The following is a 54884-nucleotide window of genomic DNA, read 5'->3' on the forward strand; positions in this document are numbered from 1 at the left end:
CCGTCTATGGCGACCACGAGCGCTTCATCCAGACCTATTTCTCCACCTACAAGGGGAAATACTTCACCGGCGACGGCTGCCGGCGCGATGCGGATGGCTATTACTGGATCACCGGCCGCGTCGACGACGTGCTCAACGTCTCCGGCCACCGGCTCGGCACGGCGGAGGTGGAATCGGCGCTCGTCTCGCACAATCTGGTTTCGGAGGCTGCGGTCGTCGGCTACCCGCATGCGATCAAGGGCCAGGGCATTTACTGCTATGTGACGCTCATGTCGGGTCACGATGGTTCGGACACGCTTCGCCAGGAACTGGTGAAACATGTGCGCGCCGAAATCGGGCCGATCGCGGCGCCCGACAAGATCCAGTTCGCGCCGGGCCTGCCGAAAACCCGTTCCGGCAAGATCATGCGCCGCATCCTGCGCAAGATCGCCGAGGACGATTTCGGTGCGCTTGGCGACACCTCGACGCTTGCCGATCCGGCCGTCGTCGACGACCTGATCGCCAACCGGCAGAACAAGGCGACCGCCTGATATAAAGACTTCCCGAGGCGAAGTGCTTTCCCTTTACGGGTGAGAGAACTTGTCGACTGAACGCGTCGGAGTTCTGGTCGATCGCAGCACGTTGGTCAAGGCAGCGACTGTTGTCGTCGATGCCATCTATTTCTATTGCAACGTCGAAACCATTTACGGGCGTCGAGGTGAATACTCTTCCGTATCGTCGGTTACCCGGGGGCGGTTTGGAAGGCGATCTTGCCATCACCGTGGATTCGCAGTCAGGCAGTCAGGCGAAGCCATATTGTGAATGTGGAAGAGCCCACGAAAATGCACCAGGACAGCAACTCTTACATCCGCTGATCCTGCGGGGAAGGGGAAGTTGCCTGAATTGTGTAAGTCAGTTGCGATTGATCAATCATAGCAATGCTTGTTGTCTCGCCACTGCGCCGCCGGTGGGCCGCATTACGATCTGCGTAGTTCGTGCAGCAAGACCGCGGGGCGCCCGTGTGCTCGAACTTGAGAGCTTCGGAATTCCGGCGCGACTCTCTAATTCTAGCTCAAGGCATGGCCCGCGAGGCCATAGACCGCCGGTTCGTTCGCCTCTCGGTTTAGGAAGGGGCGGCCTTTGGACATGGTCGTAACGGTCTCGGAGATAGCCAGCCGGCTTTGTTGAAGGAAGTCGGCAAACGGTCCTTTCTCTCGCGTATCGACGCGTGCGAATTGGCCAGCCAGATCTTTCAGATGCACGGCCGCGAGATGGATCGCATCACGATCATTGCTTGCGACGACAGGGCCTACTACGTGACCGCGCCCGAACTCGCGGCACATGGAATACCCAACCGTTGCACCGTTACGCCGGAGCACACAGATAGATGCGCCTTCTGAAAGGAGTGTAAGTAGTCGATCCCTGTTCGTGCCGAAGGCGAACGTGTCCAAGGCGAAGATCTCCTCAATCTTATCAGGCGACAGTTCACTCAATTCACCGTCCAAAGATGGCAGCGCGGGAAGCGCGGCAGCGACCTCTCCCTGATACTGGTAGACCGTTGCTTCCGCTGTGAAACCGAGCGACACATAGAGCTTATGAGCAGCGATAGTCGAGTTCAGCGCCAGCTTGCGATCGCCGCAATGCTCGAACACTTGTTGCATTAACCAGCGGCCGTTTCCCTCCGCCTGCGTGCGGGGCGATGTGATCACCAGACCGATGGTGGCAAAATCGTCTCCGTGGGGAAACCACATTGCACTTCCGAAGACGCGTCCAATTCCATCGACGGCCACGATACCGTGGCCGGCACGGCGCAGGAACTCCCAATCCTTGAGGCGGTGCGGCCAGCCGACGCCCGTTGACAGGGCATGAAGCAAGCTTACGTCAACGCTATTGATATCCTGCGCGATTAATTCGAACGATTTCAGGCGCACCGATTTTTGCATTTTCGCTTTCCGCTCCGTTCTCCCGATCGTCTACGTCAACTCAACTGCGGCACCGCGGCGTCCCCGATCCTTGGGTCACCTGCAATTTACTACAATATTTGCATGCGGAGAGCGGCAGGTTTGGCTACTCGCAGCGATTTTTCGAAATTTTCAGCCAAATCGGGCGGGCCGTTCAACAGCAACGACTTGCCGCTCCCTACGGTACCATCCAAATCAGCCCGAAGGCATATTGTGACCCGACAGAAACAGCTTAAGCCCGAAGCCTGGCTTTGGAAGCAGCCCATGCCGGAGAACGGGACTTTCAGTGGTAACTAAGGCCCGGCACAAGACCTGTGTAAGACGAGAAGGTCTGAACGGGCTCGGAAGCATGACGAGCGCCATTGCGTCGAAGTACAACCATGGCCCGCGATTCCAACTCGAGTTCATTCAGATTGATAAAAAACAAGGAACGCCGACGGTGTCGGGATGGATCGGCGTCCCAAGGTCCACGTGGGTGACCGCTGGCGGGGATCGAAAGCGGCGCGTCACTGTGGAGATTGAGCATCAACAGAATATCCTGTCGTTTGCGGCTTACAATACAGGCAATCATTGCGAAACGCATTCACTTGTGCCGCACTCCTCCGGCACAAACAGGCATATACTCGATGCATTCCGATCGGACGAGCATAAGGGCTTGCTGCGATGAAATTTGCTTCCTATTGGCATGATACTTCGAGTCCATTTGCAGGAGGCATCCCCGGCCCGGTTTCTGGGGATTTCGAGGTTGCGGTAATCGGTGCGGGCTTCACGGGCCTGAATGCTGCGCGCAAATTGGCGCAATCCGGAATGAAGGTTGCCCTGCTGGAAGCCGAGCACGTCGGGTATGGCGCGTCCGGCCGCAATGGCGGGCATCTGAACAGCGGTCATTTCGCTAGCTTCGGCGCCGCCAGGCAGCATCTCGGAGAAGACCGGGCGCGCCGCTTGTGGCGGGCCTATGACGACTCGATCGACATGATCGAACGTATCATCGAGGAAGAAAAGATCGCCTGCGACTTCCGCAGGGGCGGCAAGCTTAAACTTGCTTCGAAGCCCTCTCACGTCGGTAAGCTGCAGGCGATGTCCGAAGAAATCCGTCGCGAGGTCGACCCATCAGCCGAATGGCTGACGCGCGAGGACCTCCGCAAGGAAGTGATATCGGATGCCTTCCATGGTGGAATTCTCTACCCGAAATCCGCGATGATGCACATGGGACGCTACGCCAACGGCGTGGCGGAGGCGGCCTGCCGCCATGGTGCGGCGATCTGGGAGCGGAACCCGGTCACCGCCCGCGAGCGCGCGGCGAACGGTTGGCGGCTGACCACACCGACCGGCTCACTCACCGCCCGCCAGGTCATCCTGGCGACGGACGCCTATACGCCAGGCGTCTTCAATTACTTCCGCCGAAGGCTCATGCCAATCGCTTCCTTCATCATTGCAACACGCCGGCTCACCCCGCAGGAGGTCGCCGCAACGGTTCCAGGCAACCGCAACTTCACCAACTCCCTCAACATCTCGAACTATTTCCGCCTCACGCCCGACAACCGCATGCTGTTCGGGGGGAGGGCGAGGTTTTCGGCTGTGTCCGACCAGAAAACCGACGTCAGCTCGGGCCAGCTTCTGCGCCAACAAATGGTGGGGATGTTTCCGCAGCTAGCTGATGTCGAGATCGACTATTGCTGGGGCGGCCTCGTCGGGTGCACCCAGGACCGCTATCCTCGCGCGGGCAGTGCCGACGGCGTGCTTTACAGCATGGGCTATTCCGGTCATGGAGCCCAGTTGTCAACCTACATGGGTAGCGCGCTGGCGGATCTAGCCATGGGCCGTAAAGACGCCAACCCGCTAGAGGGTGTCGGTTGGCCCGCCGTGCCGTTGCATACTGGAAATCCGTGGTTCCTCCCCATCGTGGGCACATATTACCGCGCGAAGGACATACTGTTTTGATCGATCTCCGGCGATTCCATCATTGCCGTGAGAACGACTACAGTCTGGCATCGCGTTGTGGCCGGCGATCACTCCGCTCGAGAGCCATTACCACAGTGATCGCTTTAAGTTTGTCGAGGATGGTTTGAGCTTCTTTGTCCGTTGAAGGCAACCATCAATAGCGCCCTCTGCATCCGTTTGCGGATATCGTCCGTGAAAGCGTTGATTTGATCTCTCAGTGTTTCACCAGCAGGGGCAGCATCGCCTCTGCCATACCGAAGGCACGCGCGGTCCATCGATCCTTCCATTTTGTCAGCATGATGAAATCCGGTAGCCTGCATCAGAATCAAAATAAGTTCGGCGTGCGTGTGCCGCACCCGCTAAAGGGGCGACGGTAAGCAATCTTTCCGGCAAGCAGCTCGTCGATGGCTTTACGGGCGTGCGGTGCCTCAATGCCGGTTGCGGTCCTGAACGGCTTGTCGAGGCGGCGGCCCGGCAGCGAACAGCCCTATGCGACTGCTTATTTCGCCTCGGGCCGCAGCGGCTCCCTGCCGCGGCTCGCCTGTGATAGAGGATTTGCGCCTAGCTAATTGGTAAGGAGACATCCCGTCGCGTGAAAGCGCCAACCAAGCTACAGAGGAAACAGGCTCGCTAACGGCATATGCGCTTTGACAATGGGCGATTTGAGTACGACAAAGCTAAAATATTTGTCGATACCTATCTCCATATCGGAGAGCCGCTCCATGATCGTCTGATACTCGCCGATCCCGGCTGTGACGAATTTCAAGAGATAGTCGTAGCCGCCCGAGACGAGATGGCATTCGATTACCTGATCAACCTTTTCGACCGTCGCGAGGAAACGGGCGAAGTCGACTTGCCGGTGGTTCTTCAGGGTAATCTCGGTGAAAACCGTTAGCGTCTGACCGAGCTTGGCGACATTGATCTGTGCAGAATAACCTTCGATGTAACCTTCGGACTGCAGCTTTTTCACTCGCATCAAGCACGGGCTCGGCGAAAGATTGACGAGCTCGGCCAGCTCAACGTTGGTCACACGCCCATTCTTTTGCAATTCATAAAGTATCTTTACATCGATCCGATCGAGTTTCATCGGTCACTCCGCCTATCGAAAGCGCCAATGGAGCAGCATGTTGTGCCAAGGACGTTTTCGACGGTCAGAGTAACACGTTGGAGCGACAAGTTGGATCGCGTTTCGCGTTTAACGCTGGAACCAACGACTCCTGCCAGTTGCAAAGACGGGATCTTATGCTATCCATTTTGGAAACTACAACGACCTACGGGCGAAACAGGCTATTCAAAGTAATTTTGCGCTTTCGCCGGTGCTTACAGCACTTGTTTCAGAAAGACAACGATGGTGGACGGCTCAATCCAGATCGGAGATTTCAGAAGTCTACGAAAGATGGGCGGGCTCCCGCTTCCGCTCATCTGGACGATCAAAGGCGGGAAGTTTAGTGCTTGTAATCTTGTGATGTTTTGGTTTCTACGACAGCAAGTTGCCAAGGAGAATGGGAATGATTGACCAGCCTACGTTGCTGACCTATTGCGCAATTGTCCTTGGTTTTGTTTTTATTCCAGGGCCAGCGACACTTCTCACCGTCGCCCGCGCTTCGACCTCGGGTACAAGAGTGGGGCTTGCTACGGGAGCGGGCATCACGGCGGGTGACATTATTCATACGGCCTTCGCTGTTGTCGGAATCTCTGCAATCATTGCGGCGTCCGCCACCCTGTTCACGGTGATCAAGTTCATTGGCGCAGGCTACCTGTTCTATCTCGGCATAAAGGCGATCCTGGCGAAGGACACATCGGTGCCAGGGCGTAACGAACCTCCGTTGACGGTTTCCCAAGCGTTCCGGCAGGGTGTTCTGGCTGAGGTTTTAAACCCGAAGACTGCGTTGTTCTTTCTGGCGTTCCTTCCGCAATTTGTCCGCCCCGAAAATGGGGCTGTCCCTCTCCAGTTAAGCATTCTGGGTATAGTCTTCTCGCTTCTTGGCTTCTTGAGCACGATCGTCTTCGCCTTCAGCGCGGGCGGCTTTGGAGCGTTTCTGCGCCGTCACCCGACCGTTTCAAAATGGCAAGGCAAAGTGATGGGCGGCATTTACTGTGCCTTGGGCGTAAGGCTGGCATTTCAACAGCGCTGATGGGTCTGACGAAATGACCGATTAGAGCGTAGTTTTCCCGTCAACGTCGCGTATTGCACTGCTTGGCACTGCCAAGAGGAGTGAGGCAGGTGTAAACCAGACATCGCTTTCTCTTTACCGCGTCCTCCCGAGTCGATTGGCCGTCTCCGCCTCGTCGGCGGCGCGCGCTCATCTTCGAGCCGTCCCCCGCGCGGGATCCGCCCAACCGGGGCCGGACCTCGCCAATCCGCAGGGATTGCAGCAGGGGGACTTCGTGGATGTCGTCGATCTTGCAAACCGCGTGAGGTCCACCAACGTGTCCTCCAAGAAGGATCGTATTCTTGCTTGACGTCGGTCGCCATTGGCCTTCCGCGCGTTTATCTCCCTGAACCTGCGATCTGCCATACGGAGACATGACGATCGCTAAGATTTGTGAACGGCTCCTTTTTCCATCCGCCCCATCGGCCTTTGAGTTCTAGGCCGGCCAGCCGCGCCATAAGATCGAATTCCGCTGGCCATGCATAACGAAATGGGACCGAGAAGTGCCTGTAGTTTCCGTCCTGGATCCAGATGTGGTGGGACGAGAAGTTCTGGTTTACGACGTCGAACTCGTCGACGCCCCAATGCGTCTCGGTGCGGTCGAACGCCAGGATCGTCTCGCCGAGGGGAAGCCGCTGAAGAGGCGGCACGCCAACCTCGATTAGGAAGTGCCCACCAGGCTCCAGATGTCTGGCTGCGTTTATAAAGCACGCGACCTGGGCTCGCTGCGATGTAAGGTTGTTGATCGTGTTGAAAGCGAGATAAACGAGGGAAAAGCGCCTCTCTATGAGGGTCGTGGCCATGTCGCCGATCACCACCGGAATTTCCGCGCCACCTTCTTTGGTGCGAAGGCGAGACACCATCGCTCTCGAAAGCTCGATACCTTCCACCTGTACCCCTTTCCGCGCGAGAGGAAGCGCCAGGCGGCCGGTACCGATCGCGAACTCCAGGACGCGCCCGCCTCCTGCGAACTCGGCCAGAAGATCGACCGCCGGACCAACGACCTCCGGGGCCGAGATCTCACCAGCGTCATCGTAGGTTGCAGCCACTGCCTCGTCAAAAAACCCGTCGTCGTGCATCTTTCTCGCCTCTCTGATAATGCGGTTGCTTGGGGACCGGGAGTGCCTCACGTTGCCCGTAGCTTCACGGACGTCACCTCAATTTTCGCTTGCGATCGCGCCAGTTCGCGGATCTCGTGGCGCGCGACGCCTACGTCTGCCAAATCGCGGTCCGATAGCCACTGTAGTGCCTGTTCCGTTTCGCGCCGTTGCCACCAGCGGAGGACGACGGGCGCTACTATCCGCAAAGTTGCGAGCTTCGTCAGAAGGCCTGGCGCAAAGCGATCCGAGATTTCAGTTTGCCGGAGTTCGTATGTCATAAGTTACGTCCAAGTTGTTCTGCGGTGATATCAAATCTAGTGAAATGCCCTCCGACGTGTTATCGGTAGTCTGTCAAATTATGTCTGTGAGACGCCATGATCGCCCGGGACAACCTGACCAACGTTCACCTGCCGGAAGACAGGTTTGGAGATTATCCGCATACAGCTGTGGCTCAGGGTGGGGTGGAGCCCGCCGGGCGAACCTACTCGTTCCACGCGCACCACCGCGCGCAGCTTTTCCAGATCGTGCGCGGTTCGCTAAGGCTAGAGACCGAGCGGGGCTACTTCATCGTTCCGCCAGAACGTGCCGTATTCGTGCCGTCCCTTCTTCTCCATGAAGTGACATACCTGCAGGAGACGGAGCGCAGCTACCTCTTCTTTCGCCCCGACGCGGTCGTGAACCTGCCCTCCCAGGTCTCCGTGATTGGTACGACAACGCTCCTGCGGGAACTTATCCTGGCGTTCCTGGAGATACCTCGCGCGGACGCCGGCAGTGCCCGTGCCGAACGGCTCGTCGCTGTCATCCTCGACCAGCTTGAGACGAGTCCAGTCGCGCCGCTGTCCCTTCCCTCGCCGGCATCCCAACGCCTCCGGAACATCGCTTCAGACATCCGGAACGAACCGGGTGCCGATTGGCCACTCGATGAACTTGCGTCACGCGCGGCCATGTCCCCCCGCAGCTTTCAGCGCCATTTCCAGTCTGAGACAGGGATGAGTTTCCGCGCCTGGCGTCAGCAGGCGAAACTTCTCAAAGCAGTGGAGTGGCTCGCCGCCGGCCGAAGCGTTGGCGATATCGCCTTCTCGCTCGGCTACTCGGGCCCCAGCGCCTTCATTGCGGTGTTCAGGACGGCCTTTGGTGTCTCCCCCGGACAATATTTCCAGGGGGCCTTTCCGGGTTATGTGGCCGGATCCTATTGATCTCGCGCTTCCACTGATTGGGAGACACATGGCAGCGACGTGGCGCTGGCAGTCGCGAAGCGGCTCGTCGTCGTTGCGCAGCGCCAGACAGACAGTCTCAGTTTAGCAAGCGGTTCTGCAACGACCATCACATTCGCGATGAAAGGGGGCATCTAGATAACCGAACGGAATTTGTGCCGTTGCAAGTAAGGGACACAACGTGGTCGCGAGCTGCAGCTCGCTCATTCTGCCTTGGCTGCTGCCCGCTCCAACATGCACCACCGTTTGGCTCGATGGTTGCTTATGTGTCATGACCGCCTTCTCGTGAGCGATATGCCCTTACCTCACGATTTCTTGGCATTAATGCTTGAGGTCCGGTGCTCTGGCGTTGCCGATCAGCTACATATCCTCGATTGCAATCAGATTGACGCGAGGCAACGTCCGAATTTTGAGCAGACAGATAGTCCTGGATGTCGCAGGCGATTGCTGCGGCGTTCCGGAGGAGGAATAGAGCGGCTGATCGGACGAGCGGTCGTGCGCTGATGAGAGACCAGCTAAAATAAGAGGAGCGGGCCGGCGGGCGTAGATGCGACGAGCTTGGCGTGACGACGAGAGGATGTTTCATCAAATTCATCTGCTGCATGCTCCGGGCTGTGAGGACGCAACCAAGCCGCCCGAGGTTTTTGGGCGGATTGCCACGTTCTGCGGGACAAGGGAGTCGAGCCTCGATCATTAAGATCAAGCACCAGAGCCTTTTCCTCTTAAGCGCTTGTGATAGGTTCAGTGCAAACAATCCGCATTCTTACTCCCAGTGGTAGAACATGAGCTCATCCACGTACCTGCCCGCCGAGCGGCTCCAGCAGATCCTCGACAGTGCGGTGGACACCGGCATCGTCATCCTTGATCCCAACGGTGTTGTTATCGGCTGGAGCAAGGGGGCCAGCAATCTCCTGGGCTGGACTGAAGATGAGATGCTGGGAAAAACCCTGCTCGAGATCTTTCCACCAGATAGGGACGCAGCAGGATTGCTTGCGGCCGAACTTGCTGATGCGAAGGCTAGCGGCAAGGGCGGCGGCGAGGGATGGCGATATCGCAAGGATGGCAGCAAGATCTGGGCGGTCGGCGAGACCACGCCGCTTCTCGCCGACGGGCAAAGCCTGAGCGGCTTCGTGAAAATACTGAGAGACCGCACGAAACAGCGACGGACAGAGTCAGCACTGCGTGAGCGTACCCGCGCACTCGAGGTTCTCAACCGTGCGGGAGCCATCCTGTCGCGAGAGAGTAATCTTGAACGGCTCGTTCAGGCAGTGACGGATTCAGGCGTCGAACTGACTGGGGCACAATTTGGCGCATTTTTTTACAACGTCGCCGATCAAGCGGGGGAGAGCTATATGCTCTATTCGCTTTCGGGCGTGCCACCGGAAACGTTCTCTCAGTTTCCGATGCCTCGCAACACCGCCGTCTTCAACGCGACGTTCAGCGGTGAAGGGATCGTGCGTTCGGCCGATATTACGCAGGATCCGCGCTACGGGAACAATCCTCCTCATGCAGGTATGCCGGAGGGGCATCTTCCCGTGCGCAGTTATCTGGCAGTTCCCGTCGTGTCCCGCACCGGGGATGTGATCGGGGGATTGTTCTTCGGGCACGCCGCTAGCGACATGTTCAGCGAGGAATCGGAGAGAGGGCTGATGGTGCTTGCCGGCGAGGCCGCCGTTGCCATCGACAACGCCCGCCTTTTCGAGGCCGCCCAACGCGAACTGCAGGAGCGACGGCGGGCGGAAGAGGCATTAAGAGAGTTGAACGCTCACCTGGAAGATCTCGTAAACCAGAAGACGGATGAGCTCAGCCGCAACGCCGAGGCTTTGCGGCAAGCTCAAAAGATGGAGGCAATTGGTCAACTGACCGGCGGCGTCGCTCACGACTTCAATAACCTGCTGCAGATCATCGTAGGCAATCTCGACACGCTGTTGCGAAATCTGCCTGCTGACGCGGGCCGTCTCCGCCGAGCCGCCTCTCAGGCGATGAACGGTGCCGAAAGGGCGGCGTCGCTGACACAGAGGCTCCTTGCCTTCGCAAGGCGTCAGCCGCTCGACCCGAAACCGGTCGACGCCAATACCCTCATTCGGGGAATGTCGGACCTTCTGCATCGAACGCTGGGAGAAATCTACCAGGTCGAAATCGTCCTTGCCGGCGGCCTCTGGAGGACGGAAGCGGATCCGAACGCGCTGGAAAGCGCGCTCCTAAATCTCGCCATCAATGCGCGGGACGCGATGGCCGATGGTGGCAGGCTGACGATCGAAACCTTCAACGCACATTTGGACGAGGCCTATTCCGCAAACCATGCGGAAGTGAGGCCAGGTCAGTATGTTGCGATATCGATCTCAGACACCGGATCGGGAATGGACGCAGAGACTGTAGCGCGTGCTTTCGAGCCATTCTTCACGACAAAGGATCAGGGGAAAGGGACTGGCCTTGGGCTGAGCCAAGTTTATGGCTTCGCCAAACAATCAAAGGGACATGTGAACATCTACTCAGAGCTCGGTGAAGGGACCACCGTAAAGATTTACCTGCCGAGGCTGCTATCGGAGCAAGTCGATGAGGAGACCATTGATCGCCTTCCACCGCCCGAGGCAGCTGTTGGCGAAATCATTCTCGTCGTCGAAGACGACCCAGATGTCCTGGCCTATTCCGTGGAGTCGTTGAAGGAGCTAGGCTATCGCGTCTTGGAAGCCAGGGACGGCCTAACGGCTCTGCGGGTCCTGACGGCCAACGAACCCGTTGATCTAATTTTCACTGACGTCGTCTTACCAGGCGGCATGAGCGGCGCGGATGTCATAACGAAGGCACGGGAGGTCCAGCCTTCCGTGAAAGCTTTGTTTACGACCGGCTACTCACGAAATGCGATCGTCCACCACGGCCGCCTCGACAAGGGGGTCCACCTTTTGCAGAAGCCATTTTCGCTGAAAGATCTTGCCGATCGTATCAGAAGCGTTCTGGATGGCTGACATCAAACTTCTTCCTCTGAGATGAACCTCATGTCGGCGACCACACGTACAGTGCGGAGAGGCGGCACGTCAGTTGCACTGAAGCACTTGAATTTTGGTATCATACTACGTATTTTGATATCAAAGCCATTGTTTCTACAGAGGTGATATCAATGCCGGCGGTGACCATTCGGAATCTTTCTGCCGAAACACATCGTGCTCTGCGGGTGCGAGCGGCTCATCATGGCCGAAGCACCGAGGCCGAGATCCGCGACATTATTGAGGCCGCCGTTCGTCCCTCTGAGCGTGTTAAGCTTGGCTCTTTGCTGGCGTCTATTGGTCGGGACGCTGAGATTTCAGACAGCGACGTTGAAGGCCTACAGAAGAATCGCGACAAGACGCCAGTTGCACCGATGACCTTCGAATGATCTTGCTTGACACGAACGTTATATCCGAGCCGTGGAAACCGGTTCCTTACGAGGCAGTGGTCGCCTGGTTGGACGCCCAGGTGATCGAGACGCTGTTCCTTTCCGCAATAACCATTGCTGAACTTCGCTTCGGGATCGCTGCCATGCCCTCAGGGAAACGGCAGACTATCCTTCGCGACCGCCTTGAGGGCGAAGTGCTGCCTCACTTTTCCGAGCGCATCCTCCCCTTTGACTTGGTGACTTCACAGTTTTACTCGGAACTGATGGCACGCGCTCGAGTATCTGGGAAATCGATCAGTGCGGCCGATAGCTACATTGCCGCCACAGCAGCAGCGAACGGCCTCGCAGTCGCAACTCGCGACACAAGCCCGTTCGAGGCCGCTGGGTTGAAAGTGATAAATCCCTGGGCGCGATAACCTTGGACCCACGATCTGCCATCGGCGGATAAAGCTCCTTCAGAACCACGATGCGAAAGTCATGATCAGCCCTGCTCTGGCTCTAATGCGCCGGCATAAGATCAGGTCGTAGCGCGACATGATCGCTGCGAGCCAGCCGGTTGACCGCGTTCAGGCAGCGGCCGTCCGTGAATCGGTCAACTTTGCGTAGGCCATTCACCCATTCATGTCCTCGCGAAATTGCATCACCACATTAATAACCAGCTGTGAAACCCCTTCACTCCCTGCGTAAAACTATCACGCTCTATCCACCTTGCGAACATTAATCACTCACGCTGCTCCTGCAGCTCAATCTACCCTTCGAAATGATTGCCCATGCAATCGATGATGTGGCGCGCTCCCGCGCAGCGCTCCTGCCAATGGCGACCAATGTTCGCCCGCAGATGCTTTTTCCGTGCTATGATGGGCCTGCAAGGCTCAATCTCGACGTCGGCAATACGGCAGAGGCCGTACGCTACTTTGCCCCGGCGCAGGGAGTTTGCGCCCAGCACGGGCTCGACCCCCGGAGCGCTGGGTGTGCTGCCTTTTTTACTGATCCGGGACGAGGAGGTTGTTCATGTCCACGAGTAGTGTCGACCGCCCGCTGCAGCCGGGCGACCGGGCACCGAATGTTGTATTCGACGCGATCTCGCGCGAAGGCAAGATCGCGCTCGATGATTTTCGAGGCCGCAGCCCGTTACTGATCGGTTTGTTTCGAGGCCTGCACTGTCCGTTCTGCCGGCGTCATGTCTCGGCGATGGCGCAACTCAACCCGGCCCTGAAGGAGAAAGGCATCGAATGTCTCGCCGTGGTCAAGACGCCGGTCGAGCGGGCGCGGCTCTACTTCCGTTACCATCCGCTACCCGACCTTCTTAGCGCATCCGACCCGGAAGGGGCTTCGCATCGCGCCTTTGGTCTACCCATCCTCGAGTTCACGGAGAATGAAACCGAATGGCCGCACAAGCTCGGAATGGACGCGGTCATGGCAATGCGGATCAATCTGCCGGGGGAGTTGCCCGTGCCGATGAACCCGGCTGCGGCGGGGGACTTTCTTGAGAAAAAGGACTGGTATGAAATTACGGCGGCCGACCGGCAGGTTATGATCGCCGGTCACATGCCGCTTATCGGCGAGTTCCTGCTCGATCGGGAAGGCACTGTGCGCTGGAGTTTCACAGAAGCCGAAGAGGAAGGCCAAAATATATGCCTGGCCCCGAGTGCCGAAGAATTGATGTCAGCAGCTTCCCAAGTCGCACATTAATAGGCTGCTGAAAAATTCATTCGACGATCACAGTCCTGCATGATTCTATGGGTTTGAACCATAATCGAGATATCTAGGCGCGGCGGCTAAGGTCTGCCGTAAGCTTCGTAGCGATTTTCATTCAATGTCCCCGGGGGATTGATACATAGATTTCGGCAAACTCGACTTCTTCGAGCTTGGCTACTCAGTAAGACCGTATGTCCGTCTTCGTGCCTGAGGTGGCTCGCCCTACACTGGTCTTCCGAGGGTTGCTCGGATAGGCCGAGCCGATCCTCATCACAGGAGGACGAGCCGTGGCAGATTATAGAGAAGCTTTTATAGGAATCGATGTCGCCAAATTAAAGAATGCGATTGCTGTCGCTGAATCCAGCCGGGAGGGAGAGGTCCGCTTTTGGGGTGAGGTTGATGCATCGGATGCAAGCATGCGCCGCATCATCCAGCGGATAGCAGCAAAGTTTGACCGAGTTCATTTCTGCTACGAGGCGGGTCCGACCGGATACGGCCTACATCGGCTTATCCGATCGCTTGGCCATGAATGTGTGGTGGTCGCTCCATCACTGATCCCCAGGAAGCCAGGCGACAGAGTAAAAACCAATCGTCGAGATGCCCTCGCGCTCGCCCGGCTATTGAGGGCCGGCGAGCTCACGGCAGTGTGGGTTCCTGATGAGGGCCATGAGGCGATGCGCGACCTCGTTCGCGCTCGAGCTGCTGCTGTCGAGACATTGCGGGTTCACCGACAACAGATCAGTGCCTTTATGCTCAAACACAGTCGCATCTATCCACGCAAGAAGGGCTGGACGATGCGATACCTGCGCTGGCTGCAGGAGCAACAGTTCGATCATCCCGCGCATCAGATTGCGTTGCAGGAAATGGTCGAGGCGGTGCGCGTCTCGAAAGAGCGCGTCGAACGACTGGAGAAGGTTATCGAGGAGTTCGTCCCAACCTGGTCGCTGGCGCCGGTCATTCGAGCGCTGCAGACCCTGCGAGGGGTCGATCTGATCGTCGCCGTGACATTCGCCACGGAGGTCGGCGACGTGAGCCGATTTGAGAGCCCTCGCCAACTGATGGGCTATCTCGGCCTGGTCCCTGTTGAGCGATCAACGGGTGCGACGGTCAGACGGGGTGGGATCACCAAGGCCGGCAACGGTCGGGTTCGGCACATGCTGGTCGAGAGCGCCTGGACTTATCGGCATCCGCCGAAGGTCGGCACGAGAAAGCTCTACCTCATGGAGCAAGCCCCATCGAAAGTTCGAGAAATTGCATGGAAGGCTCAGAGCCGGCTGACATCTCGATATCGAATGCTCGCCACTCGGGGAAAGCGAACGACAGTGGTTTGCACCGCCATTGCCCGCGAGCTGACCGGCTTCATGTGGGCTGTTGCAAGGGAGGCGCAGGCGATCAAATCATAAGTCGCCGAAGCGAACTTGCACCTCGCGCATGGGCGGAGGCGGGACAACGGCAGGGGAACACCCGTCAGACGCTTTGTGGCCGGCAATTGACCGACGCCCGTAGTAAGATCGGAACAGCCCCGGACGCACAATCGGGAATGCGGTAGCCAACCCGCGCATCAGAGCTTGATCACCGACGTCCTTCAGTTCCGCCTCCACCCATACGCGATCATCATCATGAACAGCGTTCGTTTGGACGGTCGGTTTCTCGCGCCCAAAGCATTGACAACGGACATCAGCGGTGTTGTGTCCCCACGTTATCCGGCCGAATTCTATCTTGAATTCGGTCTTCTGTGTTGGGATGATTGTCCCATGTCAGAAGAAGCCGCACACGAGGTTCCCTTAATCGGCGGACGATCAGTCGTTACGAGGGTCGGTGACGCGGTCTTTCGCCAAGCCCGGCCATGGTCACGCAGCACGATAGCTCTGTTGATCCATCTGCACGAAAGAGGTTTCGAACATGCTCCTCGTATCATCGGGAATGGTTTCGATGTGCGTGGGCGGGAGATGCTCACCTATGTCGAAGGCGAGAGCATTCACCCGAAACCTTGGGATGACAGCGCTTTGCCAGTTTTGGGCGAAATGCTCCTGAAATTGCACGAGGCATCGAAGTCGTTTTCCGGTTTTGAGAGACGCGCCTGGAGTCCTTGGTTTGGACGTAGGATTGGAACGCCTAGCGTCGTCGGCCACTGCGATACAGGTCCCTGGAATATCATTCACCGGGAGCGGCGGCCCGTCGCGTTGATCGATTGGGAGGAGGCCGGTCCCGTCGATCCTATGGTCGAACTTGCTCAAGCGTGTTGGCTCAATGCTCAGTTGTTTGACGACGACATAGCCGAAATACAAGGGCTGGGGTCCGCCCGCTCAAGAGCCAAGCAGGTAAAGTTGTTATTAGACGGCTACCATTTGCCCAAAGCCGCACGGCTTGGGTTCGTGGACCTTATCCGCGACTTCGCCATTCTCAATGCCGCCAACGAAGCCATTGAGGCGGGAGTACGTCCTAATTCCAGTGACTCAACTCCCGCCTGGGGTATCGCTTGGCGGGCTAAGAGTGCCGCATGGATCATTCGAAATCACAAACACTGAGTGCGGGTATCATATAAATCTTCCCACTGTACGTCCCTTTAGACAGTTCGGCAGACTTCATTGTCATCTCCGATGGCCATAGCTTCGCCGATTACGGCGCGTGCTCGTTTCACAAAGGGAAAATGACGGGCGGCTTGAATACGCTTGGAGCTTCTTCCGGAAGTTTCGCCTGCCTCATCCTCTTCTCCGTCTTGTCCGCCGCGTTCTGCTCACATCTCGGCGATGATGCTTCTGGAAGTTTGAGAACTGCGGGGTATGACATGAACGGCAGCTTTGCGTGCCATTTGCTATCATGCACGGTGTCTCCTACCTGTCGGCTTCGTCTATCAGGAGTGAAGAGCATGGCAGACGGTCGGGTGAGATTTGGATCGGTGAACGATGCAGAGTAAGCGGTGTTTTCCTCGCACATTGACCAAGCGCGTCGGGCCGTTCCGAACACTACCGCTCTGACCGATGGCAGGAATGCGCGCTGTGAGCCCTCGCTCCTTAAAGCGATGGATATCGTTCACTGCCTGAAACCCGTCGGTACTCGCTAAGTGGGCAAGCATCTACGCAGGGCCACAAGTGAGGGGTTATCTGACTTGGGGTCGGGAGCGGATTGGCGGCTCCAGTAAACAGGTTTGGAACACACAACCGTAGGCGCTTTAACATCCTGGCAACTGGAACCATGGGCGGCAAGCTTGCGACTTTGGATCGGGAGTCATGCAGAAAAATTCAAACGACTTTAACGGATCATGTAGCTCTCGCCAGTTGGTCCTGCCTCTGGCATACGGCAGGACCGATGCCGTCGATTATCACAAAAGCAACTGAATGCTCCTCGAAGGCGCGGCGCAGCTGAGCTCCGGTCGCGCGGTGGATGTCATGACGGCTTCCCTCGAAGTCACGTACGGTGCTGCGCGAGACCTGAGCGTACTTGGCAAGGTCACTCTGTGTCCAATCGAGAAGCCCACGCGCAGCGCGGCAGAGAGCTGGCGACAAATTCGTATCTCGTCCTTGAACCATCATCAAACCTCAACCATATTGGTCAATATAAGCCACATATGGCATTTTCATTCATCGATTTCCAGAGACGGAGTGGCGTATGCACGAAACCCCACTGATCACAACGCTCGTTGCGGGTTTCGTCCTTGCCTTTCTGTTCGGCACGATTGCCAATCGTTTCAAACTTCCACCGCTTGTCGGTTACCTGATTGCGGGCATCCTCGTCGGCCCCTATACACCCGGCTACGTGGCCGATCAGAGCCTGGCACTTGAACTCGCCGAAATTGGCGTCATTCTTTTGATGTTCGGCGTCGGGCTGCATTTTTCGCTCAAGGACCTGTTGTCCGTCCGGTTCATCGCGGTGCCCGGCGCGATCGTGCAGATTGCTCTGGCGACCGCGCTGGGCTGGGGCTTTGGCCAGATGATGGGCTGGAGCCATGGCGGTAGTCTCGTCTTCGGTCTTGCGCTTTCCGTGGCCTCGACGGTCGTGCTGCTCAAAGCGCTGCAGGAACGACGCATCGTCGATACCGAAAAGGGCAAGATCGCGGTTGGCTGGCTGATCGTTGAAGACCTCGCAATGGTGATGGCGCTCGTTCTCATTCCGGCCGTGGCCGGAGTAACCGCTGGCGAACAGGCCCATGCCGACCCGATAGTCTTGCAACTCTCACATGTGCTCGGTTTCGATCTCGGCCTATCAGGCATGATCGCGATGACGCTGCTCAAGGTTGCCGGTTTCATCGGTTTCATGCTCATCTTCGGCCGCAAGCTGATCCCCTGGATTTTGCACCACATCGCCCATACTGGCTCGCGCGAACTCTTCCGTCTCGGTGTTCTTGCCATCGCGCTCGGTGTCGCCTTTGGCGCGGCTAAGCTGTTCGGCGTATCTCTGGCGCTCGGTGCCTTCTTCGCGGGGATGATCCTCTCCGAAAGCCCGCTCAGCCATCGTGCCGCCCAGGAGAGTCTACCACTGCGCGATGCCTTTGCGGTTCTGTTCTTCGTGTCGGTCGGCATGCTGTTCGACCCCGTAAGCATCTTGCGTGACCCGCTGCCCGTCGTTACTGCGGTGGCGATCATCGTGCTCGGCAAGTCGATCGGAGCCTTCCTAATTGTCATTTTTTTCCGCAAGTCGGCAGGCACGGCACTGACGATTTCCGCGAGCCTTGCCCAGATCGGCGAATTCTCCTTCATCCTAGCCGAACTCGGCGTCGGCCTTGGTCTGATGCCCAAGGAGGGGCGTGACCTCATCCTCGCGGGCGCGATCATCTCGATCATTCTGAACCCGCTCGTGTTCTGGCTTTGCGACCGGGCACGGCCTTGGCTCGAGGCACGGCTGACGCGCGACGAAGCGACCACCGCCACCAGCGAATCTGGAGCTGCCGCGGAGGCGGACGAGCCCCCAGTTCAGGTGCCCACGACACTCACCGGCCACACAATAGTGGTTGGTCATGGCCGAGTTGGTAGCATCGTCACGAAAGCAGTCCGCAATGCCGGCACGCCCCTCCTCGTCATCGAAGACTCCGAAAAGCGTGTCGAAACACTCAAGCAAGAAGGTGCCGAGGTGATTGTTGGGAATGCTGTGTCGACTGATATTCTCGCCCTTACTAACCTCGGTGGAGCCACGACCATTGTGATCGCCATACCCGACGCCTTCGAAGCCGGACAGGTCACCGAACAGGCAAGGTCCGCGAACCCCTCGATCTGCATTATTGCCAGGGCGCATTCCGATGACGAAATCGAACACTTGAAAAAGTTCGGTGCCGACGTCGTAATCATGGGCGAGCGAGAAATTGCGCGCGGCATGGTGGAATTTCTGAAGCAGCAGACCTCCGTCGCTCATGCGGGTGTCGAAACGTAGATCACTCCTGGACTGCTCATCGGTTGCTGGTCACGACCGGGTCGTGGTACGGTGCGTCCTCGGTGTCCCAAACAGATTTTACTTCGGCGATGGCGACGCTTCGTCTTGTGCTGTGGGCGGCGCTACCCACCACGTCGGCGACGACCACGACAGCGGCCACCCGCGTTTCGCATTCTAGGCCATTTTTTCTGTGACCACTGCTCAGCGAAAGATGTCCTGCGGCTCCTACTGAGATCGGTGGCGCGTCTTGAAGTTGAGGTGAACGGAACTTCTGCGATCGCCGCTGAAGCAAAGCTCGGCAGGAATGGGCCACGAACCGCCTATTGTAGTATCATCGCGCCGCTTATGAGGAGCGACGTGGTAGGAGGTGTGGCGGAGGAACCGTCATGGAGTCCGATGTCTTGCGTACCCGCCGTCCGTGGAACAAGGGCGTTCTGATAGGTCAAAAGAGACCGCTGCAGCCGAAGAATGTTTGGTCAATTCGAGTGCGCCTTGGGATGAGCGGCGCAACACGCGAGCTGGCCCTGTTCAACCTCGCAATCGATAGCAAACTTCGTGCATGCGACCTCGTCAGGCTCAGAGTGGACGACCTATGGTCTGGAAGCGCGATCGAAGATCGGTAACCGGTGTGCCGTTCACACCTTGCCGGTATCGGCTTGCTCACGCTTGTGATCCCAATGCTATGATGTCGCGCCAGGCGGCAGCACCAACTCCCGTGCATATTCTTCCATCCAAGCCACTTCCAGCGCTCCTTCATCAAGTACGCCACGTTGATCCAACTCCATCTCCCACGCGGAGCCGGAAGTAGCGAGATCGCGCATGTGTTGCAGCATCTGCCGGACCCGTTCGATTGCCGCTTTCATGATCTCAATCTCTGGGTTTTTTCCATAGGCCTCCACGAGCAACTGGAAGCGCCGTGCTTTCTCCGGAACGCCTTTCGGTAACCCATGCGCTTCGCATTTCTCGTCACGCCAGAACGGCACCCAGCGCCACGCTATAAAGCCAAGGTCCCAGGAGCGAGGTCCAGGTGCGGCAGCATCCCAGTCGATAAACGCCACCGGGAGACCAGCTCGGAAGACGGTATTCCAAGGTGACAAATCGTTGTGACAGATCGTCTCGATTGGCTTCCGGGGTTCAAGACGCCAGTGGCGGCCATTCAAAGGAAAGCTCGATGCGGCATCGTGATAGGATCGTAGCAATCCCCCTAAATGGATAAGGGCTTGGTCACTCCACACGTAGTCAGGCAGCCGGACGTCGAAGCGGCCATGTTGATCAGGGATGAAGCCTTCACCCAATCCGACTTCTCCTTCGACGTAGCTAAGACATTCGCGTCCTTCATCATCGAAGCCCAGCGCACGGGGAGCGCCCTCAAACCCCTGTTGTTCAACGTGACGCAGCAGGTCCAGAACAGAAGATGACCACGCGCGACGACCCGCCGAACGGTGCTGCCTACCCGAACAACGTTCGAATCTGCACCGCCTTTGAGGGGAATTTCTGGTTCGCTCATGCAAAACCTTAGACATGGGCAAACCAAAGGGTCAAGCGCCGACAAAACTCTTCGGATGCGGTCGCGGTCATCGATGGAGATAGGATGGTAAGGACCCAGAATTCCATGGCAAAAGATCGTCAATCCGGTTCTGCTTATGACCCTTGACTATGACAGTAAGGGTGGCGGTCAAATAAGCGAGCGGATCGACAGGATTGAGCTTACAGGTTTCGATGAGTGAGGCGATGGTCGCCCAGTTATCAGCTCCTACGTCGTGTCCGGCGAAGAGAGCATTCTTCCTATTCAACGCGATGGGTCGGATGGTTCTCTCGACGGTGTTGTTGTCGATCTCGATGCGCCCGTCGGTGAGGAAGATGCAAAGGCCATCCCAGTATTTAGCCATATAGGCAAGCGCTTCGCCGAGCGGCGACTTGCCAGCGACACGGGCACGATGCTGAGTGAGCCAAGTTCGCATGTCCGCGATCAATGGCACTGATCGTAGTTGCCGCGCGGCGAAACGAGCTTCTGCGGAGAGGCCGCGCAATTCGGCCTCTATCCGATAGAGTTCGCCGATACGCTTCACGCCTTCTTCGGCAATCGGTGCCGGACCGTTGCGGGTGATCTCGACCAGCTTACGCCGCGCATGCGCCCAACAATAGGCAAGCCGGATGTCTGGGCCAATACGATCCGGTGCGATCAATCTGTTATATCCGGCGTAGCCGTCCACCTGAAGGATGCCCGTGAACTCCTTCAATATCCGCTCGGCATGATGCCCGCCGCGACCCGGAGCATAGGTGAAGGCCACACCGGGCGGAGCACCGCCATTCCACGGACGATCATCTCGGGCCAGTGCCCAGAAGTAGCCGGTCTTGGTTTTGCGGGAACCGGGATCGAGCACTGGCGCACGGGTCTCATCCATGAACAGCTTCGTCGACCGCTTCAGGTCGGCGATCAGGACGTCGAAGACCGGGCGCAGTTCGAAAGCTGCCCGGCCAACCCAATCGGCCAGCGTGGAACGGTCGAGTTCGATACCCTGGCGGCTCATGATCTGGGCCTGCCGATAGAGTGGTAGGTGATCTGCGTATTTGGACACCAGCACATGAGCGATGGTCGCCTCTGTCGGCAATCCGGCATGGATCAATCTTGGAGGCGCGGGGGCCTGGGCAACGCCGTCGGTGCAGGCACGGCAAGCATATTTTGGACGACGGGTTACGAAGACACGGAACTGCGCCGGGATGACATCCAACCGTTCGGACACATCTTCGCCGATGCAATGCAGGCCTCCACCGCATGCGCAGATCAGGCTTTCCGGCTCGATGATCTCTTCCATACGAGGAAGATGGGCGGAAGAGAGCCGCGATTGGCGGCGCGTGGTTTGGCCTGCTGCTTACCCGATGGGCCATCCGCCTCGTCTTCGGCATGGACGGCCGCGATGGCTGTCTCAAGGTCTTCCAGTGCAAGATCGAACTGCTCGGGATCGGCCTTCTCGGATTTGCGGCCGAAGGCAGCCTGCTTGAAAGCGGCGACCAGCTTCTCCAGCCGCTCATCCTTGCGGACTTCACGCGTTGCGCTGCGATCAGCATCGCCTTCAAAGCTGCAATATCGTCGGGAAGATCGCCGGCGTCCAACATGGCGGAAGTCTACCAAAACCAGCCGTACTTCGCCGTTGGAATTTGCCGCCCGAGTCATCGTGCCGCACCTATTCGATGGCATGCGGCGGTCTCGCCTCCACAGCGCGAACCCGACGCCAGTCGAGGCCTGCAAACAGGGCCTCGAATTGAGCGTGGCCCAAGGTCATCAGGCCATCCTTGATGCCCGGCCAAGTGAACGTATGCTCCTCCAGCCGTTTGTAGGCCATCACCAGACCGCTCCCATCCCAGTAGATCAGCTTCAACCGGTCGGCCTTGCGTGATCGGAATACGAAGACCGTCCCTGTGAACGGGTCCTTGTGCAGCTCGTTCTTTACCAGCGCCGCCAATCCATCATGACCTTTGCGGAAGTCGACCGGCTTGGTCGCCACCATGATCCGAACCCGGTTCGATGGAAAGATCATGCTGGGACCGCCAAGGCACGGGCGACAGCGGCAATCCGGGCGGCAGATACGCCTTCTTCCAGACGGATAGTGACGGAGCCGACGATAATCTCAGGGCGGCTGGTTTTTTTGATCGGCGGTTTCGAAACTGCCTTATCGACGATAACCGCTGCAAACTCCACCGCATCCTCGGGCGCGGGCAGAACCAGCTTGCCCTGCCGTGCCATGGTTCTCCAGGTTGATAGGTGGTTTGGCTTCAAGCCATGGCGCTCTGCAACCTCATTCACCATCGCGCCGGGCCGAAGGCTCTCCGAAACGATCTGCGCCTTGACTTCGTCCGGCCAATGCCGATGAACCTCACGCCCAGACTTCCTGGCCGTGAGAATCTCCAATGTAGTCTCCATGGAGAAACTCCCGTTGCTCGTCCATGGAAATGGCGATCACAGATTAGGTCGGCGAGGACAACGTGGGAGCGGAACACCGGTTACGCTACTCATGGTATCGAAGCTGTTGTTCCACTTCGAACCAGGAGACCCATTCACCGTCGTCAGGCCCGATCCCATATCTCATTTCAAACCTCTTGGAATTCCGATCTTCGTAAGGCAGCCATTGCGATCTTTCGATCGACCATGCAGAAAGGTCGTTCCAAAGTTCTTGGTCGAAGCCGACGTGACAAGCGATTGCGCTGATCTGTTGATAGGAAATCGGTGTGATGGCAGCCTGACCAGCGAGACTCGGATCCATCGGGCCCCGCTTCACCTTCCGCGCCGTCGGGAAACTGGGATGATCGGCGACGGCTGCGAGGGCGGTCGCTTGCATATTGCGGTGCTTGCCAAACGCTGCCGCCAACACGGCATTGCGCATCCACTGATAGGCATCAGTCTTAGGTGGGCAGGGCGTATGTCTGCAGCCGCATCGAGCGCGAAGACCTCTGGAATGTATTTCCAGTAACGAATGCCGTTGCCTGTGAGAGCGCAGCGGGCGCGCAAGCCGTTCCCAGGGTTGATTTTTTCGACATAGCTTCCGTTGCATTGGCGCTCGCCCGAGCGCAACGAGGCCGTTTGACTACATTGCCCCCCCGGTTCGGTGAATTTGCACTCGATGACGAGCGCAGCCATTGAGCCAACCGCAAGTGCATCCACTTGCGTGGACCTTGGTTCTCCGAGCAGCCGCTCGGTGTCCGTCCACTCGAGTTTTATCGCCCATGGACCGCCCGGTGCCACGCCAGCTCTTGCGGCGATGGCGTCGAAGATGCGGTCGCGATCTTTGATAATCTTGATTGTGCCGAACACATCGATTGCGATGGCTTGTGACGAATGTGCTTTATGGGGCCTGAATTCGGTTGGTTTGGTCACGATGCCAGGGGAATGCCCCCAGTCCTCGATGGATGCGTGGCTGGCCGGAAACAGATTTTCGCGAACGGCCTGAAATTCGGAGTTCATCGCGGTTGCGCCTTCATACCACCAGGACGAGGCGGTGGTTGGCTCGGCCGCATGGGATGAATGGAGCGCGTTAGCTGGCAATCGGTTCATCCACCAGCTTCTCGACCAATCGCCTGAGTTCCGATCGGGTGGTGTGGCCAGCCACCACCTCGTGGTAGCCGATCCCGGCGCGTCGCAGTGCCTCCTTCTTTACCGCGTCGCGTGCGGCCGCAGTGCCTCGATGGTGTCCTCCGCCCTGGTACTCGATGACATGCCGCGGTTGGCAATTGCTGTCCACGAGCAGTAAGTCGACGCGCTTGGAGTTGATGCAACGGTAAGCTTCCGCATCGGTGCTTCGGAGGATCTCGCCCAACGACACCTGCGCCATGACCTGCCAAGAGGAATTGCAGCCGATCACGATGCTGTCGAGCTCGCGAAACACGCGTGCTTCGCTCTTGTTCAGCAACGGCTGAATGGTGAAATTCGAGCGCATCACGATACGCAGTTGATCCACGGCGTCGACAGGTTTCGCTAACTCCGCGGCTGGCACCGGGCGCAAAGGCCGCAAAAGAATGCGCTCATCGCTGCGTTTTTTCTCGTAGCGTGACCTGTTTCTGTCCGGCCGCGCCTGTTTTCTCGTCGTTGGTAGGAGCTGCTCAACGGCCATGCCGATGACGAGGCCGACAAACAGCGCGGCAATCAACAGTTCTGGCCTATCGAAATCCGCCACAGTTATACCGCTCGACGCGCCTGCTGCGGCAGCCCCGATGATCAGCCCAGGCGCTGCGAACAGCACCGACCTTTGGCGATAGTCCATGCCCCTCTCCAGTTTTCCCGCCAGCATAGAACGCATGCATGACCCGCGAAAAGGTAGCCAAAAGAGTTAGGGTCTGCAGGCGGTCGAGTCAGATCTATCGAATTCAAAATATCAGGCTGGCGATAGCCGTAGCGCCTTAGTTGACTCTATCTTTCACTCAGTCGAAAACAGTTTCGGCTATAGAGGAGATGTCTGATGGCTGAAGAGAATATTGCCGGCCCCGTTGCAGGGGGCCCGGAAACGGATGCGCCGATAAAAGCGGACGTTAAGAAGAAGCGTGCACCGCGTCGTCAAAAGCAAGCTGCCGAACCGGCTCCTGCGACCGAAGCGGTGACCGAACTGTTGCCGGCGGCAGATGCGGGAAAACCTGTTCGACGGGGCAGGGGAAGAAAGCCGAGGTCGATCGAGACAAAAGCCTCCGATGGCAAGACTGCCCTTAAGGGGAGGGCGAGAAATAAAACCGCCAAGCCTGCCGAGCAAACGGCAAAGGCGTCCGCGCCCGTGATTGATGAGCTGGAAGATCTGCTTCAGCTTGAAGAAGAGAACAAGCGTTTGCGCAAACTACTGGCGGAAAAGCTGCGCCAGGAAAATACCGACCTGCGCAAACGGCTCGGGCTTGCTTGATCACCACTCAGACATGTAAGTCGGCCGCCAACGCGGCTTAGCCACCGTATCTTCAGCAGAAAAAACGGTCGTCGGGCGCCTTCGTCGTGCCCGGCCGACCTGCGAGAGGGATAGGGCCGCTGCCACATCATCGCAACCTGGGTTCATCGAGGGGAAATGCCCATGAAAACACCGTGGAAATTCCTCGCCGAATTGACGTCACGGCGACGAGCGGCAAGGGGGCCGGAGAGCTCCATTGGGCATGATACCGATCCCGCGGCTCTCCATCACGAGGCGGAGCAGACGCCGGCACCTCCTTCGACTGAAGACTCCGCCTCTGCGGAATACAACGAGGCTGTTCCAGTCGAGCAAGTGGCATCAGCATTGACTGAGAGGCAAGACAGTGGTGAAGCCGTGCAGGCTCCAGAACCGCCAGTCGATGGTGACGACGTATGGACACCCGCACCAAGCGAAGCCCGTCATTCAGATGCCAGCGCCCCCGAGCCAAACGAGACAAGCATTAAGGCTCGAAGGGGGCCTCCGCCCAGCCGCCGTCAACGGACGAAGGGAGCCCAGGCAAGCGCAACCGCGCGGCGCGCTGCCGCCAACCATGAAGGTCAAAGCGTGCCCCTCTCATCCGCCGGGGATGCGTTCTTCGATGAAGTGGCGAGCCTTGATGAGGACATCAAAAAGCTGAGAAGTGAGCTCGCTCGGAAGCTCCAGCTGCAGAATGCCCAGCTCAAAACGATGCTGAAACGGTTTGACGTTTCTTGAACTTGGCATAGGATTTAGAGGTCTAGCATATATGAAAACACCACAGCGAAAGTTCGTCGTCGAATTCAAGTCAGGCCGTCGGCGGTCGACCACGCAGTCGAATTCAATCTGGGGGAACACCGATTTCAAGGCATTTGTCCGTCAGGTCGAGACGGAAGCGCCGCACCTGTTCGAATCCAAACTAGGACCGGACGCTCTCGGCCAGCTTGGCAAAATGCCGCAGGACCAGCAGCCCGGAAATCAGCTCAATGATAGCGATGACGCAAACCGAAATCAGCTTGCAGCTTCTTTGACCGAACTGGTGCAAATCGTTCCATCGCAGAACGATCACGGTCAATTCGCGTCCATCTCGCAATCGAAAAAACATTCGATCAAACGGCCGGCTCGAATAGCGACGCGCATTGACGAAAAGCGCTCAAGAAATCAAATCGATGGTGCAGTCGACGGGGGCATGGCATCTTCCGCCGGTTTCTTGGAAGCACCGATCGATGAATTGGCTGCGCTTGATGATGAAAACCGACATCTCAGAGCACTGTTGATCAAGCACCTTCACCAGGAGAACCTGCAGCTTCGAAAGATGCTCGAGCGATTTGGAGTCTCTTGAGTTTGTACCTCTGAATGTTTCCGAAGTTCGGTTATCTGAACTCCGCCGATCACGGTGTGAATGACCGTTCGGGCATGCCGTTTTATGCCCCCGGTGCTGAGAATAGCGGGGTGAATAGTTCAATTCCCTTCAACTGCAATTCAGAGCTTCGTTTCACAATCTCGTACCATCCAAGCCGATTGTGTACGAAGTCAGTCGGCGCCGCTGCGGTGGCGGACGGCGATAGAAAATCTGATGCCGCCGAATAGCCACGCGTGCCTGGTGCAAGGCTTCCGGATTGCGCTTCCGCAGGAGGACGTCTTGGTTGAGCCGGAACTGCCGGAAACATGATGACGCGATCTCCTGGAAGGCTTTTGCAGTCCTCATTCGTTTTCCAAGCAGAACTCTCACGGCCTTAAAGACGCTCTGCTTCTTATCGATCAGGGAAAGGCCCTGTTCGGATTTAGCGCGCACGCCGATCTGAAAAGGAACGAGCTAGTCGACCTTGCGGGCGAACAGGCCCTTCGGATTGCCGTCCTTCAGTCCGAGCTCCATCTCGGAAACTAGAGACTGCCGGTCTCCTGACAGGGCCACTCCCGTGTCGAGCACGACCTCGATCTTGGAACCGTTCTCGTCGACGTTCCGAACCCGGCGCTTGACTTCGACGGTGAACACCTGCTCCAGCTCGATGGCCGATCGCGGTTCGTTTCTGATCGGGCTAGTGAGATCGATGACCGGCTCAAGCCCCTCGACAGGCGTGTCCCATTCGGAATGGGAGAACAGAGATTTCGCGGGTCCGGTCGCCTTTACGGTCTGCACATGACTGGCGCCCGTTTTGAGGATGCGCAGCGAGTAGCCGCCCTGCATGAGCCTGCGATCTGGCGTATCGAAATATGTTGATGTCTGCTCGAGGACCTCCTGCGGTTCTCCAAGCAGATCGGAACTCAGGACGAGGTCCGGAGTTTCGTATGCTAGGTCGAGCTTGATTTCGATTTCGGACAAGACGTCGCTCCACGCTCGATTGACCATCGCCAGCGCCGAAACCCCCGGGATGTTCAAGTTTCGCAAATGTAGGACGAAACAACTGGACCTGCCAGTGTCACCAGCCTAGTTTGCGAGCTGTATCGGAGGCCGTTCATGCTCCAGGAGTCAACACGAAACGAAGCTCCAGCCGACGACATCGGCCTCGATGTCGCACAGGCCGGCGCCATCTGCTATCGACGAAATGCGAAGGGACGTCTCGAAGTGCTTTTGGTCGGCAGTCGACGCAACGGTCGATGGGGCGTCCCGAAAGGCCATATCGAAGACCGCGAAACGAGCAGCACGGCTGCTTTGAGGGAGGCGTTCGAGGAGGCCGGCATTATCGGTGACGTTGGCAGCGCGCCGATCGGCAGCTTCGCCTATCAAAAGGATAGTAGTGCGAACCGTTACAGGGTCACCGTTCATCTTCTGAAAGTTTCCAAAATTGCCGTGACGTTCCCTGAAGTGGGACTTCGCAAAATGCAGTGGTTCCTGTTGAAGGATGCAAGTCGTGAAGCCGCCCAACCGGGCTTGCGGATGCTGTTGTCGCGGCTCGAGACCATCGGCGTATGAAATTCGGTTTCAGCAAGTCGCTAGCTCGGGTCCTCAAATCCCAGAAGAAATTCAGCAGGCTGATCGAGAAGGCTCTCAAGGCGCCTCGAAGCAAGGCGAAACGCACGAGGCCGACACCGCGTGTCGCGAAACCCGTTCTGGTCGAGACGACCGCGTTTGGAAGCAATCCCGGCCGCCTGATCATGAAAACCTTTGTGCCGGCCGCGCGGTTGCCGAAGCGCCCGGCACTTGTGGTCGTGCTTCACGGCTGCCGACAGACGCCCGAAAGCCTGGATAGTGCATCCGGTTTCTCCAAACTCGCCAAAGAACGCGGCTTCGTTCTCCTTTATCCTGAGCAGAGAAGCCTCAATAATTCGCAGCGATGCTTCAACTGGTTCCGCCCAAGCGCCGTCGCCAGAGACCGTGGAGAGGTGCTATCCATCAAGCAAATGATCGAACATGCATGCGAAACCCATCGGATCGACCGCTCGAGGATCTTTGTCACAGGGCTGTCTGCGGGTGGGGCGATGACGGCGGCGCTCGTTGCCAATTATCCCTCGCTGTTCGCGGGCGCCGCAATCATCGCCGGCATGCCCTACGGGTCGGCCCGAGATGCAATGTCCGCGTTACGAGCAATGAAGTCGGGCGCGACGCAACCACCTGATGGCTGGGGGCGAGCCGTTACGGAGATCTCCTCCGAGATCAAGCAGTGGCCGCCGATAAGCATCTGGCAGGGCATGGACGATCGGACTGTGAACCCGGCCAACGCCCTCGCATGCGTCGCTCAGTGGCTCGAAGTCCAGGGCATCGCCGACAGAAGCGGACGTGCGGAGGAAAAACCGTGGGGCAGATTGCAGTCGTGGCGGGCCGCAGACGGTCTGAAACTGGCCTTCTACTCGGTCAGGAACATGGGGCACGGGCTTCCAATCAAAACGCGTGACGCGACCAAGGCGACGCGCTCCGGGGACCCATACGTCATCGCGGCAGAGATCTCGGCGCCAGCTGAATTGCTGCGGCTATGGGGGCTGAAGAAACCGATGCTATAGCTGGAAAAGCTGTAGTTCGGTCCAGCCCCGCTATCGCAAGGTTGGTGACCCGCGGTGTCTGACATGTCCGATGCTATTTCCGAAGACCATAAGCTCTAATCCCTATTGCCGTACGTCCCGCGTCCGATCAGCACCTGGGGCTGGCGATGTATAGGCTCGAAGCCCTGCTGATGGATTCACAGCGATATCTTCGAAATCAGGCACGGTCGCACAGAATACGGTACCCGGATGCTATTCATCCATACTGGCAGGCATGTTGCGATGCGTGTGGCCGCTTCTACCGCACCGACGAGACGGGTTGGCCGGGGAGGGACCGGCCGTCAGAGCGGTACTATTTCGTCGACGCCCATGACGGCTGCCGATCTTAAGCCTCGTGATCCCATGTCGCTGACCTTCAGGTGACTCTTTCGTTGGCTATACTGCGCGCTGGCGCGGGTTTGCTATCTGATCGAACTCAAGCTCAACGGGGCTCCCGCAACATTGGGACGAGCGTTGGCGAGGAACCGACCTGGATAGCGCCGAGTGGTTCGAAGCCATAGCGTCGGTAAAACGGGATGTTGTTCGGGTTCGAGGATTCCAAATAGGCTGGCGCGTGATCGCGATCGCACCGTGCGAGTGCGTACACCATCAATGCGTCCCCGTGACCTTGGCCTTGATGCGCCGGGTCGACGCCGATCAGGGGCAAATACCAATGCGGTTCTATCGGGTGGTACGTTGCCATCTGCTCGAATATGGCGGTGGTTTCGGGGGCAAGAGCGCGTGCAACCGTGCTCTCGAGCACCGCACCAAGCCCTTCCTCGTCGGAATGCACTCCAGGCGATAGCCACAGCGCCGTCCCGGCATAGCCGTCGGTGCAAAAGGCGCTTCCGTTAAAGAATGCGTTGCTCCCGAACGCCCGGATCATCCGCGGCATGGCAGCAAGATACTGGTGTGCATGCGGCCAGGTCCATCGCGCCATCGGATCCGCTGCAAACGCCAGCACGACCGTTTCGGCCGCCAGATTTTCCTCGGTGGCGACCATAACTCTCACTGTAGGCGATTTCATACTGCCCTCCTGACGTAGGTGGTTTGACGAGGCGCCTGCGCCCTCTCTCAGACACTCATCGTACCCCGGATGGCGTGGGAGCGATACCGGTTGCAGCCGGCTCAGCGGTTCATGATTCGCGTCGGTTCAGGGTTTCGGCCGGAAGGTCCTGCTCGGCGATGGCAATCAGGTCCAGATGGGGCTTGGGATCTGGCGCCCCGCTCGAGCGCTTCAGCAAGCCTGCGTCGAGGATGCTGGTTGCGGCCTCGAGACCCAGGAGATGGTGTGAAAGATAGATCATGGCCGTCTTCCGGGCGCGGCTGAGAATATGGCCCTTCTGGGCCAGCATGTCCCAGCTCTCGGCGTCGCGGCAGCGCACCACGATGAAGACACCGCAGACGAAACTCACCTCTCCGGCCAAGCGCAGGCAATGGAAAACCTCAAGCCGCGATCTCCGGCAAGGATGCCGCCCTCATCGCGCCTGGAGAAGATTGTCGGCACCTCGGCGATGCGCGTGATCGGCCAATGGAAATCCGGCCAGTCGGGCACGAGGTCGAGCGAATGGCTGACCACGCCCGCCGGCGCGTGACGCTGTGGGCAACTGGGTGATCGGATCGAGCCAGAGCATCTCTTCGCATCTTTGACCTACTGAAGTTGCAGTCGCTTATGCATGGCGACGGGAGCACCGTCCGGGTGCCGAAGGAGAGGGAGAGGCGGGAAGGGGATTGCGCGACGGGTTTGGAGGCTGGAGAGAGCTCCGGTCGGCCCGTTTACGGAGAAAAATTATGGCACATGCCATTGAGAAGATTAGGCTCAATGTCGGACGTGACATCCCTTTCGATAAGCTCGTTTTGGGCCCGCAGAATGTACGCAGGGTCAAGCGCGGCGTCTCGATCGAAGAGCTTGCGGAGGATATTGCGCGCCGCGGACTGCTGACCAGCCTAAATGTTAGGGCTCAAGTCGATGATGACGGCAACGAGACTGGCTTTTATCGCATCCCGGCCGGCGGCCGGCGTTACCGTGCGCTTGAACTGCTCGTCTTACGCAAACGGCTCGCAAAGACCGTGGGCATTCCCTGCATCGTCAGCAGCGGCAAAACTCCCGAAGCTGAGGATTCTCTTGCCGAAAATATCCAGCGCGTCGATCTTCATCCCCTTGACCAATACCGCGCGTTCCAGACCTTGCGCGAACAAGGGATGGGCGAAGAAGAAATCGCAGCTCGCTTCTTTGTCTCGGCAGCGACCATCCGGCAACGCCTGCGTTTGGCTTCGGTCTCGCCGCGGCTGCTCGAGCTCTACGCCAAAGATGACATGAAACTCGAACAGGTCATGGCCTTTTCCATCAGCAACGACCATGTCCAGCAGGAGCAGGTCTGGGAGACGATCGCGCGACAGCGGGTACGCGAACCCTATTACATCCGCAGGCTTCTGACCGAAACGACGATCCGCGCGAGCGATCGCCGGGCCGTCTATGTTGGCATCGATGCCTATGAAGCCGCCGGCGGCGTCGTCATGCGCGACCTGTTCGAGCAGGACAACGGCGGATGGCTGCAGGATCCGGCGCTCGTCGAGCAATTGGCGCTTCAGAAATTGACGGCAGACGCCGAGGCGCTCAAGGCGGCAGAAGGCTGGAAGTGGGTCGAAGCCGCTTTCGACTTTGCTTACGGTCGTACATCGGGGCTGCGTCGCTTCTATGGTCATCAGGTCGACATGACCGAGGAGGAGATTGCTCGACACGGCGAGCTGAAGTCCGAATATGACGAACTGGATGCAGCTTATGCCGCCGCCGAGGAGCATTCCGAGGAAACCGAACATCGGTTGGAGGAACTCGGCAGCGAGCTCGATCGGTTTACTGACCGGCCATATATCTTCGATCCACAGGATGTCGCCCGTGGCGGCGTGTTCATCTCGCTCGGCGCCGGCGGCGAACTGAGGATCGAGCGTGGCTTTGTCCGACCGGAGGACGAACCGCAGCACGGGACGATGGAGACCGACGCCGTAATCTCCAGGAGCGAGATCGGCCACGAGGTAACCGGATCTTCGTCGACCGGCGGAGTATCGATGGCTGGCCGTGTTGTGAATGATCAGGCAGAGGAGGAGGACGACGTCATCCGCCCCTTGTCCGACCGCTTGGTTGTCGATCTGACGGCGACCCGCACCGTGGCCCTGCGCGATGCGCTCGCCAACAATCCGATCATCGCCTTCATTACCGTGCTGCACGCCTTCGTCCTCAAAACCTTCTACCACTATGGGTCGGACACGTGCCTGGAAGTTACGCTGCAAAGTGCGGGCTTCGGCCAGATCGAAGGGTTAGCCGACACAGTCTGGGCCAAGGAGATCGATCAGCGGCAGGAGGCATGGGGCCAGGACCTTCCGAAGGCGCCCGACGATCTCTGGGACTTCCTGATCGGGCTCGATGAGGTCCGCCGGCTGGCATTGTTTGCCCACTGCGCATCCCTTTCGCTCAACGCCGTGATCGAACCATGGAACAAGCGCACTCGCGCAATCGCTCATGCGGATCAGCTCGCTCGGTCGATCGGCTTCGACATGGTCGATGCTGGCTGGACGCCGACGGTCGATGCCTATCTCGGCAGAATCACCAAAGCGCATATCCTGCAGGCCGTGCGGGAGGCGAGGGGCGAGCAGTCGGCTCATCTGATCGATCATCTGAAGAAGGCCGATATGGCGCGTGAGGCAGAGCGCCTGCTCGACGGCAGCGGATGGCTTCCCGAGCCGCTGAGGATGGCGATTGAAGTGACATCGGCAGATTGCTCCGGAGCCGGTGACGTCGCCGACAACACCGGCGACGATGCTCTGGCGGAAGCCGAGGCTTCTGATTATCCAGCTGTCCTCAGTGGTGACATGAATACCGGCGAGGCGGCACCGGAGCCGAACGCCGCCTTCCAGGAAGACCAGACGCATCTCGACGCTGCCGAGTAGGTTCTAATCCGACCAGTCACGGTCCGGCCGATGCGCCGGACCTTCAATTTCCGATCCACTCGCACGGTCCGGCTCCGACAGGAGGCCGGACCGCTTTCGTTTCAAGGAGCTCAATGTCATGGACACCACCCCTTCCACCTCGAGACCAGTATCCTCCCGCTTCAAGGTCGACATCTCGCTCGGTCAGCGCAACGGCCGCGTCTCGTCCGAATGGTTCTCTCGGCCTGATGACGAGCGCTATCTTTCCCTCGGAGAACTCTACGGTGCAGTCAAATCACGTGCTGAGCGCGCTCGCGCCCGCACTGTGGAAAGTTCGTCGATCCGCCTCGAGGCCAATCGCGACAGCGCCGAGAGGCTCGAACTGATCGTCCCCGGCAACCGGCGGCCGATTGCGCCGACGCATTGGAGTTATGGCCAGCTTTGTAGCCTGGTCGGAGCGCCCGCTAACTATATGCGCCAGCTTCCGGCGCCGCTTGCTGCGATCAATCTGCAGCATGGCTTGCTCAACCATCGGGCCGAGCTCGTCAAAACACTGGAGATGGAAGACGGCCGCGTCGAGCTGCGGGCCGTGACTGGCCCCGAATATGGCAGGATCTGGGATCATGAGCTCGTCTCTGCCGTGATGAAAATCGCCGGCAACGGAACCGGTGACACGATCTGGAAAGTGCCGGGTCTCCTCGACTGGGCAAGCATGACGCATAATCCCTTCGTCGATATCTCCAAAGATACGACCACGCTCTACGCATCCGATCGCGATGTCTTCCTGTTCCTAGTCGACGACACCCATCCGATCGAGGCAGGGCGCCTGCCGAACGGCGAACCAGACCTGTTCTTCCGCGGCTTCTATGCCTGGAACTCGGAGGTTGGATCGAAGACGCTTGGCATCGCCTCCTTCTATCTGCGCGCCGTGTGCGCCAACCGGAACATCTGGGGCTCGGAAAATTTCCAGGAGATCAGCATCCGGCATAGCAAATTCGCCGCCGATCGCTTCGCCCATGAAGTAGCGCCGGCGCTGACGAGCTTTGCCAATTCCTCGCCGGCAGGTTTCGTCGCCGGCATTCGGGCCGCGCGCGAGCGGATCGTCGCCCGCGACGATGAGGATCGCGAAACATTCCTGCGCCGGCGTGGCTTCTCGAGAAGCGAAACCCGCAAGGTCATCGAGACGGTTCTTTCCGAGGAAGGCCGCCCGCCGGAATCGATCTTCAATTTCGTACAGGGGATCACCGCATTGGCACGTGACAAGACCCACCAGGACACCCGTCTCGAACTGGAAGGCAAGGCCAGAAAGCTTCTCGAAAGCGCGGCCTAATCGGGCCGTTACCACGCAATGCCGTCGATTGGTCCAAACCAAGCGACGGCATTGTCATTTCCAAAACATTCCACCATCCCTCAACAGCCTCCGAATGTCGGCCACCACGTGCGAGAAGCATGTTTCGGAGGAAGGAACGCACGGGCGGGGGCAGTCGGTCCCGCCTCCCTGCCGGCCGCTATGCTGAGGCTCCTGCGGCTGCCCTTGTCCCGCCCTTAGCGTGGCGAGATTCCCGAAATCCCGCCGTCGGCGGCGCTATGCTGATTTCTCCGATACTCTTCATTATTGATTGGAACCCGCCTATCCGGCGGGTTGCCCGACGCCCCTGATTTCTTGTTGGCAGCTCTACGGTCAGAACGGCACGTGATTCGCCGTTTCTCCCATCTACAGGCGGGAACCAGTCAGTTTAATCCGCCATCCTGACTGACGCGGAAGGAGCTCAGCTTGTTCAAGAGACCCTTCGAGATCTCGAATTGGCGCGCCGTTCCCCGCCCCATTGAGTTCTTCACCATCGTCTCCGTCAGCATCCCTCGCTTTACTAGAAGGTCGACAGTCTCCTTCACGCCAGTTCGCGTCAGCTCAGTAATATCGATGATATTAGAGAGGGTTAGCTTTTGGTGAGCCTGGCTCATCGTGTAGAGGATCGTCATCATGCCGACCTGCTTCAGCCGCGCCTGCGGTGTCTCGTCCTCCAGCGGATGATCGAGGATCTCGTGGAGAATGAGTCCCGAGAAGGCAAGGTTGTGCCATTGCTTTTTAAGTGCGCTTGTCATGTCATTTAACTATGTTATATAAGGCAGTATGAATGCGGGCGGGCAGCTGTTTAAGCGTTCCCGAATGCGAAGGAATATCGTCGTGTCGAAGGGGCCTGTCCATGAAAAGCCTTCTGCTGAATTCATTGCTTTCGATCTGCTGCATGACGCCACCCTATCTTATTTCCGGCAGTAAAGCGCGAGCCGAAAATTGGGGTTGCCAGGTTATCCTATGCCTTTCCAATCCCGGCGGGCCGACCCAATATGCCGAATGCCGACCGCCAATCCAGAAACTTTGGCGGGAGCTTGCCAAGGGGCATTCTTTCCCGACCTGCGGTGGCGTCGGTTTTCACAGCTCACGGCCGGGTTATGATCCATACTATTGCGATGTTGGCTACAGGCTGGCGGGTGAGGATGGCATCCGCGGGCGGCAAGTGACTTGCGTGTCGACATCGGCGCAATCGGTGAGCGATGCCCTCTGCTCGAATGACGGCGACGACTTTGGCACCCGCAACAATTCAGTACTGTCGCCACATTGGCAGCGCCAGGATGGTCGCCGTCAGTGCATGGGCTATCCGATCATGCGCCCGAATGTGAGATCGCAGCCTCACTTTGTCGACGTCACCATCGATGGCGCGGCCACGCAGCGGGTCTGGTACTGACCATGGCCGCTGCTTTTGTCGATATTGCGCAGGTCTGCGCGCCAATGGTGGAGGTCGAAACGCTTGCGGGCGTCGTCAGCCTCGAGAGCCGCTTTCAGCCTCTTTCCATTCGCATCAACAGCGGCCCGCCGCTTCCTGCTCAACCCACATCCAAGGCCGAGGCGGTCGAGGTGGCCACGTCTTTGATCGCCGATCACCAGGATATCCAGCTCGGCCTTAGCGGCCTCGGCATCGAGGCGCTTCAGAAACTGAAACTGTCCCTTGCCGACGCCTTCGATCCTTGCCTGAACCTCAAGGCCACGGCCAGTCTCCTCGGCGGATACTACCGTCAGGCTGTGCGCGCGGGTGATGATCCGGCTAGGGCGGAGACGGTAATGCTCCGCTCCTACTATGGTCGCGATGATCCGTTCGTTGGCGCAATCGTCCGCTATGATGAGCAGGTGCGCCAGGAAATAAAACGGCTGTCGCCAATGCGGGCGTCGCTCACCATTGCCGGATTGGACAACCAGGTTTCATCAGCCCCACCGCCGCAGGATCAGCCGGGGCAAGCGACCCCGAAAGAGCCCGCCCACGCCGCTCAAGCGGCATCCTGGAACGTTTTCAATTCCCAACGGCAATCCTCGGTTCTCGTTTTCCAGAATGTTCGATCGGAGCAAAGTGAATGATCTCCAAAGCCCGTATTCGCCCCCTTGCCGCAGCCACACTCATGGCGACCGTCATCGTCGCCTGCATGGTTGAACCAGCTTTCGCACAGGCTGCCGGTATCGAAACCGTGTTACAGAACATCGTCGACATGCTGACCGGCAATATCGCCCGTCTGCTGGCGGTCATCGCCGTCATCATCATCTGCATTGCCTGGATGTTTGGATACATGGATCTGAGGCGCGCAGGCTTCTGGATCATCGGTATCGGCGGAATTTTTGGCGCCACCGAGCTGGTCAACACCATCGTCGGGAGCTGAGCGTCATGGCGAGCACTCCGAGCCTCGAAGACGATACGCTATTTCTCGCCTGCACTCGCCCGGCAATGATCGCTGGCGTGACCATGGAGGCGATGGGCGTCAACATCATGCTGACGACCATCCTCTACATCAGCGCGGGATCGATCGCCTATGCGCTCACCGGGATCGTTTTCCATTTCCTGTTTCGCGCCCTGGTCAAACACGACCACCACATGTTCCGCATCCTCATCGCATGGATCGAGACCCGGGGCCGCTCGCGCAATGACGCCTATTGGGGCGGCGCCACGCTCACCCCTTTGACGCTCGCCAGGCACTATGATGAAAGGGATCTCAGCCTTGCCTAGCATTGCGACCCGCCGCTCCCGCGAACTCGGGCCGGAGACCTTCATCCCCTATGTCAGGCATGTCGACGAGACGACCATCGCGCTTGATTCGAGAGCGCTGATGACCATGATCGGGCTCGAGGGTGTGTCTTTCGAGACCGCCGATGTCCGCGACCTCAACGGGTTGCACCGGAGCCTCAACACGCTCTATCGCAATATCGCCGACGAGCGGCTGGCGCTTTGGACGCATGTCGTGCGTCGCCGTAACAGCGTCTATCCCGAGGGACGCTTCGCCAATCCATTCTCCGACGGCCTCAATTCCAAGTATCGGGAACGGATGGTGGGCGAAGATCTGTTTTGCAACGACCTCTACCTCTCCCTGGTCTGGCATCCCGGCCGGGATGCTGTCGAAAGGGTCGCGAGCCTTCTTTCCCGGCTGCGTAAGGCACACCGATCCGATATTGAACTCGACGACGATGCCTTGAAGAATTTGCGCGACCGGGTGACGGACGTCATTGCGGGGCTGCAGCGCTTCAAGCCTCGTCTCCTCGCCCTTCACGAAGAGCATGGCATCCTGTTCTCCGAGCCGAGTGAAGTCCTCCATCAGATTGTCGGCGGCCGGCGAGAACCGGTTCCGTTGACGGAGGGACGGATTTCCTCGGCAATCTATTCCGATCGGGTGATTTTCGGACGCGAGACCGTCGAGATCCGCCACGAGGCCGAAAGCCGCTATGCCGGCATGTTCGGCTTCAAGGAATATCCGGCAACCACGCGCAGCGGCATGCTCGGCGGCATCCTGACGGCACCCTTCGAACTTATCCTGACGCAGTCCTTCGCTTTTGCCTCAAAAGCCGATGCGCGCGCGATCATGGGCCGCAAGCAGAACCAGATGGTCAGCGCCGGCGACAAGGCGGCATCGCAGATCGAAGAGCTCAGTGAGGCGATGGACGAGCTGGAATCCAATCGTTTCGTTCTGGGAGAGCATCACCTAGCGCTGTCGGTTTTCGCCCCCACGGTCAGGGAATTGACCGACCACATGGCGAAGGCGCGCGCCTATCTCACCAGTGGTGGTGCGGTCGTCGCCCGCGAGGACCTAGGCCTCGAGGCTGCCTGGTGGGCGCAATTGCCCGGGAATTTCCGCTATCGGGCGCGCTCGGGGGCAATCACTTCGCGCAATTTCTCCGCCCTTGCTCCCTATCATTCCTATCCCACGGGCCAGAAGGATGGCAATCAATGGGGACCGGCGGTCGCCATGCTCAAGACCGCATCGGGTTCACCCTTCTATTTCAATTTCCACCACGGCGATCTCGGCAACACCTTCGTTTGCGGACCATCGGGTGCCGGCAAAACGGTGCTCTTGAACTTCATGCTGTCCCAGCTGGAAAAGCATGATCCCCATATGATCTTCTTTGACAAGGACCGCGGCGCCGACCTTTTCGTGCGCGTGGCAGGCGGCAATTATCTGCCGCTGAGGAACGGTATCGTCACCGGTTGCGCGCCGTTGAAGGCGCTGGACCTCACGCCGGAAAACAAGGTATTCCTCACCGGCTGGATTGCCAAGCTGGTCGGATCCGCATCCGGCGAACTATCGAGCCCCGAGTTTCGTGACATCGCTTCGGCGGTGGACGGGGTGGCGGACCTGCCGGTGGAGCGCCGCTCCATCGGCGCCCTGCGCACTTTTCTCAACAACACCGATCCCGAGGGCATCGCCTCGCGGCTGAGAAGATGGGAGAGGGGAGGATCGCTTGGCTGGGTCTTTGACAACGATACCGACGAAATCGGCATCGGCGCCAAGTTCATCGGTTACGACATGACCGATTTCCTCGACAGCGAGGAGATCCGCACGCCGTTGATGGCTTACTTGTTCTATCGCATCGAGCAGTTGATCGACGGGCGCCGCATCATCATCGTCATCGATGAATTCTGGAAGGCGCTGCAGGACGAAGGCTTTCGCGACCTCGCCCAGAACAAGCTCAAGACGATCCGCAAACAGAACGGGCTCATGCTATTTGCGACCCAGAGCCCACGCGATGCCGTCATCTCGCCGATCGCCCATACGATCATCGAACAGTGCCCGACGCAGATTTTCTTGCCGAACCCGCGTGGCGATCGTGCCGACTATGTCGAGGGTTTCAAGCTGACAGAGCGCGAGTTCGAGCTCGTTTCGCGCGAACTGTCGGTCGAAAGCCGTCGGTTTATCGTCAAGCAAGGGCACAACAGCGTGGTCGCCGAACTGAATCTCAACGGCTTCGACGACGAGCTCGCCATCCTCTCCGGCCGGACAGCCAATGTGGAACTTGCCGATGCCATCCGTTCGGAGCTCGGCGAGAAATGGGAGAATTGGCTTCCAGTATTCCACGAACGAAGGAGGGCGGGCTGATGCAGGTGAATGGGATACGGGCAAGCTTTGGGCTGCTGATGCTGCTCCTGTCGACGGGGCCGGCAACGGCCCAGGGCATCCCGGTCATCGATACTTCAGCGATCGCCAAGCAGATCGAGAGCATTGCCCAGCTGAAGTCGCAGCTCGATACGCTTAATCAGCAGCTTCAGCAGGCGCAGCAGCTTTACGGATCGCTGAACAAGATCACCAATATGGCGGATGTCGCAAATCTGCTGAACGATCCTTCGATCCGCAAGGCGCTGCCCCAGGATTTCAGCGCGATCGAGGGTCTCTTTAAGGGATCGGGAACCGGCATTTTCGGTAACTCCGCGTCAAAATTCCTGCAGGACAATTCCACCTATCGCACCGATGCCGAGGATTTCTATGCGCAGGAGCTTGCGCGCCTTCAGAACCGGAATGCGGGGCAGATGAGCCTTGGCCAGCAGATCTACGATGCCGCCACCAAACGCCTCGACGGCATCGATCAGCTTCGCCAGCAGATTTCCAGTGCTGCCGACGCCAAGGATATCGCCGACCTGCAGGCCCGCCTCCAGGCCGAAACCGCTTTTCTGCAGACCGATGCCCTGCGGATGCAGGGACTTCAGATGGTCCAGCAGGCCCAGGTGCAGATCGATGAACAGCGCAAAGCCGAAGACTGGCGCAAACGCATGGACACGATAGGAGCGGCACTCAAATGAAGCGGCTCTTTTCCGGTGCGACGCTGGTTTTGCTGTCGGCTTGTTCCCCCCAAACGGACAAGATTTACACCGTCGACGAGCTCGCGGGCGACGAGGCGCTGCTCACAAAGATCCTCGGCGAGTGCCGCAATATCCCCGCCGATCCTGGGGAAACGCCCAACTGCCGGAACGCTGAGGCTGCAGACGGCAAGCTGCGTCTCGAGCGTGGACGCAGGGCGCTCGGAGGTTGAGCGATGTATCAGGTCTTCAGCTTCGTCGACGGGCAGTTCAAGACGCCACTGGAAAACTTCATTTCCTCGGGCACCTCGAATATTGCCGCCTGGGTGAGCGGCCCCCTGACGGCCGCACTCACGCTCTATGTGGTGCTCTACGGTTATCTGGTTCTCCGCGGATCCGTCCAGGAGCCGATCCTCGAATTCGCCTTCCGGTCGATGAAGCTTGCCATCATCGTCATGCTGGTCAGGAATGCGAGCGATTATCAGACCTATGTCACGAATATTTTCTTCGACACATTGCCGCGCGAGATTTCTCAGGCGCTCAACTCCGGCACGGCGCCAAGCGCTTCAACCTTCGATAGTCTGCTCGATAAGGGCCAGAAATGCGCCTACGAAATCTGGTCTCGCGGCTCTTGGCCGGTCGACATCGTCACCGGCATCGGCGGCATGATGGTCATCGGCGCGAGCTTCGTCGTCGCGGCGATCGGTTACATCGTTTCCCTTTATGCCCGGCTGGCGCTTGCCATCGTGCTGGCGATCGGCCCGATCTTCATTGCCCTCGCCATGTTCCAGTCGACCCGCCGTTTCACCGAATCCTGGATCGGCCAGCTCGTAAACTTCGTCATCCTGCAGGTGCTGGTCGTTGCCATCGGGTCGCTGCTGATCACCTGCATCGAGACGACATTTACGGCGATCGAAAGCTATAGCGACGTATTGATGCGTCCGATCGCGCTCTGCGCCATCTGCCTTGCCGCCCTATACGTCTTCTACCAGTTGCCCGGCATTGCTTCAGCACTTGCGGCGGGCGGGGCGTCGCTGACCTACGGATATGGCGCCGCGCGCGATGCACACGAGAGCACGCTCGCCTGGGCCACAACCCGCACAGTCAGAGCAGTCGGCCGCGGAGCGCGTTCCGTCGGCCGCCGCCTGACGCCAGGCCGGACCGAATGACGGCCATAACGCTCAAGACCATTGGACAGGTTATTTCGGCATGATCCGTATCGTTTTATCGCTTTTCCTGGCCGCCAGCCTGGCGGCTTGCGGCTCGATCTCCCACCCTCTTCCCAAATGTGACGGTTATTCCCGCCGGCCGCTGAACCGCGCCATGTGGCAGTGGGATAACAATGAAAAAACCCGACAGCCGGCGGCCGGGACTGTTGCCCCGGAGCCCACGAGTCCTGCCGCGTCCTATGCAAGGGAACCGGCCTCGGCCACGCCGGCCGCCTTCGCAGATTTCGATGTCGCGGGTTCTTATCGTCCATGCGAGAACAGTTGACATGATAACCACGGACAGTTTGAAGAGTTATTTCGACAAGGCCCGCCGGTTCGATCAGGATCGGATGATGCAGCTCGAGCGCTCCGCGCGGATCGCCTGGTTCGTCGCCGCCTGCGCCGGCATCCTTTCCGGCGTTTCAGTTCTTGCCATCGCCGGCCTCACCCCTTTGAAAACCGTCGAGCCCTTTGTGGTGCGCGTCGATAATTCCAGCGGCATTGTCGATGTGGTCTCGGCCCTGACGTCGACCGCCGGAACCTATGACGAGGCCGTGACGAAGTATTTTGCGGCCAAATATGTTCGCGCCCGCGAAGGTTATGTCTGGAGCGAGGGCGAGGAGAATTTCCGCACCGTCGCCTTGCTGTCGACGCAGCAGGAACAGACGCGATTTGCCGCGGTCTATCGCGGCAGCAATCCTGAATCCCCGCAGCACATCTATGGTCGCAGCGCCACCTCGCGGGTCAACATAGTTTCCATCTCGCTGATCAACGCCAATGTGGCATCCGTCCGCTATATCAGAACCGTTACCCGCGGTGACGACGTGCGCACCACGCATTGGGTGGCAACCCTGACCTTCTCCTATGCCAGCGCCCCGATGTCCTCGACCGATCGGCTGATCAATCCCCTCGGCTTCGTCGTCAGTGAATATCGCGCCGATCCGGAGGCGATCAATTGAGGGCGCGTTTCCTCCTTCCACTCATTCTTGCCGGCGGCTTTTCCACGGCGGCGGTCGCCCTCGAAACGCCACGCGGCGCCGCGCAGGACAGCCGCATCCGCTTCGTCGATTATCAGCCCTACAACATCACCAAAGTTGTCGGCACGCTGCGCTCTTCGGTGCAGATCGAATTCGCAGCCGACGAGGAAATCGCCCATGTCGCCCTTGGCAACAGCGTTGCGTGGGAGGTGGCCCCGGCCGGCAATATCCTGTTCCTGAAGCCCCGGGAGAACCAGCCGGTCACGAACATCTCCATCGTGACGACGCGACGGGACGGATCGACCCGCAGTTATCAGATGGAGCTCACCGTCCGGGACGGCAGCGTCGAGGCTGGGCAGAACACCTATTTTTATCTGAAATATCGTTATCCGGCCGATGAAGCGGAGCGGCGCCGACAGGAGGCAGCTGTCCGGGCGCGGGTGGCGGAGGCGGGTGACGCCGATCGCGTGCTTGCCCTTCACGAAGCCTATGGACCGCGCAACTGGCGCTACGCGGCGCAGGGACCGCAGGCGCTCGAGCCGCAAGCGGTCTACGACAATGGCAAGGTCACCGCCTTCGCCTTTGCCGGCAACCAGGAAATGCCGGCAATTTACATGGAAAACTCTGACGGCACCGAAAGCCTGATCCCCAAATCCGTCGACGGAAACCTCGTGCTCGTTCACGCGATCAGCCGCAAGTTCATCTTGCGCAGGGGCGGCGACGTCCTCTGCGTCTTCAATGAAGCTTACGATCGTGTCGGCATCAACCCCGAGACCAACACGACGTCACCGTCGGTCGAGCGCGTGGTCAAGGCGAAGCCCGACGCAGCGCAATAGGAGGTGTCATGGCCGAGGAACAAATGACCCAGATCCCGGGTGAGCGCGCAGAGACATCGACTGGCGGTCGGCCGGACAACAATCCGATCCTTAAGCGAGGAGCGGTCGCTCTGGCCATCGTCGTCTTTGTCGCCTTCGCTCTCTGGTCGATGCGTGGGCAAGACAAGCCGTTCGATGGCACGCAGCCCGAACGGATCGTCATCCGTCAGACATCGGATTTCGAGCCGGCGAAGGAGCCCGTCCAACCGCTGGCGCCGCCGGCAGAGGTCCAGCTGCCGACGCCCGGTATAACCGAGCAGGCACCGAGCGACGATGACAAGCTGCTCGATGCTGCGCGCCGTGCGCCGGTCATCGCCTATGGCGGCGAGAAATCACCCTCGACGCGACAGCAGGAGAAGGACGAAAAATCCGATGAGAGCTCAAACTACGTCCCGCTTGGCAACAATCTGGGCGGTTTCGCGTCGGAAGGCGAAAACGAAGATCAGCGCTTCAACCGCTTGCTGGCGCCGACGCAATTGCAGGGGTCCCGCGCTGGCACGCTGGGCAATCGCGATTTTATCGTCGCGATGGGAGCGTCTATCCCGTGCGCCCTGGAGACGGCGCTCTCCTCTGATCAGCCGGGATTTACGAGCTGCGTCATCAACCGAGACGTCCTGTCCGATAATGGTCGTGTCGTGCTGATGGAAAAAGGCACGCAGGTCGTCGGCGAATATCGTGGCGGTATTCGTCGCGGGCAACAGCGCCTGTTTGTCCTCTGGAACCGGGCGAAGACGCCGAAGGGCGTGATCATTACCCTTGGATCGCCGGCAACCGATGCCCTTGGTCGGGCCGGCGTCGATGGCTACGTCGACACCCATTGGTGGGAGCGTTTCGGCAGTGCAATCCTCCTGTCGATCGTTGGCGATGCGAGTTCCTATGCCAGCAACCGGCTTCAGGACAGCGATGTCGAGGCGCAAAACACCTCCAGCGCTGGGCAGCAGGCCGCAGCGATCGCCGTCGAGCAATCGATCAATATTCCGCCGACCCTGATGAAGCATCAGGGTGAGCTGGTCTCGATCTTTGTGGCACGCGACCTCGATTTCTCGAGCGTCTACCGGCTTCGCGTGACGGAGCCCCGCAATCGCATTTACGATCGCGCTGTGCTCGGAGATTTCGAGACCTCTTCGAAGCTCGTGACAAAATAGGGTCGAGGATGACCGAAGATGCTGACTCCGGTGTCGTGCTTGAACTGCTTTCGCCGCTATCACGCTTCTTGCGTGACAAGAACCTCTATGAGGTCATTGTCAACCGGCCGCGGGAAGTGGTTACGGAGGGGAGGGAGGGATGGCAGAGCTATGAGCTGCCGGAGTTGTCCTACGACAGGCTGATGCGTCTCGCTAGGGCGGTCGCGAGCTTCTCCAACCAATCGATCGACGAGACGCGACCGATCCTGTCGGCGACCTTGCCGGGTGATGAACGGATCCAGATCGTGATCCCGCCGGCAACGACGAAGGGAACCGTCAGCCTCACCATCCGCAAGCCGTCGGCCGTGTCACTGACCCTCGATGATCTCGATCAGGCCGGATTGTTCGCCGACGTCGAGCCCGCCGAAGGCGGCGGGGGGCAATCAAACAGAAGGCTAGTGGAATACTATCGGGTCGGCGCCTATAAGGCGTTTCTCCGCGAGGCGGTGCTCGCAAGAAAGAACATCATCATCTCCGGCGCCACCGGGTCAGGAAAGACAACCCTGTCGAAAGCTCTGATCCACCACATTCCGCAAATCGAGCGGATCATTACCATAGAGGACACACCGGAACTGGTGGTTCCGCAGCCGAACCATGTTCGGCTCTTCTACTCCAAGGGCGGCCAGGGGCTGGCCAAAGTCGGCGCGAAGGCTCTACTCGAATCCTGCCTGCGCATGCGGCCGGATCGCATCCTGCTGCAGGAGCTGCGAGACGGGACCGCCTTTTACTATATTCGCAACGTCAACTCCGGTCATCCAGGCTCGATCACGACGGTTCACGCCGATTCCGCACGCCTCGCCTTCGAGCAACTCACATTGCTGGTCAAGGAATCGGACGGTGGCGGGGATCTTGAACGGCACGATATCCGTGAGATGCTGACAGTTGCGATTGACATCATCGTCCAGTGCAAGCGCATCGGTGGACGGTTCCGAGTGAGCGAGGTCTACTACCGAGATGCCGAGAAGGCGGCTGCGGGCGGTCCCCTTGTTGAAGCTTGAATGTAAGCAAGAAACACATTACCTTACGACGGTATGAAATAGGAGATTTTCCATGCCGTCCCTTGCAGTCACAATGAAGGGGCAAATCACGCTGAGACGGGATTTGCTGACACATCTTGGGGTCAAGCCCGGGGAGCGGATCGAGCTCGTTAAACTGCCAGGGGGCGAATTGCGGGTAAAGGCTGCTCGTCCAACGGGGACAATCGACGATTTTATCGGTCGGCATGCCGGCAGGAGCAAGAAGCCGTTGACCATTGAAGAGATGAACGAAATCGTAGCCTCCGGTTGGGCCGGGGAGGAATGAGAGTCTCAGTCGACACCAACATTCTGGCTCGGGCAGTCCTGCAGGACGATGCGGAACAGGGAAGGGCTGCCGCAAAACTTCTGAAGGATGCATCGGTGATTGCGGTTTCCCTGCCGAGCCTATGTGAGCTGGTTTGGATATTGCGTCGAGGAGCGAAGCTCTCAAGGGCAGATGTTTCACAGACGATTCACGATCTCCTCAATGCAGGCAATGTTGCAATGAATCGCCCGGCGGTCGAAGCAGGGCTGGCCGTGCTGGAAGCAGGGGGCGATTTTGCCGATGGTGTAATTGCCCATGAAGGAGCATGGCTTGGCGGCGAAAGCTTTGTGTCCTTCGATAGACGGGCGGTCGAACTGGTAACTCGCCAAGGTCAATCCGCACGCCTCCTCGCCTGAGGATCTGCAGGCTCGAAAGCAGATGGAGGGAGATTCCTACCGAGGTAGTGCTTGGTTCGCCTTAACAATTGGCCGCGTACACTCGCAGTCTCGTGAGGCGCTCGGATTCCGCGAGGGGCGCAGCCTTCGTTTTGAAAAGGGCGGACGTCGCGTCCTTCCGTGTCGGGAAACCACTCCGGACGGATCCACTAGCCTCCAGGACGATAGCTGATGCTGCTTCTCACGGAGCCGGCGCTCTCCGCGAAAAACCAGCCGGGATCGATGTCATCCTGCTCCCACGGGATGTTCTGCTCTGTCACAGCGGATTCCATTTCCGATCTTGCATCAGGAGGATTTTGTTGGTCCTCGATTGCTGGCGCGACGAGGCCAGACCCGTTGCGGATCATGGCAAGCCCGGCATTTCACCCTCAGCGACACGCCAGATCCATGGCGTCATCTCGGGCCTCGCGGCAATCATCTCCTTCAGGGCGACCTCATAGTCTTCGTCGGCATTCGACGGAATGATGAACAGAGCGACGGGCGCCGGTTTTGCCTCCGGCAACGTCACGGAGGCAATCGGCTGAGCGCGTGGAAGATCGAATCGCAGCCCCTTGACGCTTCTGCGCTTCAGCCCGGAGAGCCGGTCGAGAAGACGCTGTTCGTGGATATTTTCGAACGGGACCCAGTTCACGTTGACGACCATCATCGCCACTTCCTCGACGGATGCGATCCCAGCACCCGAAATACCGAAAGTGGCGATCACAATAAGATGGCACTCTTCGTTTGATCGCCAGAGTTCCAGCTCGGTCTCATATCGGACGTTCAGTCGCTTCCAGGCGCCCTCATCAATCATGAGGGGAAAGGGCAGGTGGCGCACGAGCATTTTCTGGCTGGCGCGCGCCGGTGAAAATTCCTTCACTTCCGCGACTATCATCATCAGTTTGCGCGGCCCGGGGCCTGCTGCCTGAGCACCGGCCAACATCGCCGCACGCCGGGCGGAAATCCCTTCTTTGTCCTCCTGGTGAAACACCTCCGGGACAAACAGGATGTCGCTGAGCGGGCCGCCGCGGACGCTCATCTGCCGTGCGGCGTTCAACAGACTGCTGCGCACGCGCCCCCAGCCGCGTCTTCCGGCCCATAGCGACGTCCATTCCGTAAGCTCCCCCATATCCCAGAGATAATGGAGCATCGCCCTGAGCGAGATCTTCTTTGGCTCGCTTCGCACAGTTTCCGACGGCTCAGAAGACGCTGTCGACGTCGATAGGTTCCCTCGTTTCGACAGCGAAAAATCGAGTCTCAGCATTGCCGCACCGGTCACCGCGTCGATCTGGATGGCATTCCCGATCAACGGCCCGAGGCCGGATAGCTCATACGGCGGGTCGTATGATGGGCACCCGGGATCATGCTGCCGACCTGAGAGCGGCATGCGTTTGATCAGGAATTGGCCATCTATCCGGGCGATGTACATCGGCACAGGCGATTCCCGACACTGGCAAAGTGGCCTGAGCTTCTGTTCGTAAGCGCGTTCGAGCTGCTGCAGAAACTCTGGAGAACTGTCATCAAACGCCTGGTTGCCGATCAAAAACTGTCGCACATCTCCTCCCTTGCCTGACCAAAGGCCGATTGAGCCGTATTGGAAGGCGTAGCACGAGCTTCGTGTATTATACTGGCTCAAAATAGGCAGTATAGAGATATCAAAGCCGCTGGGGCCGATTTCATCGCCATGGGCAGGAAAGGGGAACTGCGGCGAGCCGATCGCCGAATGCCACAACATCGGTTCATCGTAAAGAACGATGCCGAAGGCAAATTTCTGTCCACATGCATCCGCAAGCGTCTTCAGGCTCCCTGAAATCGGTGGCCTTGACCGTGGCGCTCGCTTTTACCTCGATCCCGACGACCTTTCCATCGTCACGCTCGAGCACGACATCCACCTCATGCGTCTGCTGATCGCCGACACGATAGGGAGTCAGGCGCAGATCCGAGCCGCGTCAAGCTTCAGGCAGCCGCCAGCGAATCGGAAGCCAGGAAATGCAACTTCGGTGTCTTGGTAATGCGTTTCAGGACATTGGTGTACACGCGCTGTAGGGCGGCTATCAGGAATATCTCTTCGAGAAGGCCGATATTTCGCTCTTGCAAATGCTTCCGGAGCTCCGCCGAGAAGAACGAGGCGAACCACATCATTTCTGACAACCGCGCTCGTCTATTCGTCGTTCTACAAGTCGCCGGTACATGCGTTCCAACCTCCACAAATTGGAACCATCAAGCCCGATAATTAGAAGTCGACAGTTCGTTGATTAGAAGCCAACCCGTCAAAATCTAGAGGCTACGCAAGCATGAAGTAAGTTTCAATCGCGTGCTGTCCAGCCCTTCAAGCCGGCCGCAGCTGGCAGTCTGGTGAAAGAGGAAGAGGAGGGCAGAGAGGGGTTGGCTTGGCGGGTTGGAGAGCGCCGGCGCAGGCCGGCTCTTCCTTGCTCTCGACAGGTTTCCCCATGAACGTGATTTCTTCCTCCGCCGTGAGCGCTGGTATCTCCTTGTATGGTTGCTTCGACCGGCCTAGCCGTGCGGGCCGCATTTTCGAAGCCTGCAACATACCGCTGCTTGTTCTTAAACTGCAGGACCGCTTGGTCTTTGCTATCACCAGCCGCTCGTGACGGAGGTGGCCTTATGTCATCCGCCTCCGAACTGGCGGACCGTCTCGCGCGTGATGCCGAGGCGGTGTGCAAGCATTATCTCTCTGTCGGCCGAAGAGCCGGCAACTATTGGATCGTTGGTGATGTCGCCAATAGCAAGGGCCGCTCGCTCTATGTCCGTTTGACAGGTCCTCGTGCGGGGAAATGGTCGGATGCAGCAACCGGGCAATACGGCGATCTGCTCGATCTCGTGCGGGAAGCCTGCGGGCTGGCCGACTTCCGTGAGGTAGCCGACGAAGTGCGGCATTTCTTGAGCCTGCCTCAATTGGCTCCGCCCGAGAGAAGCGACGTCTGCGAGCACCGGCTGGTTGACCGTCCGACTGCTGATCGGGCTCGGCGCCTGTTTCGAATGGCGCAGCCACTCGCCTGCACGCTGGCCGACAGCTACTTACGTCAGCGGGGCATCCTGGGGGGAGCTCTGCACCAGGCGCTCCGCTTCCATCCCTCGTGCTTCTACCGCGACCTCGTGACCGGCAGTACGAGCGCCTTTCCGGCCTTGATCGCAGCTGTGACCGATCCCTCCGGCGCGATCACCGGTGTACATCGCACCTGGCTCGATCCACAGGGCAAGGGAAAGGCGAAGGTCGACGATCCCCGCCGCGCGCTCGGCAGGCTGCTCGGCAACGCCGTGCGATTCTGCTTTCCTTTCCATGGCCCGGTGCCGGTGATAGTCGCGGGCGAAGGCCTCGAAAGCATCCTGTCGCTTGCCCGCGTGATGCCCGCCATGCCGATGGTCTCGGCGCTGACCGCCAATCATCTTGCCGCCTTCCGGCTGTCCGATGGTTGCCAGCGCCTCTACATCGCAGCTGACGCCGATGCGGCCGGCCGGCACGGCATCGAGGGACTGAGCCGCCGCGCTCAGGCGCTTGGGACCCTGCCGCTGGTGCTCGCCCCGGAGCTCGGCGATTTCAACGAGGATCTGCGCCGGCTCGGCCCGAAGCGGCTCATCGCCAATGTCAAGGCACAGCTCGCCCCGGAAGACGCTCTGGCCCTTCTGCCCGAATGAGCGAGCCGGGAGGGGAAGGTGAGGGCACTACGCGTCGCACGCAAGGCCAGCTTCTACCGACCACCGCTCGCTGGCGCGCCCGCGGGCCTGCCGGGAGGCGACCCTTACCCTACGGCGGGCGGGCCTTCAGCGGGTCGCTCAGGTTTCTTCCCCTGGCTGGGGCCGCGTGCGGCCCACCATTCCTCGCGCCGCAAGAAACCCTCCCTCCGTCCGCCCGGCGCTCCGCTGGGCCGCGGCGACGGGCGCCGCGGTTCCGGCCCGTCTGCCGCATGGCCAGGGATCGCCGTCAGGCCGCGAGAGGCGCGGCCCAACCCACGGAGACCATCATGAACCTGACCCTTCCCATCGACGATGCCTTCGAGCATCACGGCTCTTCCCCGACCGACCGCTTCATTTACGAGATACAGATCTACGGCCATCGCCCTTTCCAGGACGAACCGGACCCGCGCCCGTTGCCAGAGGAGCCGGTCGTCCAGTCGGCGTTGACCGCAATGTTCGACGCCCTCTTCGAAATGCTCGGCGACACCCGCCTGGAGCCGGATCTCGAAGACCTGCTCTGGTCGACGGTCAACCTTTTCCATCGCGCCGGCGAACGCATCCAGCGTGAGCTTCAGCGCAATGAGGATGGTCAGCGCAATGGTCAGCGCGAGCAGGACGGCTCGGAGGTGAAAAGCGTCGAGCTTGAGCGCCTCGTCGCCGAAGGCATCACGCTTCTGGAACGCCGCAACGCCTTCGAGTTCATGCGCGACTTTGCGGGCGATCTCTTTGAAGCCCAATGCGGGTCGGCATGGCGGCCGCGGACGGGCTCCAAGGTCAGCCACGCAAACATGACCGCGGCGATGATCGACTCCAGAGACTTTCTATCCGCCCGTCGCCGAGCCGAGACCGAGGTGCTGATCCCGGCAGGCACCAAGATCGCCTTCGGCGGCGGCATCGACTACAATGATCACGAACGAATCTGGGCGAAGCTCGATCAGGCTCTCGCCAAATATCCTGATATGGTGCTGCTGCATGGCGGCTCGCCGAAGGGCGCCGAACGCATTGCCGCCTGCTGGGCCGAGGCGCGCAAGGTGACGCAGATCGCCTTCAAGCCGAACTGGACCAAGCACGCCAAGGCGGCGCCGTTCCGCCGCAACGACGACATGCTCTCGGTCATGCCGGCTGGCGTCGTCGTCTTTCCCGGTTCCGGCATTACCGGCAATCTCGCCGACAAGGCCCGCAGACTCGGCATCTCCGTCTGGCAGGCAGCAGGAGATGGCGCGTAAGCGCTATCTAGATCGCGGACAAACCCGTCGATATTCGGTGGGTACTGTTTTTGAAGTTTGAATGCACCGTCCGTAGGCTCTGAGGACGAGCCGAATGGTTGCGCGCTCACGTCATAGGTGCCGCATCGTCAACCTTCATGTCGTGGGTGGGTGCAGCCGCGTATTGAGGGCAAAAGACTCCTGGAATTTTAGCGCATAGGAGCCTAGCGTGCCGCCTGCGAGAAAAATCAGGTTCCAGCTATACGGCGAGACCGCGCTCGGGATCGCAACGAAACGATGGCGGCCAAGCAAATCATCTCCGAAGGCTTGTTGTCCCGCGCCGGGAACACCCGGGCGCAGTCAATTGGAATTGGGCACATTCCGGGATCGACGACATGGACATCGCCAGCATCAGCAATAACCGAGGCCGTCATCATGTGGACCACGATGTCGAGCGCCCGAAACCCCTTGTGAACCGGGACCTCAAGGATCGCCGTCGCAGGATCGAGCGAGCAGTAGACGGCGCGAACGCACTTGCTGTTCCAGCGGCCGCCTACGCGATAAGCGCCTTCGCCGCTATCCCATGTCGGCGCGTGGACAGCTTGATCGAGCCGCCGTACCACCAGCTCGGTCCCGCCGAGCCCGATTGGTAAAAGGGTCATGCATAGACGCCGTATTCGAGACGGTCGAGATGATCCTCAACCAGTTCGACGCCTGCGGCCGTTCCAAGAAGATCGATTGGACGGCGCTGATCGAGTCCGATTGCCGGGCGCTCGAGCCACTGTTGGGGCGTGAGGCCGCTGCTCGATACGCACCCCTAGCTTAGCGCCGATGACGAGCTTTGCCCTGGGCATACGGCCCGATTAAATACACCCGAAAGATGATCAGGCGTGGAGCGAGCCGTGACAGGTCACAACATCTCGTGGGAGCAGGATGGAATTGATCCCGGCTGGTTCTTTGCCAAGGGCGTCGGTTCCGTGAGAAACAGCGCCAGCTATCGCCGGGGCGGCTGGTAGTACCTTCCGGAGTGGTTACCGGACACAGAAGAAGTATTGGCCCTTTTTAAACGAAGGTAGCTGCACTGGTTGAAGCCGGGCGCTTGAAATTGTTGCAGTCTCCTGCTGACAATACGTTCCAAGGCTACTTGGCTGGGCATCGGCCCACTCCTCTTGCGAGGCTGTCGAACTGATCGCGCCTGCCTGCTGCACCAGCTTCTCAAGGCTGCCCCTGCGGATGGTCGCACGGTCTGCATGCGGCAATGCGGTCGCTGCGGCGATCGCGGATCAGCGAAGGGATGACATGGTAAGGGATGTGCTCAGCGCCTGCAGCAATTTTGGGCGGGCCTGAGTATCGTGTTGATGGGCATCTGGCCGAAGCGTTCAAGGGCGCGGGGGCGATATCCGCAGCACTTGGACCGGGTGGCTATGATGGTTTGTCGCGGCCTTCGATTGCCCCGAACCATTCCCGTTTTATGTCGCTCGTATAGACGACCGCCTGCTTTTGCGGCCAACCCCTGAAGGGGTAAGACTCGCCCGAAATTTTTGCAAAATTCAATTTGGGTTCTTTTGTCCTGTTAGAAAATAGAATTTTGCTAAATTTTCGATCGAGCTGACCGCAGCAGATCAGCCGTCTCTTCGTGCGCCATCGGGAATGGTCCCGAGCAACCGAAGGAGACAGAACCATGGCCACGACGATCGCAACGCTTACACAGAAGACCGACGGCATCCTCGAAGGCGTCTTCGCCACCATCCGGATCAACGCCCCGATCGCCATCGTCCCAAACGCTCAGAAGGCAAGTGAAGAAGCGCCCGACTACCGCGTCATTCACCGCAAGACGGGCTTCGAGATCGGCGCCGCTTGGAACCGCATCGCGCGGCAGACCGGCGAGGAATACCTCTCGGTGAAGCTGGAGGCTCCCGAGATCGGCGTGATCTTCGGCAACCTCGCACCGGCTCCCGGCGGCGATCCGAACAAGAAGGTCATCCTCTGGAACAATCCGAACTGAAGAGCAAAGCGAGCGGCCCCGAGCAATCGGGGCCGGCTTCGCCGTTTCTCAGGTTTTGCGCGCAGTATCGGGACTGAACGCGGGCATCGAGCCCGCTTTCACTCCTTCTCTCGTGCCACACGAGAGCAAGGACTGTCTGCTCAGATCCTTGAAGTCTGTCGTGAGGATCGTGCCGCCTCAAGGACTTCGCGGCCCCTCCAATTTTCAGCCGGCGCCCTGAGGGGCACCGTCAGAAAATCGGTTCCTCCGCTCACCGGCTCCGCCGGTCGCTAACGCGATCCTTGACCCGGCCCGATCCTCACGACCCCGAGCGTCATCTTTCACATCATTGAGGAGATAACGACGATGACGATTGCACTCGAAATTCAGGTTGAAGAACTCCGCGCCGAGCTCAGGAATTCCGATCCGGTCGAGCGCCGCCAGATCGAAGCGGAGCTGGAGGTCGCTCAGGCCGAACTGACGGTGGCGATCGCCGAGCAGGAGGGCACCATCGACGCAGCGCCACCCTTCTGAGGGCGGCGTTTGCCTTCTCGCCTGGGCTGGCACGCCGGATCGACCCGTCGACCTGAGGCTGCGCTTCACGCGATTGATCAGCGGCAAGGATCAGGAAGGCGTCCGCGGACAGCACCAGACCATGGGTTCACGTCGGAGACTTGCGTTCGGTCTATAGCCGCGCGCCCGTTTCGATCGGAGCAGTTCGAGGAACATGCGGACTGCATCCTCTTCCCTATCGAAGTGATGCACCATTGCCTGTCCGATCGTTCCGATGCGTCCCCATCGCCGCGTCAGGCAGGGCGTGCCGAACAGCGTTGGTTCGATCGCGAGCGCGTAGAAGCGCGCCATGTTTTTCGTGGCGTCGGTGCGTTCGATGTAGAGCTGATAGGGTTGAGCGAGCATGACGGAAGAATCGCCGGTTCCAGCTTTCGCGTCCAACGACACTTATGAATCAGTCGACCCACACCGATTCATTTTCGTGATGACGGTCGACGCCGAAGATCGTGGATTTGGGCGAACCGGCCATTGGCCGGCCGGGTAATATTCGCTCCGCTCACGGCCCCCTAAACGGTCTCCGCCTCCGGTTACGTCCCCTCTGCGGGATGACTTGGCAGGATCCCCGGTCCCAGGCTGTTGGCGTTCCATCCTTCACACTTCCTGCCGGCTCACGCCGGAAACGGTCGCGGCCTTCTTCTCTCTGACGTTCGATTTTACTCCAGCAAATGCGGCGTCAAGGACGGCGTGGTCTCCCCCAATTTTTCCGACGCTGCGTTTCACTGCGCTCTGGAAGATCGGTTCCCCCGCTTGCAAGCCGCGTTCGGCGGTCCTTGACCCCTCTTTGCAACAGATGGCCCCATCTCCGTCATGAAGAGGAAGGAGATCACATTATGACAACAGATCAAAACACCATGCTTGTTGGCTTTCGTCTCATCGTCATTGCAAACCGCTTCGCCTGCGAAAGCGAGTTTTCGCGAAAGCTCCACGATCGCCTGGTCGAAGGGCTCGACGCGGCAATCGCTCGGATCCACGTCATCATGGAATTGGAACGAAGTGTTCTCATCGGGGACGATGAATTCGCCGAATGTCAGCTAGAGGGTGAGAACGAGATTTTCGAGCGCTTCGCCATCAATCTACTGGACGACCTCGAATTTGATTGCGACACGAATGAATTCCGCCTCAACCGCAGCGATTGGATGAACGCTTTGGCTGCCGATGGCAGTGGCGTCGATATCAACTATCCGGAGCTCGTTGCGCTGATCGGGACGAACTCGGTTCGCTGGCGCCGATTATCAAGGATATCACGTTGGCAACCGGCATCCCCGTCTTTACGGGGCGCGCCGTTTAATCATAATGGTCGGACCA

At 59.0% G+C, this 54884-nt stretch carries 54 protein-coding genes and 8 pseudogenes; 41 read left to right on the forward strand and 21 right to left on the reverse strand.

Translation table 11 applies throughout. The features are described from left to right. Window positions 1-530, forward strand: a 530-nt coding sequence (locus tag GA0061105_RS27640; protein WP_141130236.1) for an AMP-binding enzyme, incomplete at its 5' end; no start/stop codon positions are given. A gap of 516 nt (window positions 531-1046) precedes the next feature. Here GA0061105_RS27640 and GA0061105_RS27645 read toward each other — a convergent pair. Next, window positions 1047-1922 (reverse strand): GNAT family N-acetyltransferase, encoded by an 876-nt coding sequence (locus tag GA0061105_RS27645; protein WP_092753994.1) that lies wholly within the window; start codon window positions 1920-1922, stop codon window positions 1047-1049. 681 nt (window positions 1923-2603) lie between these two features. Here GA0061105_RS27645 and GA0061105_RS27655 point away from each other — a divergent pair. Both GA0061105_RS27655 and GA0061105_RS33585 read left to right on the forward strand, forming a co-directional pair. After that, the gene (locus GA0061105_RS27655; protein WP_092753998.1) at window positions 2604-3881 is read left to right on the forward strand and encodes an NAD(P)/FAD-dependent oxidoreductase; all 1278 of its coding nucleotides are present in this window, start codon (window positions 2604-2606) and stop codon (window positions 3879-3881) included. A gap of 296 nt (window positions 3882-4177) precedes the next feature. Continuing rightward, window positions 4178-4423, forward strand: a pseudogene (locus tag GA0061105_RS33585) (aspartate aminotransferase family protein); the annotation flags it as partial. A 68-nt stretch (window positions 4424-4491) separates the two neighbouring features. On the opposite strand, the gene GA0061105_RS27660 reads toward GA0061105_RS33585, so the two are convergent. Next, window positions 4492-4968 carry an Lrp/AsnC family transcriptional regulator gene (locus GA0061105_RS27660; RefSeq protein ID WP_092754000.1) on the reverse strand — a complete coding sequence of 159 codons (477 nt, stop codon included), beginning with the start codon at window positions 4966-4968 and terminating at the stop codon, window positions 4492-4494. A 421-nt stretch (window positions 4969-5389) separates the two neighbouring features. Here GA0061105_RS27660 and GA0061105_RS27665 point away from each other — a divergent pair, with 421 nt between their 5' ends. Further along, window positions 5390-6016 (forward strand): LysE family translocator, encoded by a 627-nt coding sequence (locus GA0061105_RS27665; protein ID WP_092754002.1) that lies wholly within the window; start codon window positions 5390-5392, stop codon window positions 6014-6016. A gap of 356 nt (window positions 6017-6372) precedes the next feature. Here GA0061105_RS27665 and GA0061105_RS27670 read toward each other — a convergent pair whose 3' ends face one another. Further along, window positions 6373-7113, reverse strand: a complete 741-nt coding sequence (locus GA0061105_RS27670; RefSeq protein WP_092754004.1) for a class I SAM-dependent methyltransferase — start codon at window positions 7111-7113, stop codon at window positions 6373-6375. Between the two features lie 47 nt (window positions 7114-7160). Continuing rightward, entirely contained in the window at window positions 7161-7412 is a 252-nt protein-coding gene (locus GA0061105_RS33830) for a DUF1127 domain-containing protein (protein ID WP_092754006.1), read from the reverse strand. A 96-nt stretch (window positions 7413-7508) separates the two neighbouring features. On the opposite strand from GA0061105_RS33830, the gene GA0061105_RS27680 reads away from it, so the two are divergent. From GA0061105_RS27680 to GA0061105_RS27715, 8 genes and pseudogenes are all read left to right on the forward strand, one after another. Then, entirely contained in the window at window positions 7509-8330 is an 822-nt protein-coding gene (locus GA0061105_RS27680) for a helix-turn-helix transcriptional regulator (protein WP_092754008.1), read from the forward strand. Window positions 8331-8537: 207 nt separating this feature from the next. Next, window positions 8538-8895, forward strand: a pseudogene (locus GA0061105_RS33590) (cyclic nucleotide-binding domain-containing protein); the annotation flags it as partial. Between the two features lie 235 nt (window positions 8896-9130). Beyond that, window positions 9131-11314, forward strand: coding sequence for an ATP-binding protein (locus GA0061105_RS27690; protein ID WP_092754010.1), 2184 nt, complete (start codon window positions 9131-9133; stop codon window positions 11312-11314). Between the two features lie 152 nt (window positions 11315-11466). After that, window positions 11467-11721 (forward strand): FitA-like ribbon-helix-helix domain-containing protein, encoded by a 255-nt coding sequence (locus GA0061105_RS27695; RefSeq protein WP_092754012.1) that lies wholly within the window; start codon window positions 11467-11469, stop codon window positions 11719-11721. Next, window positions 11718-12137, forward strand: coding sequence for a type II toxin-antitoxin system VapC family toxin (locus GA0061105_RS27700; protein WP_092754014.1), 420 nt, complete (start codon window positions 11718-11720; stop codon window positions 12135-12137). The genes GA0061105_RS27695 and GA0061105_RS27700 overlap by 4 nt, the downstream gene beginning before the upstream one ends. Window positions 12138-12732: 595 nt before the next feature. Further along, on the forward strand, window positions 12733-13413 hold the full coding sequence (locus GA0061105_RS27705; RefSeq protein ID WP_092754016.1) for a peroxiredoxin-like family protein: 681 nt from the start codon (window positions 12733-12735) through the stop codon (window positions 13411-13413). A 293-nt stretch (window positions 13414-13706) separates the two neighbouring features. Further along, complete coding sequence (locus GA0061105_RS27710; protein WP_092754018.1) at window positions 13707-14822, forward strand: IS110 family RNA-guided transposase; 1116 nt, start codon at window positions 13707-13709, stop codon at window positions 14820-14822. Between the two features lie 165 nt (window positions 14823-14987). Then, entirely contained in the window at window positions 14988-15947 is a 960-nt protein-coding gene (locus tag GA0061105_RS27715; RefSeq protein ID WP_245304435.1) for an aminoglycoside phosphotransferase family protein, read from the forward strand. A 732-nt stretch (window positions 15948-16679) separates the two neighbouring features. Here the strand turns inward: GA0061105_RS27715 and GA0061105_RS33835 are convergent. Next, window positions 16680-16952 (reverse strand): helix-turn-helix domain-containing protein, encoded by a 273-nt coding sequence (locus GA0061105_RS33835; RefSeq protein WP_342587658.1) that lies wholly within the window; start codon window positions 16950-16952, stop codon window positions 16680-16682. 76 nt (window positions 16953-17028) lie between these two features. On the opposite strand from GA0061105_RS33835, the gene ybaL reads away from it, so the two are divergent. Beyond that, window positions 17029-18783 carry a YbaL family putative K(+) efflux transporter gene (gene ybaL / locus GA0061105_RS27725; RefSeq protein ID WP_092754020.1) on the forward strand — a complete coding sequence of 585 codons (1755 nt, stop codon included), beginning with the start codon at window positions 17029-17031 and terminating at the stop codon, window positions 18781-18783. A 680-nt stretch (window positions 18784-19463) separates the two neighbouring features. Here ybaL and GA0061105_RS27735 read toward each other — a convergent pair. From GA0061105_RS27735 to GA0061105_RS27755, 6 genes and pseudogenes are all read right to left on the reverse strand, one after another. After that, window positions 19464-20078 (reverse strand): phosphotransferase, encoded by a 615-nt coding sequence (locus GA0061105_RS27735; protein WP_245304436.1) that lies wholly within the window; start codon window positions 20076-20078, stop codon window positions 19464-19466. Between the two features lie 279 nt (window positions 20079-20357). Then, window positions 20358-21900 (reverse strand): annotated as a pseudogene (gene tnpC / locus GA0061105_RS27740) (IS66 family transposase). Window positions 21901-21968: 68 nt separating this feature from the next. After that, entirely contained in the window at window positions 21969-22322 is a 354-nt protein-coding gene (gene tnpB, locus GA0061105_RS32575) for an IS66 family insertion sequence element accessory protein TnpB (RefSeq protein WP_141130237.1), read from the reverse strand. After that, window positions 22319-22693: an IS66-like element accessory protein TnpA gene (tnpA, locus tag GA0061105_RS32580; RefSeq protein ID WP_245304437.1), complete on the reverse strand. Its 375-nt coding sequence runs from the start codon at window positions 22691-22693 to the stop codon at window positions 22319-22321. Before tnpA ends, tnpB begins: the two co-directional genes overlap by 4 nt. 179 nt (window positions 22694-22872) lie before the next feature. Then, window positions 22873-23743, reverse strand: a pseudogene (locus GA0061105_RS27750) (PGN_0703 family putative restriction endonuclease). A 70-nt stretch (window positions 23744-23813) separates the two neighbouring features. Continuing rightward, entirely contained in the window at window positions 23814-24539 is a 726-nt protein-coding gene (locus GA0061105_RS27755) for a DUF2726 domain-containing protein (protein WP_092754024.1), read from the reverse strand. A 195-nt stretch (window positions 24540-24734) separates the two neighbouring features. Here GA0061105_RS27755 and GA0061105_RS27760 point away from each other — a divergent pair, with 195 nt between their 5' ends. The 3 genes from GA0061105_RS27760 to GA0061105_RS27770 all read left to right on the forward strand — a co-directional run bounded on the left by GA0061105_RS27760 (window position 24735) and on the right by GA0061105_RS27770 (window position 26520). Beyond that, window positions 24735-25163: a SyrB2 regulator gene (locus GA0061105_RS27760; RefSeq protein WP_092754026.1), complete on the forward strand. Its 429-nt coding sequence runs from the start codon at window positions 24735-24737 to the stop codon at window positions 25161-25163. Between the two features lie 162 nt (window positions 25164-25325). Continuing rightward, on the forward strand, window positions 25326-25916 hold the full coding sequence (locus tag GA0061105_RS27765) for a hypothetical protein (RefSeq protein ID WP_092754028.1): 591 nt from the start codon (window positions 25326-25328) through the stop codon (window positions 25914-25916). A gap of 31 nt (window positions 25917-25947) precedes the next feature. Then, window positions 25948-26520 carry a hypothetical protein gene (locus GA0061105_RS27770; protein ID WP_092754030.1) on the forward strand — a complete coding sequence of 191 codons (573 nt, stop codon included), beginning with the start codon at window positions 25948-25950 and terminating at the stop codon, window positions 26518-26520. 153 nt (window positions 26521-26673) lie between these two features. Here GA0061105_RS27770 and GA0061105_RS34125 read toward each other — a convergent pair whose 3' ends face one another. Together GA0061105_RS34125 and GA0061105_RS27780 are read right to left on the reverse strand one after the other, a co-directional pair. Next, window positions 26674-26886, reverse strand: coding sequence for a CHAD domain-containing protein (locus GA0061105_RS34125; RefSeq protein ID WP_092754032.1), 213 nt, complete (start codon window positions 26884-26886; stop codon window positions 26674-26676). A 108-nt stretch (window positions 26887-26994) separates the two neighbouring features. After that, complete coding sequence (locus GA0061105_RS27780) at window positions 26995-27501, reverse strand: CYTH domain-containing protein (protein ID WP_167358584.1); 507 nt, start codon at window positions 27499-27501, stop codon at window positions 26995-26997. A 135-nt stretch (window positions 27502-27636) separates the two neighbouring features. On the opposite strand from GA0061105_RS27780, the gene GA0061105_RS27785 reads away from it, so the two are divergent. Both GA0061105_RS27785 and GA0061105_RS27790 read left to right on the forward strand, forming a co-directional pair. Further along, entirely contained in the window at window positions 27637-28092 is a 456-nt protein-coding gene (locus GA0061105_RS27785; RefSeq protein WP_092754036.1) for an NUDIX hydrolase, read from the forward strand. Then, entirely contained in the window at window positions 28089-29117 is a 1029-nt protein-coding gene (locus GA0061105_RS27790; protein WP_092754038.1) for an extracellular catalytic domain type 1 short-chain-length polyhydroxyalkanoate depolymerase, read from the forward strand. The genes GA0061105_RS27785 and GA0061105_RS27790 overlap by 4 nt, the downstream gene beginning before the upstream one ends. Window positions 29118-29577: 460 nt before the next feature. Here the strand turns inward: GA0061105_RS27790 and GA0061105_RS27795 are convergent, their stop codons facing one another. Beyond that, window positions 29578-30162, reverse strand: a complete 585-nt coding sequence (locus tag GA0061105_RS27795; RefSeq protein ID WP_092754040.1) for a GNAT family N-acetyltransferase — start codon at window positions 30160-30162, stop codon at window positions 29578-29580. Window positions 30163-30271: 109 nt separating this feature from the next. Continuing rightward, window positions 30272-30550 carry a hypothetical protein gene (locus GA0061105_RS27800; protein ID WP_141130239.1) on the reverse strand — a complete coding sequence of 93 codons (279 nt, stop codon included), beginning with the start codon at window positions 30548-30550 and terminating at the stop codon, window positions 30272-30274. A gap of 21 nt (window positions 30551-30571) precedes the next feature. On the opposite strand from GA0061105_RS27800, the gene GA0061105_RS33005 reads away from it, so the two are divergent. From GA0061105_RS33005 to GA0061105_RS27810, 3 genes are all read left to right on the forward strand, one after another. Further along, entirely contained in the window at window positions 30572-30730 is a 159-nt protein-coding gene (locus tag GA0061105_RS33005; RefSeq protein WP_167358585.1) for a hypothetical protein, read from the forward strand. Window positions 30731-30926: 196 nt separating this feature from the next. Then, window positions 30927-33080 carry a ParB/RepB/Spo0J family partition protein gene (locus GA0061105_RS27805; RefSeq protein WP_092754043.1) on the forward strand — a complete coding sequence of 718 codons (2154 nt, stop codon included), beginning with the start codon at window positions 30927-30929 and terminating at the stop codon, window positions 33078-33080. 118 nt (window positions 33081-33198) lie between these two features. Then, the gene (locus GA0061105_RS27810) at window positions 33199-34389 is read left to right on the forward strand and encodes a DUF932 domain-containing protein (RefSeq protein ID WP_092754045.1); all 1191 of its coding nucleotides are present in this window, start codon (window positions 33199-33201) and stop codon (window positions 34387-34389) included. Between the two features lie 401 nt (window positions 34390-34790). Here the strand turns inward: GA0061105_RS27810 and GA0061105_RS27815 are convergent, their stop codons facing one another. Then, window positions 34791-35162: a MarR family transcriptional regulator gene (locus tag GA0061105_RS27815; RefSeq protein ID WP_092754047.1), complete on the reverse strand. Its 372-nt coding sequence runs from the start codon at window positions 35160-35162 to the stop codon at window positions 34791-34793. Window positions 35163-35263: 101 nt separating this feature from the next. Between GA0061105_RS27815 and GA0061105_RS27820 the strand changes: the two genes are divergently transcribed. From GA0061105_RS27820 to GA0061105_RS27890, 15 genes are read left to right on the forward strand one after another with little or no spacing between them, the layout of a single operon-like run. After that, a complete protein-coding gene (locus GA0061105_RS27820; protein ID WP_092754049.1) occupies window positions 35264-35803 on the forward strand; it encodes a hypothetical protein in 540 nt (179 codons plus the stop codon). 2 nt (window positions 35804-35805) lie between these two features. After that, window positions 35806-36468 (forward strand): lysozyme family protein, encoded by a 663-nt coding sequence (locus tag GA0061105_RS27825; RefSeq protein WP_092754051.1) that lies wholly within the window; start codon window positions 35806-35808, stop codon window positions 36466-36468. After that, window positions 36465-36764, forward strand: coding sequence for a TrbC/VirB2 family protein (locus GA0061105_RS27830; RefSeq protein WP_092754053.1), 300 nt, complete (start codon window positions 36465-36467; stop codon window positions 36762-36764). Before GA0061105_RS27825 ends, GA0061105_RS27830 begins: the two co-directional genes overlap by 4 nt. Before the next feature lie 5 nt (window positions 36765-36769). Continuing rightward, window positions 36770-37108 carry a VirB3 family type IV secretion system protein gene (locus GA0061105_RS27835; RefSeq protein ID WP_092754055.1) on the forward strand — a complete coding sequence of 113 codons (339 nt, stop codon included), beginning with the start codon at window positions 36770-36772 and terminating at the stop codon, window positions 37106-37108. Continuing rightward, the gene (locus GA0061105_RS27840; RefSeq protein ID WP_092754057.1) at window positions 37101-39467 is read left to right on the forward strand and encodes a VirB4 family type IV secretion/conjugal transfer ATPase; all 2367 of its coding nucleotides are present in this window, start codon (window positions 37101-37103) and stop codon (window positions 39465-39467) included. The genes GA0061105_RS27835 and GA0061105_RS27840 overlap by 8 nt, the downstream gene beginning before the upstream one ends. Window positions 39468-39505: 38 nt before the next feature. Next, complete coding sequence (gene virB5 / locus GA0061105_RS27845) at window positions 39506-40165, forward strand: P-type DNA transfer protein VirB5 (protein WP_245304438.1); 660 nt, start codon at window positions 39506-39508, stop codon at window positions 40163-40165. Beyond that, complete coding sequence (locus GA0061105_RS27850) at window positions 40162-40395, forward strand: EexN family lipoprotein (RefSeq protein WP_092754061.1); 234 nt, start codon at window positions 40162-40164, stop codon at window positions 40393-40395. The genes virB5 and GA0061105_RS27850 overlap by 4 nt, the downstream gene beginning before the upstream one ends. A 3-nt stretch (window positions 40396-40398) precedes the next feature. Beyond that, window positions 40399-41331: a TrbL/VirB6 family protein gene (locus tag GA0061105_RS27855; protein WP_092754063.1), complete on the forward strand. Its 933-nt coding sequence runs from the start codon at window positions 40399-40401 to the stop codon at window positions 41329-41331. 40 nt (window positions 41332-41371) lie between these two features. Then, window positions 41372-41656, forward strand: coding sequence for a hypothetical protein (locus GA0061105_RS27860; RefSeq protein ID WP_092754065.1), 285 nt, complete (start codon window positions 41372-41374; stop codon window positions 41654-41656). A 1-nt stretch (window position 41657) separates the two neighbouring features. Continuing rightward, entirely contained in the window at window positions 41658-42329 is a 672-nt protein-coding gene (locus GA0061105_RS27865; protein WP_092754067.1) for a VirB8 family type IV secretion system protein, read from the forward strand. After that, window positions 42326-43183 (forward strand): P-type conjugative transfer protein VirB9, encoded by an 858-nt coding sequence (gene virB9, locus GA0061105_RS27870; protein WP_092754069.1) that lies wholly within the window; start codon window positions 42326-42328, stop codon window positions 43181-43183. Before GA0061105_RS27865 ends, virB9 begins: the two co-directional genes overlap by 4 nt. Before the next feature lie 8 nt (window positions 43184-43191). Next, window positions 43192-44367, forward strand: coding sequence for a type IV secretion system protein VirB10 (gene virB10, locus GA0061105_RS27875; protein WP_092754071.1), 1176 nt, complete (start codon window positions 43192-43194; stop codon window positions 44365-44367). An 8-nt stretch (window positions 44368-44375) separates the two neighbouring features. After that, on the forward strand, window positions 44376-45404 hold the full coding sequence (gene virB11, locus GA0061105_RS27880; protein WP_092754072.1) for a P-type DNA transfer ATPase VirB11: 1029 nt from the start codon (window positions 44376-44378) through the stop codon (window positions 45402-45404). Between the two features lie 52 nt (window positions 45405-45456). After that, a complete protein-coding gene (locus GA0061105_RS27885; RefSeq protein ID WP_092754074.1) occupies window positions 45457-45708 on the forward strand; it encodes an AbrB/MazE/SpoVT family DNA-binding domain-containing protein in 252 nt (83 codons plus the stop codon). After that, entirely contained in the window at window positions 45705-46103 is a 399-nt protein-coding gene (locus tag GA0061105_RS27890) for a type II toxin-antitoxin system VapC family toxin (RefSeq protein ID WP_092754077.1), read from the forward strand. The genes GA0061105_RS27885 and GA0061105_RS27890 overlap by 4 nt, the downstream gene beginning before the upstream one ends. Window positions 46104-46485: 382 nt before the next feature. Here the strand turns inward: GA0061105_RS27890 and GA0061105_RS27900 are convergent, their stop codons facing one another. Then, window positions 46486-47676, reverse strand: coding sequence for a DUF1173 domain-containing protein (locus GA0061105_RS27900; protein WP_092754080.1), 1191 nt, complete (start codon window positions 47674-47676; stop codon window positions 46486-46488). A gap of 121 nt (window positions 47677-47797) precedes the next feature. Then, a pseudogene (locus GA0061105_RS27905) lies at window positions 47798-48212 on the reverse strand (ATP-binding protein); the annotation flags it as partial. Between the two features lie 534 nt (window positions 48213-48746). Between GA0061105_RS27905 and GA0061105_RS27910 the strand changes: the two are divergent. Both GA0061105_RS27910 and GA0061105_RS27915 read left to right on the forward strand, forming a co-directional pair. Further along, a complete protein-coding gene (locus tag GA0061105_RS27910) occupies window positions 48747-49778 on the forward strand; it encodes a DUF7146 domain-containing protein (RefSeq protein ID WP_092754083.1) in 1032 nt (343 codons plus the stop codon). 326 nt (window positions 49779-50104) lie between these two features. Further along, on the forward strand, window positions 50105-51043 hold the full coding sequence (locus tag GA0061105_RS27915) for a DUF2493 domain-containing protein (protein ID WP_092754086.1): 939 nt from the start codon (window positions 50105-50107) through the stop codon (window positions 51041-51043). Window positions 51044-51178: 135 nt separating this feature from the next. Here GA0061105_RS27915 and GA0061105_RS27920 read toward each other — a convergent pair. Next, window positions 51179-51684, reverse strand: a pseudogene (locus GA0061105_RS27920) (RES family NAD+ phosphorylase). Next, window positions 51681-51809: pseudogene (locus tag GA0061105_RS27925) on the reverse strand (antitoxin Xre/MbcA/ParS toxin-binding domain-containing protein); the annotation flags it as partial. The pseudogenes GA0061105_RS27920 and GA0061105_RS27925, both read right to left, overlap by 4 nt. An 894-nt stretch (window positions 51810-52703) precedes the next feature. On the opposite strand from GA0061105_RS27925, the gene GA0061105_RS27935 reads away from it, so the two are divergent. Then, window positions 52704-53027: a DUF736 domain-containing protein gene (locus GA0061105_RS27935; protein WP_092754089.1), complete on the forward strand. Its 324-nt coding sequence runs from the start codon at window positions 52704-52706 to the stop codon at window positions 53025-53027. A gap of 345 nt (window positions 53028-53372) precedes the next feature. Next, the gene (locus GA0061105_RS33010) at window positions 53373-53540 is read left to right on the forward strand and encodes a hypothetical protein (RefSeq protein WP_167358586.1); all 168 of its coding nucleotides are present in this window, start codon (window positions 53373-53375) and stop codon (window positions 53538-53540) included. A 90-nt stretch (window positions 53541-53630) separates the two neighbouring features. Here the strand turns inward: GA0061105_RS33010 and GA0061105_RS27940 are convergent, their stop codons facing one another. Then, complete coding sequence (locus GA0061105_RS27940; RefSeq protein ID WP_092754092.1) at window positions 53631-53924, reverse strand: WGR domain-containing protein; 294 nt, start codon at window positions 53922-53924, stop codon at window positions 53631-53633. A gap of 485 nt (window positions 53925-54409) precedes the next feature. Between GA0061105_RS27940 and GA0061105_RS27945 the strand changes: the two are divergent. Further along, window positions 54410-54867: pseudogene (locus GA0061105_RS27945) on the forward strand (hypothetical protein). The last annotated feature ends 17 nt before the right edge of the window (window positions 54868-54884 follow it).

It is taken from the genome of Rhizobium aethiopicum, assembly GCF_900094625.1.
Classification (GTDB): domain Bacteria; phylum Pseudomonadota; class Alphaproteobacteria; order Rhizobiales; family Rhizobiaceae; genus Rhizobium; species Rhizobium aethiopicum.

Excerpts from the sequence above, each read along its gene's own strand:
- GA0061105_RS27645 (WP_092753994.1), bottom strand. The coding sequence starts at position 1,922 with ATGCAAAAATCGGTGCGCCTGAAATCGTTCGAATTAATCGCGCAGGAT.
- GA0061105_RS27655 (WP_092753998.1), top strand. The coding sequence starts at position 2,604 with ATGAAATTTGCTTCCTATTGGCATGATACTTCGAGTCCATTTGCAGGA.
- GA0061105_RS27660 (WP_092754000.1), bottom strand. The coding sequence starts at position 4,968 with ATGAAACTCGATCGGATCGATGTAAAGATACTTTATGAATTGCAAAAG.
- GA0061105_RS27665 (WP_092754002.1), top strand. The coding sequence starts at position 5,390 with ATGATTGACCAGCCTACGTTGCTGACCTATTGCGCAATTGTCCTTGGT.
- GA0061105_RS27670 (WP_092754004.1), bottom strand. The coding sequence starts at position 7,113 with ATGCACGACGACGGGTTTTTTGACGAGGCAGTGGCTGCAACCTACGAT.
- GA0061105_RS33830 (WP_092754006.1), bottom strand. The coding sequence starts at position 7,412 with ATGACATACGAACTCCGGCAAACTGAAATCTCGGATCGCTTTGCGCCA.
- GA0061105_RS27680 (WP_092754008.1), top strand. The coding sequence starts at position 7,509 with ATGATCGCCCGGGACAACCTGACCAACGTTCACCTGCCGGAAGACAGG.
- GA0061105_RS27690 (WP_092754010.1), top strand. The coding sequence starts at position 9,131 with ATGAGCTCATCCACGTACCTGCCCGCCGAGCGGCTCCAGCAGATCCTC.
- GA0061105_RS27695 (WP_092754012.1), top strand. The coding sequence starts at position 11,467 with ATGCCGGCGGTGACCATTCGGAATCTTTCTGCCGAAACACATCGTGCT.
- GA0061105_RS27700 (WP_092754014.1), top strand. The coding sequence starts at position 11,718 with ATGATCTTGCTTGACACGAACGTTATATCCGAGCCGTGGAAACCGGTT.
- GA0061105_RS27705 (WP_092754016.1), top strand. The coding sequence starts at position 12,733 with ATGTCCACGAGTAGTGTCGACCGCCCGCTGCAGCCGGGCGACCGGGCA.
- GA0061105_RS33835 (WP_342587658.1), bottom strand. The coding sequence starts at position 16,952 with ATGATGGTTCAAGGACGAGATACGAATTTGTCGCCAGCTCTCTGCCGC.
- ybaL (WP_092754020.1), top strand. The coding sequence starts at position 17,029 with ATGCACGAAACCCCACTGATCACAACGCTCGTTGCGGGTTTCGTCCTT.
- tnpB (WP_141130237.1), bottom strand. The coding sequence starts at position 22,322 with ATGATCTTTCCATCGAACCGGGTTCGGATCATGGTGGCGACCAAGCCG.
- GA0061105_RS27755 (WP_092754024.1), bottom strand. The coding sequence starts at position 24,539 with ATGGACTATCGCCAAAGGTCGGTGCTGTTCGCAGCGCCTGGGCTGATC.
- GA0061105_RS27760 (WP_092754026.1), top strand. The coding sequence starts at position 24,735 with ATGGCTGAAGAGAATATTGCCGGCCCCGTTGCAGGGGGCCCGGAAACG.
- GA0061105_RS27765 (WP_092754028.1), top strand. The coding sequence starts at position 25,326 with ATGAAAACACCGTGGAAATTCCTCGCCGAATTGACGTCACGGCGACGA.
- GA0061105_RS27770 (WP_092754030.1), top strand. The coding sequence starts at position 25,948 with ATGAAAACACCACAGCGAAAGTTCGTCGTCGAATTCAAGTCAGGCCGT.
- GA0061105_RS34125 (WP_092754032.1), bottom strand. The coding sequence starts at position 26,886 with ATGAGGACTGCAAAAGCCTTCCAGGAGATCGCGTCATCATGTTTCCGG.
- GA0061105_RS27785 (WP_092754036.1), top strand. The coding sequence starts at position 27,637 with ATGCTCCAGGAGTCAACACGAAACGAAGCTCCAGCCGACGACATCGGC.
- GA0061105_RS27790 (WP_092754038.1), top strand. The coding sequence starts at position 28,089 with ATGAAATTCGGTTTCAGCAAGTCGCTAGCTCGGGTCCTCAAATCCCAG.
- GA0061105_RS27795 (WP_092754040.1), bottom strand. The coding sequence starts at position 30,162 with ATGAAATCGCCTACAGTGAGAGTTATGGTCGCCACCGAGGAAAATCTG.
- GA0061105_RS33005 (WP_167358585.1), top strand. The coding sequence starts at position 30,572 with ATGGAAAACCTCAAGCCGCGATCTCCGGCAAGGATGCCGCCCTCATCG.
- GA0061105_RS27805 (WP_092754043.1), top strand. The coding sequence starts at position 30,927 with ATGGCACATGCCATTGAGAAGATTAGGCTCAATGTCGGACGTGACATC.
- GA0061105_RS27810 (WP_092754045.1), top strand. The coding sequence starts at position 33,199 with ATGGACACCACCCCTTCCACCTCGAGACCAGTATCCTCCCGCTTCAAG.
- GA0061105_RS27815 (WP_092754047.1), bottom strand. The coding sequence starts at position 35,162 with ATGACAAGCGCACTTAAAAAGCAATGGCACAACCTTGCCTTCTCGGGA.
- GA0061105_RS27820 (WP_092754049.1), top strand. The coding sequence starts at position 35,264 with ATGAAAAGCCTTCTGCTGAATTCATTGCTTTCGATCTGCTGCATGACG.
- GA0061105_RS27825 (WP_092754051.1), top strand. The coding sequence starts at position 35,806 with ATGGCCGCTGCTTTTGTCGATATTGCGCAGGTCTGCGCGCCAATGGTG.
- GA0061105_RS27830 (WP_092754053.1), top strand. The coding sequence starts at position 36,465 with ATGATCTCCAAAGCCCGTATTCGCCCCCTTGCCGCAGCCACACTCATG.
- GA0061105_RS27835 (WP_092754055.1), top strand. The coding sequence starts at position 36,770 with ATGGCGAGCACTCCGAGCCTCGAAGACGATACGCTATTTCTCGCCTGC.
- virB5 (WP_245304438.1), top strand. The coding sequence starts at position 39,506 with ATGCTGCTCCTGTCGACGGGGCCGGCAACGGCCCAGGGCATCCCGGTC.
- GA0061105_RS27850 (WP_092754061.1), top strand. The coding sequence starts at position 40,162 with ATGAAGCGGCTCTTTTCCGGTGCGACGCTGGTTTTGCTGTCGGCTTGT.
- GA0061105_RS27855 (WP_092754063.1), top strand. The coding sequence starts at position 40,399 with ATGTATCAGGTCTTCAGCTTCGTCGACGGGCAGTTCAAGACGCCACTG.
- GA0061105_RS27860 (WP_092754065.1), top strand. The coding sequence starts at position 41,372 with ATGATCCGTATCGTTTTATCGCTTTTCCTGGCCGCCAGCCTGGCGGCT.
- GA0061105_RS27865 (WP_092754067.1), top strand. The coding sequence starts at position 41,658 with ATGATAACCACGGACAGTTTGAAGAGTTATTTCGACAAGGCCCGCCGG.
- virB10 (WP_092754071.1), top strand. The coding sequence starts at position 43,192 with ATGGCCGAGGAACAAATGACCCAGATCCCGGGTGAGCGCGCAGAGACA.
- virB11 (WP_092754072.1), top strand. The coding sequence starts at position 44,376 with ATGACCGAAGATGCTGACTCCGGTGTCGTGCTTGAACTGCTTTCGCCG.
- GA0061105_RS27885 (WP_092754074.1), top strand. The coding sequence starts at position 45,457 with ATGCCGTCCCTTGCAGTCACAATGAAGGGGCAAATCACGCTGAGACGG.
- GA0061105_RS27890 (WP_092754077.1), top strand. The coding sequence starts at position 45,705 with ATGAGAGTCTCAGTCGACACCAACATTCTGGCTCGGGCAGTCCTGCAG.
- GA0061105_RS27910 (WP_092754083.1), top strand. The coding sequence starts at position 48,747 with ATGTCATCCGCCTCCGAACTGGCGGACCGTCTCGCGCGTGATGCCGAG.
- GA0061105_RS27915 (WP_092754086.1), top strand. The coding sequence starts at position 50,105 with ATGAACCTGACCCTTCCCATCGACGATGCCTTCGAGCATCACGGCTCT.
- GA0061105_RS27935 (WP_092754089.1), top strand. The coding sequence starts at position 52,704 with ATGGCCACGACGATCGCAACGCTTACACAGAAGACCGACGGCATCCTC.
- GA0061105_RS33010 (WP_167358586.1), top strand. The coding sequence starts at position 53,373 with ATGACGATTGCACTCGAAATTCAGGTTGAAGAACTCCGCGCCGAGCTC.
- GA0061105_RS27940 (WP_092754092.1), bottom strand. The coding sequence starts at position 53,924 with ATGCTCGCTCAACCCTATCAGCTCTACATCGAACGCACCGACGCCACG.